We start from the raw sequence: 46116 nt of genomic DNA, 5'->3' as shown, positions 1-46116 counted from the left end.
TCGGTCCGCTCCATCCCTCGTGTGAGCCACACTGCAAACCTAGCAGTGAAGCCCAGTGAGGGGCGGGCCATCCATAAAGAGGGGCGGCCCGAAGGCCGCCCCGTCATGTGTTCATCGTCCGAGGAAGATGGAAGCCAGTCGCTGGAGCAGGCCCCGCGGTGCGGGCGGAGGCGCGCTCTGCCCAGGACTGCCCCCGATCTAAGCGTTCGACGCGAAGGGGTGCGAAGCGGAGTTGCGCTGCTCGGTGACGACAGCGGCGGTGGGCTCGCCCTTGACGGCGCGCTCGATGGAGAGCTTCACGGCGTCGTAGTTGTACTTCTGGATCTTGGCGTCGTCGGCCGCTTCCCAGTGAATGAACACGCCGACCAGGATGAACAGGTCGTCGGCCTCATCGGCGGGAATCGTGCCCTCGGCCACGCAATCCTGCACGGCCTTGGCGACGCCGTGCTGGGCGGGGCCGAACATCTGGACGGCCTGACGGGCGTCGTTGATGGTGACCTTGTTGAACATCAGGGTGTTCGGCTTGCAGGGCAGGTTCGGCGCGATGACCGCGAGCAGGCTGGTGAAGCCGTGCTTGTTGTTCACGAGGCCGTTGCAGAAAGCGGCCTCGGCCGGCGAACCGCGCGGTCCGATGATGAGATCGATGTGGGCGACCTCGTTGCCATCGCCGACGAGGGCTTCGCCGACCATAACCTTGTTGATCTTCGCCATGTGGGGTTTCTCCCAAAGTCTTGAAAAGACGTGACCGCCCCCGAGCTTCAGGCGCGGTCGGCAGCTATCCTTGTTCACGGCGTCCAGTCCATCGAGGGACCGGACCGGTTAGCCCGGATCGCGGCGCGGACCCTACTCTGGGGCCTTGCCGGTAACAACCCTGCGCGGGGCGTCCGGCCTGGCAATTTATTCATCGCCGGCCGGAACCTTCGTTTGAGTCGGCGAAATCTTGACCGGGCCGGTCGTTTTGGGTCCCGGTTTCGAGGAGGCGGGCGAGAAACAGCGTGGCCACCGTGAAGTCCGCGCTGGTGCCGGGATTGAGGCGGGCCGCCTTCCAGGCCCGGTCCCGGTCGAGCAGGGCCTCCACCGGCGCCGCTTCGAGGTCGAGGGCGAGCAGCGCCTGCGCCTCGGCGCGAAAGGCCTCCGCCCGGTCGGGGCCGTGCTTGCGGGCCACGTGACTGTCCGGCACCCGGGCCAGGTAGGCGAGGTAGACGGCGGTGGTGCACCAGGGCGGCGCTAGGGTCCGCGCACGGGCGGCCGCCAGGGCCGGCAGGCCGATCGCGAACAGATCGGCGAATCCGGTGACGTAGGCCCGCGCGATGGCGTCGCGCGGGGAGGCCTCGGCCATGGCGACCCGGAGCGAGGCCGGGGCCGCCGCATCGGTGACGTCGTGGCGCTCGGCCCGGCCGAGGCCGCCCGGATTGGCCCGGCGGATCGCGGCGTACACGTCGCGCGCATCGGCGGAATCGAGGCCGTCCAGCACGGCCGCGAGGGCGGGGCGCAGGGGCGGGTCCGCCTCGGCCGCCAGGGCCAGGGGCGCGCAGAGGAGCAGGATGCCGAGGTTGGTGTTCTGGCCGACCCGGTCCATCGTCGCCGCGACCGCCCCGCGCACGCGCCGGCCGACCGGCGCCCCGGCCTCGGCGAGGTACGGCGCGGAGACCTCCGCGCTCGCCACGAAATCCGCCACCGCCATGCGGTGGCCGTCGGCGAAGGCGTGGACGTTGCCGGGCTTGAGGGCGTCGAGCTCGTCGAGGCAGCTCGCGCGGTAGGCGGCGGCGATGGCCTCGGGCGCGATCATCCGAGGGCCGCGACGAGGCGGGGCGGGCGGGCCGCCCGCACGGCGTTGAGGAAGCCGCGGGCGACGGCGAGGGCGATGTCGACCTCGGTGACCCGCTGCAGCCCGGACCAGGCCGGCATCGAGTTCACCTCCAGCACGAGGTAGCCCCCCTGCCCGTCCTCGACGAGATCGATGCCGGAATAATCGACGCCGACCGCGGCGGCCGCGCGCTCGGCGAGCTCGGCGGCGGCGGGCGGCATCGCCCAGGCCAGGGGCCGGCCCCCGCGATGGACGTTGGTGATCCAGCCGTCACCCTCGCGGATCATGCCCGCGATGGCGCGGCTCTCGCAGACGAAGACCCGGTAGTCGCGCCAGAGGCCGTCGGCGCGGGCGATGTAGCGCTGGAGGTAGTAGACCCGGGACACCGCCTCCTCGTCGGGCAGGTCCTCCGGGCGCTCGATCAGCTGGAGTCCCTCGCCCTGCGAGCCGAAGAGCGGCTTCAGCACCAGGGGACGGCCGGGCCGCGCCTCCCGCGCCACGATCTCGGCGGCGGCCTCGCGCTTCGAGAGCACGTAGGTCTCCGGGGTCGGCAGGCCGGCCCGGGCGATGAGCAGGCTCGTCATCGCCTTGTCGACCGAGCGCTCGATCGCGCCGGGGGAGTTCCACACGGTGGTGCCGGCGGCCACCAGGGCGTGCAGGACACCGAGGCGCATGGTCGTCGCCTCGAAGGTGCCTCCCGCGATGGTGCGCAGGAGGACGCCGTCCGGCAGGGTCGCGAAACCGGGCACGCGCAGGGGCTCGGGTTCCCCCGTCACCACCGCGACGTCGGCCATGGAGAACAGCAGCGGCTCGGTGCCGAGCTGTTCGAGGGCGGCCTTCAGGCGCGCCTTGTGCCAGTTGCCGTTGTCGGCCGCGAGCCCGATCCGCATACTTTCTTACAACCTCAACGTCGGTTTCTTCTCCCCCTGCGGGAGAAAGTGTCCCCCTGCGGGAGACGGTGGCCCGCGTCAGCGGGCCGGATGAGGGGAGCGCCATGTCCGGATGCGCGCCCCCACGCCCGCCTGCTCCGCAGGCACCCTCCCCCACCTCGAGGCGGGCCTGCCCGACTTGAGCACTCGAAGGCAGGCCACGGGCAAGCCCGGGGTCTGTGGGCGGAGGGGTGTCGCGCGTCCGCTCAGCGGAACGACGCCTCGACCAGCTCCGGCATCAGCTTGCCGCCGCGGAAGCTCTTGCCGGTGGTGACGGAGGTGACGATCACCTCGGCCGGGCTGAAGAGGGCGCCGTCGATCTTGTAGAAGTCGCCGTTCACCCGGGCGAAGATGTCGGCGAAGGGGGCGCCGTGATCGGCCGAGTTCGACGAGGGGACCTGCTCCGCGAGCTGCTGCGCATCGGCGTCGTCGGCCTCGACGAAGAGCTGCACGCGGCCGCCGTAGATGATGGCGTCGTTGGTGCGGCCCATGGCCTGGATGAAGTCCGGGTGCTGCGGCGAGAGCGGGGCGGAGCCGATGCCGTCGACGATCCTGTGGAGGTCGAAGCCGACGGTGTGGGCCTTGTGCAGGGCGACCTCGAGGACGCGGGCGACGACCTGGGTCGAGCCGGCCAGGCTCTGGGTCGGGGCGTAGATGAAGGTCAGCTGCTCCGGCGCCAGGCCGGTGGCCTCGGCCACCTTGGCGATGACGGAGGCCGGCGGGCCGCCGGCCGCCTCCAGCACCAGGGCGGTCTGGGTCGCGGTGTCCTTGTAGCCGAGCTCGCCGTAGAGGTCCTCCACCACCGCGACGGCGCGGCCGGGGCCGGAGCCGAGGGCGAAGAAGCCGGAATCCCCGGTCTCGTCGGCCAGGGACCAGCCGGCATACTGGCTGCCGAGGCAGGCGATGACCGGATCGGCGGCGTGCACGATCACCGAGTAGGGCCAGGACGCGATCGGGCCGGAGGGCGCGATCGAGACGGTGCCGAGGCCGCCGAGGCAGATCTCGGCGATGCGGCGCCCGGCCTCGATGGAGCCGCGCACGTTCGCGCCGGCATCGACCATGCGGGCGCCGTTCTCGGTGGTCACGGACAGGCGCAGGGCCTCGGCATCGGCGACCAGCCGCTCCACCAGGGGCGCGGTCAGGGCGTTGACGCTCGGAAACGGGAATTTCGCGCCGCTCGGGCTGGTGGTCATGGGTGTCCCTCCGTCAGGGCGAGCAGGGTCCGCATTTCCGCGGCCCGGCTTCGCAACATCGCTCTCGTGGCGGCCGAGTCCGGCCCTGTGGCGAACAGGGTGCACAGCGGTGCGTGGCGCGCCACCGTGGTGCCGGGTCTTGGGCGGTCGCGCACGAAATCCGGCCAGGAGATCGGCGGCATCGGCGCGTAGCCGCTGGCCGCGTAGCAGATTTCCGACGCCGCCGCATCCATCGGTGCGGGTTCCGGATCGGGCAGACGGCCGAGGCTCGCCGCGATGTGCAGGGCGAGGAGCGGGGTCCGGCGCCGGTCGAGCACGTCGAGGGTGGCGCCCGGGCGCGGGTTGATCTCGGTGAGCCACCAATCCCGCCCGTCCACGAGGCAATCGGCGCTGGCGAGCCCCCTGAGGCCGGTCGCCGCCGCGAGGCGCGCGACCCCGGCCGCCATCGTCGCCAGAAGTTCGGATCCGAGCACCGGCGGCTCGTGGGACGCCCGCTCCAGGGCGCCGGCGTAGCGGAAGGGCCGGAGGGGAGACGGGGCGCTCCACTGCTCGGTGACCCCCACCAGCCGGATCGCGGCGCCGTCGGCCAGGACCGCCAGCGACACGGCCCGTCCCGGCACCCGGGCCTGGAAATAGGCGCCCGGCGGGGCGGGGCCGCCCGGCGCGGCGCGGATATGCGTGCCGCCCGAACCCCCGGCCCGCTTCAGGAGCCAGGCGGCCCTGTCGGGCACGGGATCGCGGGTGACGGCCGGGTGCGGGACGGCCTGCGCCCGGCACAGCGCTGCGACGGCGAAGGGGTCCTTGAGGGCGGCCACGCAATCCGGGCCGGCGCCGAGGAGGCGGTGGCGTCCCGCGATAGCGCGCATCAGGTCGGGGGCGGCCTCGAAGCCGCTGCCGAGGACGAGGCCGAGGGGTTCGCCCGGCCCCTCGGCCGCGAGGATGTCGAGATGGCGCAGGATCGCGTCGCCGCCGAGCAGCCCGGCTCCGAACCGTCCTTCGGCCTGGCGGTAGCCCTCGGCCAAAGCGCGGGTGTCCGCGTCGCCGAACAGGTCGAGGACGAGGGGCGCCAGGCCCGCCCGCCGCGCCGCCTGGGCGAGGGCGCGGCCGGACTGGGCGGCGATCAGGAGTGTCCGACCGGCGAGGGCCGGTGCCGGCTCCGACGGTTCGGGCGTCAGCCCGCCACCTCGACCGCCAGCGTGTAGGCGTCGCGGAAGTCGAGGCAGAGCGGCTCGTCGGCCTCCAGCATCCGGCGGAAGAGGCGGGATTCGGTCTGGTACTTCACGTTGCCCACCGCCAGCGCCCCGATGCCGACGCCCCGACCCGTGGGCAGGGGCACGTCGACGGCGTTGACGTCGATGCCGGCGATGCCGGCGGGCGGCACGGCGTTGACGTCGGAGGCCACGAGCAGCTTCGGGGCGGATTCGAGGTCCTCGGCCGTGAGGATCGGGATGCCGGCCGGGCCGGCCGAGAGGATGACGTCGGCGTTCACGATGGCGGCGCGTCGGGCGGCCACGGTGGAGCCGTCCACCGCCTCGACCTCGACGTCGAAGCGCCAGCGCATGGTGTTGGCGATCTTGCTGACGCGCTCCTCGCCGTCATGGCCGACGAGGACGGCCTTGGCGCCGTGCAGGGCGCCGATCACCGCGGCGACGTAGGCGACGACGCCGGCGCCGCCGAAGATGACGATGCGCTTGCCCTCGAGGCCGGTGTCGAACTTCGCCTTCAGGGCGCGGGTCACCTCCGCGACCATGGCCGCGCCGGTGGTGAAGGAGCCGGCCGGATCGGCGAAGATGTGGTTGGCGAAGGGCGGCACCAGGGCCTTCTTGGCCCGGTCCATCATGTCGAGGGCGTCCTCGGCGTTCTTGCCGCCGATGAAGATCCCGGTGCGCACGCCGTCCTGGGGGGCGCGTGAGAAGATCGAATCCTGCACGAGCGTCGTCACGTCCGCGAGCGTCGCATTCGCGTAGGTGGCGATGGTTTCGAAGCCCGCGTCCACGGCCATGTTCACGTCGAACGGGCTCATGTGCTTGAGAGGCGTGATCATGTGCAGGATCGAGCGGGCCATCGTCGGACTCCCTTCGTGCTGTGACGCGGCCCGATCGTGCGCCGAGGCGTCGAATTGTCAAAGCCTGCCCGGTGCGGGCGGCCCGAAGCTCGGATTTACAGGACGTCGTCTTAAAGCGCGGTGACCGTCGCGCCGGTGTTGCGCCCCCGGGCGATCAGAAATTTCAGCGGGCCGGGGCGCTCCAGCATGGCCACCAGGGCGCGGGCCTCGGCCTCGGAGGGCACCAGGGCGAAGCCGGTCGGTCCCCAGGAGCTCTGGCCGTAGCCCACGATCCCGAATTCGGCGATGGCGGCGAGCGCCTCGGCCACGGCCGGGCTGGCGAAGCGGCCGCCCTGGTGGGGCGCGAAGTGGTCGCCGATGAGCTGCTGGATCCGGGTGATGCCGGCGCCGAACCCCTCCGGCTCGGCGGTGACCGCGGCGGGCAGCACCTGCATCAGCACGATGCGGCAGATCTCGGCGGCCTGGGCTTCCGGGAAACGCGGCAGGTCGCGGAAGGCCGCGACCTCGCGGGTGCCGTGGACGCCGGTCATGCCGGTGTCGAGGATCAGCACGACGCGCCAGGCCTCCGGATAGGCCAGCCGGGCGATCACCGGCGGCGGGTTGCCGTCGGGGTCACGCCCGCCATCGACGATGAGGCCGCCCTGCGTGAAGGCCGCCAGCCCGACGCCCGAGCGGTTGCCCCGGTCGAGGGCGTTGGCGAAGTCCTCCGGCGCGAAGGGCCGCCCGGCGAGGCCGGCCAGGGCCGCCGCCACGCTGAGCGCCAGCTGGGTGCCGGAGCCGAAGCCCGCATGGGCGGGAATGGCGGATTCGATGGTGAGCGCGGCGTGACCGGCGATGCCGAGATGCCCGGCAGCGGCCAGGGCGTAGGCGGCGGCGCGCCGTGCCTCCGGCCCGGTCACGTCGAGGCGCCCGGCCGGCCGCGCCGTCAGGGTCACGGCGGGGGCGTCGAGGGCGAGGCCGATGCTGCCGAAGCGCCGGCCGAGCCCGCCATGCAGGTCGAGGAATCCGAAATGCAGGCGGGCGGGAGCGTGCACGCGCAGGCCGGTGCCGGGTTCGCCCGGCCCGCTCGGGGGCCGCATCACGTCGATCCCCTCCATCGCGACCCGTCCTCCCGTTCCATGCGGCCCCGTGCCCCGTCGGGCCGCCGATCCCGCGCCGCCGGCTTCTCCCACGGAGCGCCGACCCGTCGCAAGCGCATCGGGCAAATCTCCCGGCGCGGGCCGGGCTCCCGCGGGCTCCTTCCGCGGCGCCGGGCTCCTGATTCGCGCCGGACGGTCCTGGGGGGTTGCCTGGGGGGCGGCGCCGATGCAAACGTGCCGCCCCAACGACATGGACTGGCTCAGTCCCGCCGCGCGCGACGCCGAATACGGTGCGCGCCGGGCCCTCGATTTTCCAAGGTGCAACGCATGGCGGCCTGGGTGAAGGGTGGTGCGACGGATGCGGACGCGGCGGTGGAGGCCGCCGCCACGCTCCTCGCTTCAGCGCAGACGGCTGTCCTGGCGGGTCTCTGCGCCGAGTTGAGCGCGGTGCGCGCGGCCTATCAGCTGGCCGACGCCCTCGGCGCCTCCGTCGATCCCGTGGCCGGCCCGAGCCTCTATGCCGAGCTCGGCTCCCTGAGCCGCACCGGCGCGATGACGACGACGCCGGCCGAGGCCGTCGGCCGGGCCGACGCGGTCCTCATCGTCGGCAACGCGCCCTGGGACCGCCCGATCGTCCAGGACATCGCCGGCTCGCAGGCGACCCGCGGCCGTGCCGCCGGCTCGGAGCGGGTCATCCTGTCCCTCGGCGGCCCGCGCAACGGCGCCACCCGGCACGTGGCCTACCCGGCCGAGGCCGGCGGCCTCGCGGTCTCGATCGCGCATCTGCGCGCCTTCCTGAAGGGCAATCTCGGCGGCGAGGCGGCCTATGCCGACCTCGCCCGGCGCCTGAGCACCGCGCAGTACGGCGTCGTCCTGTACGACCCGGCCGAGATCGGCGAACTCGGCGTCGAGATGCTCCAGGGCATGATCAAGGACCTCAACGAGGTCACGCGCTTCTTCGGACTGCCCCTCTCCGACCCGTTCCAGGGCCGCGCCCTCCTGCAGCTCGCCGCCTGGACCACCGGCCAGGCCCCGCGCGTCGGCTTCGGCCGCCACGTGCCCGAGCACGATCCCTGGCGCTTCGACAGCGCCCGCCAGATCGCCGCCGGCGAGGCCGACGCCGCCCTCTGGCTCGCCTCCCTCCCCGCCCCGCGTCCCGACTGGCTCGGGACCCTGCCGAGCGTCGCCATCGTGGGCGTCGGCAGCCCCGAGGCCGGCGGCGACGTCGCCGACGTGGTCTTCGCCGTGGGCGTGCCCGGCGAGACCGCCGGCGGCAGCCTGTGGGACGAGCGCCGGGCCGCAATCACCTATACGCCGGCCTCCGGCCAGACGGCCGAGCTGAGCGCGGCCGGCATCCTCACCGCCATCCACGAACGCCTCATGCAGAAGAAGGGCGCCGCATGCTGATCCGGATTCACGGGGGCCGGGTCGTCGACCCGACGGCCGGCCGCGACGCGGTCGGCGAGGTCTGGATCGAGAACGGCCGCGTGGTGGCCGCCTCCGACCGCGCGCCCGACCGGACCATCGACGCCACCGGCTGCGTGGTGATGGCCGGCGGCGTCGAGGTGCACTCGCACATCGCCGGCGGCAACGTGGTGATGAGCCGGCTGCTGCTGCCCGAACTCTACGCCAGCGAGGCCGCGCCCGAGGGCCATCCCTTCGCCCATGCGGGCGGCTCGGCCGCCTGGATCGGCGCGAACTACGCGCGGATGGGCTACACCCTGGCGGTCGAGCCCGCGATGCCGCCCGCGAACGCGCTGGCCACGCAGCTCGAGCTCGCCGACATCCCGCTCCTCGACCGCGGCGCCCTGACGGTGATGGGCAACGACGACCACCTGCTCCAGCTCCTGCGGGCGCGCGAGGGCAAGGCGGCGGTGCGCGACCTCGTCGCCCTGTCGGTGGCCACCTCGCGGGGCCTCGGCGTCAAGTGCATCAATGCGGGCGGCGCCTCGGCCTTCAAGGACGGGATGCTGAAGCTCGGCCTCGACGACGAGATCCCGGTCTACGGCCTCTCCACCCGCAGGATCATGGGCGCGCTCCTCGACGCGGTCGAGGAGATCGGCGTGCCGCACCCGCTGCACGTCCACTGCAACAACCTCGGCATCCCGGGCGCCGACGAGTCCTTCGTGGCGACCCTGGAGGCGGCGGAGGGCCGGCGCATCCACTTCGCCCACGCCCAGTTCTACGGCTACGGCGTCGCCGACCCCGAGAACCCCCAGACCGGGGGCTTCCGCTCGGCGGCCGAGCGCATCACGGAGGCCATGGAGGCGCACCCGAACGCGACCTACGACGTCGGCCAGGTCGCCTTCGGCCAGACCGTGACGATCTCGCTCGACATCCTGCGCCAGTTCGCCGGCCGCAAGGGCGCCAACCCGAAGAAGTGGATCCTCACCGCGGGCGACGCGGAGGGCGGCGGCGTGGTGCCGTTCCTCTACAAGCCGCGCGGACCGGTGAGCTCCCTGCAATGGGCGATCGGCCTCGAGCTGATGCTCCTCTCGAAGGAGCCGGAGCGCACCATCCTGACCACCGACCACCCCAACGGCGGTCCCTTCACGGATTACCCGCGGATCATCCACTTCCTGATGGACAAGGAGGAGCGCGACCGCGAGATAGCCTCCCTGCACAAGGTCATCGCCGAGCGCTCGGGCCTCTGCGCCATCGAGCGCGAGTACAGCTTCTCGGAGATCGCCCAGCTCACCCGCTCGGGACCCGCCAAGCTCCTCGGCCTCGCCGACCGCGGCCACCTGCGCGAGGGCGCCCGGGCCGACGTCGCGGTCTATCGCGACGACCCCGACCGCACGGCGATGTTCGCCCGCGCCAAGCTGGTCCTGAAGGACGGCGAGACCATCGTGGAGGACGGCGAGGTCGTGGCCTGGCGCTCCGGCCGCACGCTGGAACTCACCGTGGAATCCGACAAGGCGATGGTGGCCCGCTCCGAGACCTACCTGCAGGACCGCTTCGGCACCGGCCTCAGGAGCTTCGGGGTGCCCGACGAGGCCTTCCCGAAGCCGGACGTGTTCACGGAGGTCGCATGTCGGACCTGAGAAGCATGTCGGACCTGAGAAGCATGTCGGACCTGAGAAGCCTGTCGGACCTGAGAAGCCTGCCGGGCTTGATCGAAATGCGTCGCGTGGGGACCGGTGACTGAGATGACGGACCTCACCCTCAACGGCATTCCGGTGATCGACACCTTCGCGGAGGCGTTCGACGTCGCCGGCACCGCGATCGTCATCACCAACGACACGCCCAAATGGGCGATGATCGCCGCCACCGTGATGACGGGCTTCGCCACCTCGGTGATCGGCTGCGGCGCCGAGGCCGGGATCGACTGCGAGCTCCCCCCCGAGGAGACGCCGGACGGGCGCCCCGGCGTGCGCGTGCTGCTGTTCGGCTTCGAGCCGAACGGCCTCAAGGACCAGCTCCTGAAGCGGGTCGGCCAGTGCATCCTCACCTGCCCGGGCACCGCCTGCTACGCGGGGGTCGACGGGCCGACCAAGATCAAGCTCGGCGGCGCGATCCGCTACTTCGGCGACGGTTTCGCCGTGGCCAAGCGCCTGACCGACCCGGTGACCGGCAAGGCCCGGCGCTACTGGCGCATCCCCGTCATGGACGGCGAGTTCCTGTGCGAGGACTTCGTCCGCGCGGTGGACGGGGCGGTCGGCGGCGGCAACCTGCTCTTCCTCGGGCGCAGGCACGCCGACACCCTCAAGGTCGCCGAGATCGCGGTCGAGGCCGCCCGCGCGGTGCCGGGCGCGATCCTGCCCTTCCCGGGCGGCATCGTCCGCTCCGGCTCGAAGGTCGGCGCGCGCACCAAGGGCATGATGGCGTCGACCAACGACGCCTATTGCCCGACCCTGAAGGGCCGGGCCGGCACCGAGCTCTCGGCCGAGGTCGGCGTCGTGCTGGAGATCGTGATCGACGCGCTGACCTCCGACGCGGTCGCGGAATCGATGCGCGCGGCCCTGCACGCGGCCACCGAGGCCGGGGCCGCCCACGGCCTCGTCGCGGTCACGGCCGGCAATTACGGCGGCAATCTCGGCCGCCACCATTATCACCTGAAGAACCTGCTCTCGAAGGAGCCGGGCAGCAGCGAGGCCGGAGCCGCATGAGCACCCTCACATGAGCACCCTCACCCTGCGCCAGGAGCCGCCGGAGCGGCTCGACCTCCTGCACGTCACCCCGCTGTCCCTGAGCGGCCTCAGCGAGGCCGAGGCGGCCAGGCTCCCCGTCGGCACCAGCCGGCGCGGCCTGACCCTGGGCGACTGCTTCACGCTCGCCCTCGACGGCTCGGACGACCTCGTCATCCAGGGCGGCTCGTCCCGCCTCGACCGGGTCGGGGCCTCGCTCGGCGGCGGAAGCATCCGGGTGGTCGGCGATGTCGGCCAGCGCCTCGGGGCGGGCATGCAGTCGGGCTCCGTCACCGTCACGGGTTCGGCCGGACCCTTCGCGGGCTCGGGCGCCACCGGCGGCACGATCACGATCGAGGGCGATGCCGGCGACCATGCCGGCGGTGCGGTCTACGCCGCCAAGGCCGGGCTCGACGGCGCCACCCTGGTGATCCACGGTTCGGCGGGCGACCATCTCGGCGACCGCATGCGACGCGGCCTGATCCTGGTGGGCCGGGCCGGCGCCTATGCGGGCGCGCGGATGATCGCCGGCACCATCGCGGCCACGAGCCTCGGCGACCATCCGGGCTTCGGCATGCGGCGCGGCACCATCCTGGCCGGCGGTGTCGGGGCGCTGACCCCGAGCTTCGTCGAGACCGGCACGCACGACCTCGTGTTCCTGCGGCTGCTGGCGCGCTCGCTCCGGCCCCTGAGCCCCGCCCATGCCGACCTCGCGGCCGGCGCGCTCACGCGCTACTCGGGCGACCTCGCGACCCTGGGCAAGGGCGAATTGTGGGTGGCGGCCGCCTGAGGGCGTCCGCACCATCACGATTCTGGTGATCTGCCCGCCGGACTTGCACAATCCTCCCGATCGGACGACCTTCATCGTCCGCGGGATGGCAGCATGATGCCGGCCTTCCGCGCATCCCCAGCGCGAACCCGGCGTCACCGATGCTCATCCTGCTCTCGATCTGCCTCCTGTCGCAGCCCTCGCAATGCCGCGAGGACAAGATCGACCTCTCCTACGAGGCCCGCAGTCCCTTCATCTGCCTGCGCAACTCCCAGAGCGCCATCGCCAAGTGGCAGGAGGAACACCCGGAATGGCACGTCACCAAGTGGCGCTGCGCCGTCCGGGGCAGCCAGCCGCGGGACCTGTGAAGGAGCGCGGGTAGGTAGTCGGGAGCTTCGGCCGAACCCCGTCGTCTTGCCTCACCGGCGGAGCTCGGCCTAGAGATCCTGCAGGGGACGGAACGGATCGGCGCATCCGGCAGGACGCGGAACGCGTCGGGACGAACGCAGGATAGGCTGGCAGAACCATGCGCTCGCTGAAGGTCCGGTTCGCGCTGCTCCTCGGCGCCACCGCGCTCCTCGTCGTCCTGGCCGCCCTGGGGGTGCTCGCCTCGATCAACGCGGCCGAGCGCACCATCGACCGGACGCTCGCGGCGCAGGGACGCCTGGAACTCCTCGTCGAGCTGTCGGGACGCATGACCCAGTACGGCCTCGCCGCCCTGGAGGCGGTGAGCAACCCCGACGCGCAGCCGGAGGGCCTGGCGGTGGCGCGCACCAACGTCGACCGGGCCCTCGTGGCGGTGGACGAGGCCCTCGGCCGCTCCATCGCGTCGAGCGACGATCCCCTCGACCGCACCCAGTACGCCGCCCGCACGCGGCCCCTGGCGCAGCTGCGCGCGGCGCGCGCGATCCTCGACCGGCAGGTGACCCAGGTGCTGCGCCAGTCCGAGGACGAGTCGCGCAAGGCGGCGATCCGGGGCGCCCTGAACGGGTTCGGCGCCATGACCGGGCAGCCCCTCTCCTTCCTGATCGAGGTGGAGCGGCGCTCGATGATCGCCGGCTCGGACGCGGCGCGCGCGCTCTCCAGCACCCTGCGGGTCGCCTCGCTCGCCGCCGTGGCGGGGGCGCTCGCCATCGTGCTCCTGCTGTACCGGGCGGTGACCCGTCCCGTGCTGGCCCGGATCGAGGCGGTGCGCCGCGCCGCCAGCGCCGTCGGCCGGGGCGAGCTCGACACCCGTCTCTCCGTGGCGACCCGGGACGAGCTCGGCCTGCTGGTCGCGAACTTCAACCGCATGGCCGCCCGCCTCGCCCGGCGCGAGGGCCGCCTCGCCGCCGACCGCGCCGCTCTGGAGGACACCGTGGCGGCCCGCACCCTGGATCTGCGCGCCGCCAATGCCCGCCTGGAGGCGGTGGACCGCTCGCGCCGGCGCTTCTTCGCCGATGTCAGCCACGAGCTGCGCACGCCCCTCACGGTCATCCTTGGCGAGTGCGACATCGCGGCCCGCTCGGCCGGGCGCCAGCTCGACGTCACGCCCGTCTTCGCCACCATCCGCAAGCGGGCGCTCCGCCTGAAGCGCCGGGTCGAGGACCTGCTGCGCGTCGCCCGCTCCGAATCCGGGCAGATCGAGCTCGACCGCCGCCCGGTGGGCGCGCGCGAGATCCTGGCCGACGCCGTCGACGGCATGGCCTCCGAGGCCGCCCGTCGCCGCGTGGCGCTCAGCCTCGATCCGGCCGAGGCCGACCCGACGCTGCTCGCCGACCGCGAATGGCTGCGTCAGGTGGTGGAGAGCCTGATCGACAACGCCCTGCGCCACGCCACCGGCCTCACCCGGATCGTGGTCGCCCTGGCGCGGGCGGAGGGCGGGCACGCGGTGGTGACCATCACGGATGACGGGCCGGGCTTTCCCGACCTCGGAGACGGCCTGTTCGAGCGCTTCCGCCGCGACAGTCCCACGGGCGAGGCCGGCTTCGGCATCGGACTGGCCCTGGCGCGCTGGGTCGTCGAGCGGCATGATGGCACCATCCGCCTCGGGGCGGGTCCGGACGGGCGCGGTGCGCAGGTCTCCCTGGACCTGCCCGCGCTGTCCGCCGGCGACGCCGAACCTTCCCCCTCGCCGCACCCGACGGGCGCCCAGGAGACCGTGGCATGACGCGCGTACTGATCGTCGAGGATGACAGCGACATCCGCGCCATGCTCGCCCGCGGCCTGGAGGCGGAGGGCTTCATCGTCGGCGTCGCCGGCCGGGTCGACGACGCCCTCGCGGCCGCCCGCGCCGAGGCTCCCGAGGCGGTGGTGCTCGACATCACCCTCCCGGACGGCTCGGGCCACGACGTCTGCCGCTCCCTGCGCGAGGGCGGCTATCCGGGGCCGATTCTTTTCCTCTCGGCCCGGGACGAGGTGCGCGACCGCGCCGAGGGACTGGCGCTGGGGGCCGATGACTACATCGTGAAGCCCTTCGTCTTCGACGAGCTGCTGGCCCGTCTCCAGACCCACCTCCTGCGCCGCAAGGCCTCGGAGGAGCCGCGCAGCATCGTCACCGCCGGCAAGCTCATGCTCGACCTGACCATCCGGCAGGTGGGATTCGCCGATGCGACGGCGCGCCTCACCCCCCGTGAGGCGGAGTTGCTCGCGCTCCTGATGGACAACGCCAACCACCCCGTTTCCCGGGGCGACATCTTCGACAAGCTCTGGGCCGGCCAGGGCGGCCTCTCCCTGAATGTCGTTGATGTCTACGTGGGTTACCTGCGGACCAAGCTCTCCGACTTCGTGCGGCTCGGCGGCCCGGTCATCGTCACGGTACGGGGCAAGGGCTTCATGCTCGACCTCAAGGGACAGGATTTCCGGCACTGATTCCGGCACCGCGCGTTAACGGCGGCAGCGAATTCGCGGGGGTGGCCGGGAGAAACCGGCAATTTAGCGCTTGAACTGCCGAGCCAAATTGTCGATATCAACCCGGCGACAGAAATCACTGCGCCGTCAGTGTCTTACGATCTTCTTAGAGGCGATCGGGATGCTGCTGACGTTCAGAAGAAACTTTCAGGAGAAACACCATGACCTGGGCTGCCCCCATCGTTTCCGAGATCTGCGTCGGCATGGAAGTCACCAGCTACGAGTCGGCCGAGATCGACACCTTCAACTGAGCCCTCGCCACTCAGTTTTCGTCGAACCCGAGGATCTCAAGGCAGCGTCGGTTCCACCATGCATGTCCTGATCCTCGGTTCGGCCGCGGGCGGCGGCCTTCCCCAGTGGAATTGCCGCTGCCCGATCTGCGCCCTCGCCCGCGAGGACGAGACCCGCGTCAGGCCGCGGACCCAGTCGAGCATCGCCGTCTCCCCGGATGGAGAGCGCTGGCTCCTGGTGAACGCCTCCCCCGATATCCGCCAGCAGCTGTTCGACAACCCGGCGATGCATCCGCGCGAAGGGCTGCGGCACTCACCGATCCATGCCGTGCTGCTGACCAACGGCGACGTCGACCACGTCGCCGGCCTGCTGACCCTCCGGGAGGGCCAGCCCTTCACCCTCTACGGGACCAGCGGAATCCTCGAATCGGTCGGCGCCAACCGGGTGTTCGACGTAATGGCCGCCGGCGTCGTCGCCCGCGAGCCGATCGCCCTCGACCGGCGCTTCGAGCCGGTGCCGGGCCTGCACGTCACCCTGTTCGCGGTGCCCGGCAAGGTGCCCCTGTGGCTCGAGGACGAGACCCTGGAGATCGGCGCCGAGACCGAGACCACGGTCGGCGCGATGATCGAGGCCGGCGGCAGCCGCCTCGCCTACATCCCCGGCTGCGCCCGGGTCACCGAGGACCTGAAGGCCCGCATCGGCGGGGTCGACGCCCTGCTGTTCGACGGGACCGTGCTCCTCGACGACGACATGATCCGCGCCGGCGTCGGCACCAAGACCGGCTGGCGCATGGGCCACGTGCCGATGACCGGCGAGGGCGGCTCCATCGCGGCCCTGTCCGACGTGGCGATCGGCCGACGGGTCTTCGTCCACATCAACAACACCAACCCGGTGCTGGTCGAAGGATCCGGCGAGCGCCGCCAGGTCGAGGCCGCGGGTTGGACCGTGGCCCATGACGGTTTGACGCTGACCCTTTCATGAGGCGTCCATCTGGCAGTTTAGTGCCAACGGCATACATTGTGTCCGATTGAATTGCGTCTGCGCGCCCGCGGCCTTCACGGGGTGCGGCGCGATTGATAAGAAAAGTTCCTAAAACCGCTCCACGCTGATCCGCGAGCCACGCCATGACCGCGCCCTTCCCCACGCCGCAGACCGACGAGGCCCAGCGCCTGCTCTCGCCCGAGGAGCTGGAGGCGGCCCTGCGCGACATCGGGGCGCGCCGCTACCACAACCTGCACCCGTTCCACCGCCTGCTGCACGACGGCAAGCTGAACAAGGATCAGGTCCGGGCCTGGGCGCTGAACCGCTACTACTATCAGGCGATGATCCCGGTGAAGGACGCCGCCGTGCTCGCGCGCATGACCGACGCGTCGCTGCGCCGGGTCTGGCGCCAGCGCATCGTCGACCATGACGGCGACGCGCCCGGCGACGGCGGCATCGAGCGCTGGCTCAAGCTCGCCGAGGGCGTGGGCTTTGCCCGCGACTACGTGGAATCGACGCACGGCATCCTGTCGGCGACCCGGTTCTCGGTCGATGCCTACGTGCACTTCGTGAAGGAGCGCTCGCTCCTGGAGGCGATCGCCTCCTCGCTGACCGAGATGTTCTCGCCGACCATCATCTCGGAGCGGGTGGCCGGGATGCTGAAGAACTACGACTTCATCACCAAGGACACGCTGGCCTACTTCGACAAGCGCCTGACCCAGGCCCCGCGCGACGCCGATTTCGCCATCGCCTACGTCAAGGAGCACGCCACCACGCCGGCGCTGCAGCGCCAGGCGATGGATGCGCTGACGTTCAAGTGCAACGTGCTCTGGACGCAGCTCGATGCCCTGTACTTCGCCTACGTCGCCCCCGGCCTGATCCCGCCGGATGCCTGGACGCCCGGCACCGGGCTGGTGCCCGAGCCGGCGGTGTCGCAGGCCGCCGGCACAGGCACTTTGACGGCGCAGGACGTGCCGCGCCTGCCCCGCGGCGTGCGCCTGCGCCACGATGCCGTGCGCGACCAGCACGTCCTCCTCGCGCCCGAGCGCACCTTCGACCTCGACGCCAACGCGGTCATGGTCTTGGAACTGGTCGACGGCCGACGCACCGTGCGCGACATCGCCGGGGTGCTGGCCGAGAAGTTCACGGCGGACGTGACCGTGATCGAGGCCGACATCCTCGTGATGCTGAACGATCTGGCCACGAAACGGGTCCTGGAGCGATGAACGCGATCACGCCGAACGCCCCGACCCTGCCGGCCCCGGTCGGGCTCCTCGCGGAGCTGACCCATCGCTGCCCCCTGCGCTGTCCCTACTGCTCGAACCCGCTCGAACTCGACCGGCGCTCCGGCGAGCTCGACACCGCGACGTGGCAGCGGGTGCTGACGGAGGCGGCGGCCCTCGGCGTGCTGCACGTCCACCTCTCGGGCGGCGAGCCGACGGCGCGCAACGACATCGTCGAGATCACCGCGACCTGCGCGAAACTGGGCTTGTATTCCAACCTCATCACCTCCGGCGTCGGTGGCGCCCTGCAGAAGCTCGACGCGCTCTACGATGCCGGCCTCGACCACGTGCAGCTCTCGGTACAGGGCGTCGACGCGGCCAATGCCGAGAAGATCGGCGGCCTCAAGAACGCCCAGCCGCAGAAACTCGCCTTCGCCGAGCGGGTGACCCAGCTCGGCCTGCCGCTGACGCTGAACTCGGTGATCCACCGGGGCAACATTCACGAGGTCGAGGGGTTCATCGACCTCGCGGTGAAGCTCGGCGCCAAGCGCCTGGAGGTCGCCCACACCCAGTATTACGGCTGGGCCTACGTGAACCGCGCCGCCTTGATGCCGAACAAGGCCGAGGTCGACCGTTCGATCCGCATCGTCGAGGCCGCCCGCGAACGCCTGAAGGGCCAGCTCGTCATCGATCTGGTGGTGCCCGACTACTACGCCAAATACCCGAAAGCTTGCGCCGGTGGCTGGGGCCGCAAGCTCATGAACGTCACGCCCCAGGGCAAGGTGCTGCCCTGCCACGCGGCCGAGACGATCCCGAACCTCGAATTCTGGTACGTGTCCGACCATTCGCTCGGCGACATCTGGGCGAATTCCCCGGCCTTCACGGCCTATCGCGGCACGGACTGGATGAAGGAGCCCTGTCGGTCCTGCGACCGGCGGGAGAAGGATTGGGGCGGCTGCCGCTGCCAGGCCCTGGCGCTCGCCGGCGATGCTGCGGCCACCGACCCGGCCTGCTCCCTGTCGCCCCTCCACGCCAAGGTGCGCGATCTCGCCACCGAGGAGGCGGCCGAGACGCCGCCCGACTACGTCTACCGGACCATCGGCAGTAACGTGCAGCCCAATGTGCGTACGCCGCTGAATGAGGAAGCGCCGCTTTGAAGCCCGTCACACTTGCCGCGTTCTTGATGCTCGCGGGCGCGCCTGCGCTCGCCCAGACCGTGCCCGCCGCACCCCAGGCATCCGAGGCACCCGCCGTCACCAAGGCCAATACCGCGACGCCCCCGAACGCCTCGGACCTGCTCTTCGAGCAGCCGCAGATGAAGAACGTTCCGCCCGGGACGAAGCTCACCTACGATTACCTGCGCCGCAGCGGCATTTCGAAGGGCCCGTTCGGGCCGCCGCTGAACGATACTATCAAGCTCGGGGTCGAGCCTGGCAACGCGGCGGACAACCGCAACATCCGCGTGGAGATGTTCTCCGGCGCCAACCGCTTCCCGGCCGGCCCGTTCGAGGACATGCCCGGGAACCCGGTGATGACGCTCTTCCTCGAGCATCACCTCATCGACCTCGCCCGCGTGCTGATGGCCAACCCGCGCTACATCAAGAACGCCATCCGCAAGGGCCTGCGCGACAACGCCACCGTGACGCCGACGCAGGTCGACTTCAAGGGACGCAAGATCGACGGCTGGCGCATCGAGACGCAGCCCTTCCTCGACGACAAGATGAAGGAGCGCATGCGTGGCTTCGAGAACCTGAAATACACCTTCGTCACGTCCGAGGCCGTGCCCGGTGAACTCGTTTCGATCGAGGCGAGCTCGAAGAACGCCGAAGGAGGCGAACTCCTGCAGGAGAACCTGACCTATGATCCGAACGCTGGTTAAGCGCCTCCCGCACCTCGTCGCCGTCGCCTGCGCCGCGGCCCTCGTGGCGGGTGCGGCGGCCGCGGCCGAGCCGGAGAACGACTACCCCACCGAGGCCCGGGCCGACTACATCTTCGGCTGCATGGCGGCGAACGGCCAGTCGCGCGAATCCTTGTCGCGCTGCTCCTGCTCGCTCGACGCCCTCGCCTCGCTGCTGCCCTACGACAAGTACGTCCAGGCCAGCACCGTGCTCTCCCTGCGCCAGGGCATCGGCCAGCGCACCACCGCGTTCAAGTCGACCAAGGTCTTCGACGACCAGGTGGCCGAACTCCGCCGGGCCCAGGCCGAGGCCGAGATCCGCTGCTATCGCGGCGGCACCTGACCGGGGTTTTCGGACCCCGCAGCGTCGCTGCCCGGAGCGGCGGCGCATGACCGGGCGCCGTCCGGCGCCGGCAGGGCGTTGCTCCGATCCGGCATTGGGTTCAAGACAGCGGCATCCCGGCCGAGGACGCGCCCCGGACGCGCCCGCCTTCGAACCCGAGCATCCCGTGCCCCCAGACCTGCCGGCCCCCCTCACGACGCTCCTGCCCGATCTCGGGCGGCGCGTCCTGGTGATGGGCATCCTCAATGTCACGCCCGATTCCTTCTCCGATGGCGGCCGTTTCGCCGGTCTCGAGGCCGCTCGCACCCAGGCCGAGGCCCTGGTGGCGGAGGGCGCAGCGCTGGTCGATATCGGCGGCGAATCCACCCGCCCCGGCCACGTTCCGGTCTCGGCGGAGGAGGAGCAGGCCCGCATCCTGCCGGTGATCCGCGATCTCGCCCCACGCCTGCCCGTCCCGATCTCGGTGGACACCTACAAGGCGTCGACCGCGCGGGTGGCGCTGGAGGCCGGCGCCCGCATCGTCAACGACGTCTGGGGCCTGCAGCGCGAGCCCGACATCGCCCGGGTCGCCGCCGACCACGGCGCGCCGGTGATGATCATGCACAACCGCGAGGCCATCGATCCGGCCCTCGACATCGTTGCCGACATGCTGCGCTTCTTCGAGCGCTCGCTCGCCATCGCCCGGGCCGCCGGCCTCCGCGACGGCGACATCGTGCTCGATCCCGGGATCGGCTTCGGCAAGAGCTGGGCGCAGCACCTCGAAGCGTTGCGGCGCCTGCCCGAGATCGTGGCCCTCGGATTTCCGGTCCTCGTCGGCGTCTCGCGCAAGTCGCTCCTCGGACGCTTGCACGATGCCGAGACCAAGCCGGTGGACCGGCTCTTCGGTTCGATCGGCAGCCACGTGCTCGCCGCCACCCTCGGGGCGCAGATCGTGCGCGTCCACGATGTCCGCCCGCACGTGGACGCTCTGCGAGTGGTCGACGCCGTGATGGGACGATCCGCATGAGCGACCGCATCCTCGTCGACCGCATCGCGGTCTTCGCCTTCCACGGCCTCCTGCCCGAGGAGGCCCGCCTGGGCCAGCGCTTCTACGTCTCCCTCGACGTGCGCCTCGATCTCGGGCCGGCCGGGTGCTCCGACGACGTCGCCCGGACCGTGAGCTACGCCGACCTCACCGAGATCGTGACCCGGATCGCCACGCAGCGGCGCTTCGCCCTGATCGAGGCCCTGGCGGAGGCCATCGCCGGCGAGATCCTCGACCGGCACAATCCCATCACCGAGATCCGGGTGCGGGTGGACAAGCCGAGCGCGCCGGTGCCGGCGGTGATCGACGGCGTCGCCATCGAGATCGTGCGCCATCGCGAGGCCACCCGATGAGCGGCGGCCAGCGAATGCACGCCGCCTATCTCGGCCTCGGAAGCAACATCGGCGACAAGGCCGCGACCCTGGCCGATGCGGTGGCGCGGCTCGCCGCGACGCCGGGCGTCCGCGTCACCGCGCGCTCGTCGAACTACCGCACCCCGCCCTGGGGCGACACCGACCAGGACTGGTTCCTCAACGCCGCCGTCGGGATCGAGACCAGCCTGACCCCCCACGAACTCCTGGAGGCGGGCCTCGGCATCGAGACCGCCATGGGTCGCGTGCGCGAGCGCCGCTGGGGGCCGCGGGTGATCGACATCGACGTACTGTCCTATGAGGGAGCGGCGATCTCGGATACCCGCCTGATCCTGCCGCACCGCTTCGTACGGGAGCGCGCCTTCGTGCTGGTGCCCCTGGTCGAGATCGCCCCCGACCTGCGCATCGGGCCGGAGACGGTCACCGAGGCCCTGGCCAAGCTCGACGCCCGCGGCATCGTGCGGGCCTGATCAGGGCCGGATCTCGATCGGGGTGCCGGTGTCGACCCGGGCATAGATCGCCGCCATCTCGGCATTGGTGACGCCGACGCAGCCGTTGGTCCAATCGACGAGCCGATGCAGGGGGCCGAGCCAGGACAACCCGTTGAACAGGCCGTGGATCATGATGTCGCCGCCGGGGGCACGACCCGCGGCCGCGGCGCTGCGGGCCTGGTCCGGCGTCGGGTACGAGACCTTCAGCGAGAGGTGAGCGACGCTGCGCGGATTGCGATAGGCGATCGCATAGATGCCCTCCGGCGTTCGGCCGTCGCCCTCGCGGGATTTCTGGCCCTCCGGCGCGAAGCCCAGGGAGACCGGGTAGGTGGCGAGGACCCGGCCGTCGCGCAGCAGCGTCAAGCGCCGGGCAGCCTTCTCCACGAGGATGCGGTCGGCCCGGTCCGGTTCGGCCACGAGGGCCGGCTCGACCCGCAGCCATTGGCGCTGGTCGACGAGAACGAGGGCGAGCAGGGCGAGAACGACGATGGCGGCGCCGGAGGCGATCCGCCACCGCCATCGCGGTCTGCCTGTCCTGTCGGCGCTCACCATTTCAGGGCGCCGGAGCGTCGAGGAGCTTGTTGCCCTCCTCCTCCAGGAGCGGCACGTCATAATCGCGCAGCACCTTCTCGATGTCGGCGCGCCGCTTGCGCAGGATCGTGTTGAGCGTGCGCTTCCAGTCGTTCTCCTCCAGGCGAACACCGAGGGCGATCCGGAAGGTCAGCGGCGGCCGGTCCGGCTCCTGCAGCAACGGCACGACGGCCATCGGCACGCCGCTCTGCTTGGCGAGCCAGCCGGCGGCCGGTCCCCAGAGGATCGCCGCGTCGATGCGCTTCTCGGCCAGATCCGCGATGACCTCGGCCGAGACCGTCTGGTGCTTGCGGGCCGGATCGAGCTGATAGGGCGCGTAGGCCTTCATCGCGCTGACGAGGCCGATTTCGCCCATGCGGTTCACCGGGGGCGTGCCGCCGATGACGCCGATGGATTTGCCCTTGAGCTTGGGGTCGTCGAGGCGGGTGACGCCATCGAACTCGCCCGTGCGGGTGACCAGCGTGTAGGCGGAGCGATAGTACGGGTTCGAGTGCTGGACGAGTTCGCCGCCGGCGGCCGAGCCGATGATGATGTCGCACAGACCCGTGCCGAGGGTGTTGCGGACGAAGCCCGGACCCTGCGTCAGCCAGTAGTATCGGATCTTGACCTTGAGTTCGTCGGCGATGATCGCCGCGATCCGGTTCTCGAAACCATCCTCCTTACGCTCGGAGAACGGCATGTTGCCGGGGTCGCCGCAGACGCGCAGGGTGTCCGTGGTGACGAGGTCGGGCAGCGACTGCGCCGAGGCGCCTCGCACCCCTGCCGACATCAGCAGGAGCGCGAGGGCGAGACGTGTCTTGGTGCGTGAGCGCGCCATCAGCCGCCCAGGCACTCCTTCTCGGCCGTCTTGGCAGCTTCCGGCTTCTCTTCCTTATCGGTCGGGCGGATGCGCGGCATCGCGCCGGAGGCCCGGGCCTTGAGGTAGACGTAGAGGTCGTCGGCGTAGCACATGACGTTCTTATTGTCGCCGAAGGCCGGCATCACGCGCTCCTGACCGGCCTGCGAGTCGCGCTTGCCGCCGGCGAGGATGCCGATGAACTCCTCGTAGTTGATCGTCTTGAGCGAGTCCTTGAGAGCCGGGGCGTAGGTCGAGCCCATCGCGTCCGGGCCATGACAGACGTGACACTCGGCGTGGTAACGGCGGTAGCCCGAATAGGCATACCAGTCGAACTTCTTGCCATCGTTGGTGATGTGGAAGGTCGGGTGGCCTTCTGCGTCCTGATACTTTCCATCCTCGACCTTCACGGCCGCGAACTTGTCGATCAGCTTGGCATCCTTCTCGGGCGCATTCGGGTCGAGCTGATTGGCCAGGGCCGGGTCAGCCTTCTTCGCATCCTGAGCCTGGACGGCAAGGGTCGAGACGGAGGCGAAGGCGAGGGCCGCCACGAGAGGACGGATGGCGGCTTTGCTGATGGTGTGCAACGACGTTTCTCCCAGGAACTCCACGTCGGCTGAGCAGCCGCGTGTTTCACATCTTGTTCTTCCAACTCTAATCATAAAGGTGCCGGCGCGGAAACCCGCGCCGGCACCCAAGGTCTTACCGTAACGTGCGACCGATTAGTTCGGCAGCGAGAACACGGTCAGCTGACCACCGAGGTTGGTGTAGTTCGAGAGGGCGGCGTAACCACCCACCGCACCGAGGCCGGCGTTCGGGTCGGTCAGGCCGGCCGCGAGGCCGATGCCAGCCCAGCCACCAACACCCGACAGGATGCCGACGAACTGCTTGCCCTTGTGGCTGTAGGTCATCACGTTGCCGATGATGCCCGACGGGGTCTTGAACTTATAGAGTTCCTTACCCGTCTTGGAGTCGACAGCCTTCAGGTAGCCTTCCAGGGTGCCGTAGAACACCACGTCGCCGGCGGTGGCGAGGGCGCCCGACCACACCGAGAACTGCTCGGCGTTCGACCACTTGATCTTACCGTTCACGCCGTCCCAGGCGATGAAGTTACCCATGCCGCCGTGGCTGTTGGGGGCCGGGTACATGGCCAGGGTCGCACCGACGTAGGGCTGGCCGGGGGTGTAGGAGACCCGGAACGGCTCGTAGTCCATGCAGACGTGGTTGGTGGGCACGTAGAACAGGTTGGTCTTCGGGGAGTAGGCAGCAGGCTGCTGATCCTTCGAACCCAGCGCCGCGGGGCAGATGCCCTTGGAGTTGGTGTCCTCACCGTTCTGCTCGGTGGAGTACTTGGCCTGGACGAGCGGGCGGCCGTAGTTCTTGGAGCCCTTGTCCATGTCGACCTTGGAGGCCCAGTTCACGACCGGATCGTACTTCTCGGCGACCAGGAGTTCGCCGGTGGCGCGATCGAGGGTGTAGCCGAAGCCGTTACGGTCGAAGTGGGTCAGGAGCGGACGCTCCTTGCCGTCAACCTTCTGATCCGTGAGGATCATCTCGTTGATGCCGTCGTAATCCCATTCGTCGTGCGGGGTCATCTGGTAGACCCACTTGGCGGCGCCCGTGTCGGGGTTACGCGCCCAGATGGTCATGGACCACTTGTTGTCGCCCGGACGCTGCTTGGGGTTCCAGGTCGAGGGGTTGCCCGAGCCGTAGTACATCAGGTCGAGCTTGGGATCGTACGAGAACCAGCCCCAGGTGCAGCCGCCGCCGGTCTTCCACTGATCGCCTTCCCAGGTCTTCAGCGAGGAGTCCTTGCCGACCGGCTTGCCGAGCGAGGTGGTCTTCTCGGGGTCCATCAGCATGTCGGCGTCGGGGCCCTGGGAGTGGCCGCGCCACACCTTCTTGCCCGTCTTGGCATCGTAGGCGGTGACGTGGCAGTTCACGCCGAACTCGCCGCCGGAGATGCCGACGATGATCTTGTCCTTCACCGGGAGAACAGTGGCGGTGTTGGTCTCACCCTTCTTGGGGTCGCCGTTGACGACGGACCAGTTCACCTTGCCGGACTTGGCGTCGAGCGAGACGACCGTGGTGTCGGCCTGGTGCAGGATGATGGCGCCATCGGCGTAGGCGAGACCACGGTTGACCGTGTCACAGCACATCACCGGGATGACCGACGGGTCCTGCTTGGGCTCGTACTTCCAGGCGATCACGCCGTCCTTGTCGAGATCAAGGGCGTAGACGATGTTCGGGAAGGGAGTGTGGACGTACATCATGTTGCCGACGACGAGCGGGGAGCCCTCGTGGCCGCGCAGCACGCCGGTCGAGAAGGTCCAGGCAACCTGGAGCTGCTTGACGTTGCTGGCGTTGATCTGGTCGAGCTTCGAATAGCGCGTGTTGGCGTAGTCGACGGTCTGAAGGACCTGCTCGGCCGGATTGGCCGTGCGCTTCAGGACGTCTTCGTTGGCGAACGCCGTGGTCGAAGCGACCATGCCGGCGCCGAGTGCGAGAAGATGTACCGCTCTCATGGATTCCTCCGACAGATCTTGCAGCCGTCATCATGCGGAAAATCCACAGGATCACGCCGTGATCTGACTGTTTGCGACAGGGATAGGTTCGCCTCGGTAGCGGACGCCAAACCCTTGGAACCAAACCTTGAAAGGTCGGTGCTGGATTTGTGTGGTCAGGGGCCGCTATCCCTTTGCGGCGCCCCTCGAAACCGAAGCTTGAATGAACTCTAAGAAAAATTCCGGCGGCGTCAACACGCTTGCGCACCGTCCTCCCAGGCTTCGCACAAGACCTCGTGAGCCTCCGGACGACATTCCGACAGGCTCGCGCTTCGCACCATAAGATTGTGCGGCGCAATATCTCGAGTTGGTAAGACAAAGTGATTTGAACACCTTCGCCGGATCTTCATGCGTCATGCGCATACGCGCTCAGCTTGGCGGGAGGCGATATGCCGGTAACGAGGTTCCGGCGTTCAATCCACCGCACCGCCATTCGGCGGGGATGAAATAAAATTCCAAAATCGCTATATAATGCAAAAATGTTGGCGGCTCAGGATCGGGAGCGCGCGTAGGTCCGGAAGAAGACCGATGCGGCCCGGCGACGATCCGATGCGCGGTCTCGCCGCATCCACGCCTCGGGCAAGTGGGGACATCTCTCCGTCCGGACGCGAACCGAGGGCGAATCAGCCCGCGATGACGCCGGGAAAACGCCCTGCAAGGGAGGCACGGTTCGCCTCGATCCAGGCACGGTCGCGCTGCCCCCGCGGCCGATCGAGGGCGATGGTGCCGAGCAGGGTCGCCGGACGTCCGGAGACGAGGAGCAGCCGGTCGGCGATCTCGAGGGCCTCGGCGACGTTGTGGGTCACCATCAGGACGCCCATGCCCGAAGTCCCGACCGCCGCGACCACGAGGCCGCGCAGGGCGGCGGCGGCACTGTCGTCCAGGGACACGAAGGGCTCGTCGAGGATGAGGATGCGCGGCTTCTGCGCCAGGGCCCGCGCCAGGGAGACCCGTCGGGCCATGCCGAGGGAGAGCGCGCCGGGATAGCGTCCGCGCCAGGGGGCCAGCCCGAGGGATTCGAACAGGGCGTCGAGGTTCTGTCCTCGTGCCGGCCTCGGGAGGGTGAGGCGGACGTTCTGCTCGACGGTGCGCCAGGGCAGCAGGCGCGGCTCTTGGAACGCCATGGCGATGCCGGCCTCGTCCGGCGGCGGCGTGACGCTGCCCTCGTAATCCGGGTCGAGACCGAGAAGGATGCGCAGGGTCGTGGTCTTGCCGGCCCCCGACGGGCCGATCAGGCACGTGATCGCTCCGGTCGTCACCGTGAAGGCGAGGCCGCGCACCGCCTCCACCGGTTCCGGGCCGGTGCCGCCATAGACCTTGCGGATGATCTCGACCCGGAGGGCTGCGCCGTCGGGGCCGGGCACGGCCCTGCCGTCAGCGCCAGCGTCGGACATAGGCTTCGAGCCGCTGGAGGATGAGGATGTCGATGGCGATCATCACGCTCATGAACACGATGCTGTAGCCGACGATCGCCGCCACGTTCAGGCTCTGGACGAAGTAGTAGTTGATCGCGAAGCCGACGCCGTTGGGGCGGCCGAGCAGCTCGATCACGAGCACGATCTTCCAGGCGAGAGACAGGCCGGAGCGTGCGGCGGCCACCGCGAAGGGCTGGAGCTGCGGCACCAGCACGTGGGCGATCCAGGTCCGCCGGTCGAAGCGGTAGCTGCGCGCCATCTCCTCGAGCTGCGGGTCGAGGCCGCGGGCTCCCTCTCGCAGGATCACGGCGACGTTCGGCAGCTTGTTCAGCACCACGGCGACGATGGCGGCCGCCTCGTTGAGGCCGACCCAGATGTAGGCCAGCACCGTGATCACCAATGCGGGCGTGTTGAGAAGGATGAGGAGCGGCGTGTCGAGGACGAGGTTCAGCCGGCGCGAGCGCCCCAGGGCGATCCCGAGGAGCACCCCCAGGGTCATCGCCAGGAAGAAGGAGATGCCCACCCGCGACAGGGTGATGCCGACGTTCCACCACAGGTCGCCGGTCGCGGATTCGCGCGCGATGAAGTCCAGGATCGCCAGAGGCGCCGGAAGCAGCCGCGAGCCGGCGGCCGCGGCCGCGGCCTGCCACCCCGCGAGGAGGACCAGCACGGAGGCGAGACGGGTGGCAAAGCCCATGGGGTCAGGGCGTCGGGCGCGCGGCGGACCGGCGCGGGGCGGCCTCAGCCATTGCCGGTGCCGTCGAAGTACAGGCCGGTGGGGAGCGTCGTGCCCGCGCCGACGAGGCGTTCGCCGCCGAGGCGGGCCATGACAGCGAACAGCTTCTCGCCGTCGCCGCGCTCCGTGGCGAGGGGCCGGCGCGGGATGCCGGCGAGGAAGTCGCGCTTGAGCGCCTGGAACGTCGCCTCGTCCTCCGCCGACATCAGCGGGCGCACCACGTCCCAGGCGGCGGGGTCGTTGGCGAGGATATCCTTGGCGGCCTTGGACGCGCGGGTGAAGCCCATGACCGCCTCGCCCTTGTCCTTCACGACGGCGTCGTCGAGGAGGTAGCCGATCAGGGCCATCGAACCGGTGGCGCCGAAGGCGCGCATGATGTCGTCGGAGCCTATCAGGCGGCGGAATCCCTTGGGCTCCAGGCGGGCGCAGTAGGTCCAGTACAGGAGCCCGGCATCGAGTTCGCCCTGCTCCAGCTTGAGCGCCAGGAGGGGTGGCGCCCCGAAGGCGATGGTGGCCTGGGTCTCGAGGTCGATGCCGGCGGTGTCGCGGGCCTGGGCCTTCAGCAGGAGCCAGTTCTTGTCCAGGGGACCGCCGGCGACGCCCAGGCGCTTGCCCTTGAGATCGGCCAGCGTCCGGATCGGGCTGTCGCCCGGCACCATCAGGGAGCCTTCGGTGGTCGAGTAGGGGAAGAAGCGGATGGCGCGCCCCTCGTTGCCAAGTCTCGCGGCCCAGAGCAGGTCGCCCACGATGGTGTCGACCTGGCCGCCGAGGAAGGCGATCCGCGCGGCGTCGTTGCCGGCGAGCTTGACCACGTCGAGGGTGAACCCGTTGGCGCTGTCGAGGCCGCGCGCCTTGATCACCGCCGCCTCCCAGGAGACCGTGCCGAAGGGCAGGCTGCCGACCCGGAACGCCGGCCGCGCCGCCCGCGCGGGACGGGCGAGGCTCCAGGGCAGGGGCAACAGTGCCGCCGTCGCGAGCAATCCGCGCCGTGACAGCATGAGGGACTCTCCCTGGATTCGAAGTCGAACGCTCGGGTTGTCCCGTGAAGGCCGGCGCTGGTTGGCAATCTTCATAGGAGGTCGGGCACAGGGCGTCCACAGGACGAATTGGCAAGTCCGCCGGGCGGATGGTCGCCCCCGGAATCGCAAATCTCTCCGAAGGGGCTCAGATACCTTGCGCATGGCAGGGGGGCGGCGCAGGATTTCAGCCTGTTCGACATCGATGCTTCTTCGAGGGAGATTTTAGACCATGGCCGGCACGCGGGACGACGTGATCGACGACGCCACCGTCACGGAGCGCCTCGCGCGGGAGCTCCCGGCCTGGCGTCTCGAGGAGGGCTGGATCCGGCGCACCTACAAGACCGCGGGCTGGAAGGGCACGCTGATGGTCATCAATACCGTAGGCCATCTCGCCGAGGCCGCCTGGCACCACCCGGACATCACCGCCTCCTACGCATGGGTCGAGGTGCGGCTGACCAACCATGCCGCCAAGGGGATCACCGAGAAGGACTTCGCGCTCGCCGCCAAGATTGAGGAGGTGGTCGGCTGGCAGCCCGGCACCGAGGGCGGCGCGCTGGAGGGCACGCCCACCGACCCGCGCTTCGCCTACATCAAGTACGACCGCTAGATCCGGGTGGCCGCTCAGTCGGCCTGTTTCACCCGCCGGCATTCGGTCTTGAGGTAACTCGTCTTGCCGACCTCGTCCCGCAGATCGGTGCGGGCGATGATCTCTTGCCAACCGTTGGTGCAGCCGAGCTCGTTCGCGACGCGGACCTTGCGGACCTCGCTCGCCTTGTCGTCGGTACAGGCCTCGATCGGGATGCCGTTGGCACAGACGAGGACGACGGCAATGAAGGCGTTCATGGGCGGACCGTCATGGGCGAACTCCGGCGAGGCGATGCTCGACAGTTACGCGGCCGGGCGGCGTCCGGTCTCACTCGATCGTGAGAATGTGATCGGCGGAGAAGTCCCGCCCCTCCACCGGGTTCGCCACCCAGCGGGTGCGCCCGATCCGCAGGTCGTGCCCGGCATGGAAATGGCCCGAGACCCAGAGGTCCGGCCGGACCGCCTCGGGGAGATCCTCGAGGGCGGTGGTGGCGTAGAAGGCCGGGACCCACCACGGCACCCCGGGCACATCCCGGAACGCATCGGCCGCGCGCGGGCTTGCTGGGTGGTGGGTGACGCAGACGGTCGGCCCGTCATGGGTCTGCGCCAGGGCGGCCGCCAGCTGGGCACGTTCCCGGTCGTGTGCCGCCATCGCGTCGGCGGGCGACCAGACCGTTCCGTCGCCGTTGCGGATCGATCCTCGAAATTCGCGCGAACCGGTGATCGGGTCGGTCATCCGCGCGGCCGCGTAGGCAACCGGGTCCTCCGGCGCGTCGGCGATGCGCCCGTCGAGCCAGCGCCCGGCCAGAGACCAGTCGCTCCACAGGGTGGTGCCGACGAAGCGCACGCCGCCGAGTACGACGGCCGACCCGCGCTGGAGGAGGTGGATCTCCGCCCCCTCCCCGTTCAGGCGCAGGACCTCGGACTCCAGGTCGGCGAGGAGTTCCGGAGCCGTGCGCCCGTCGCCGGTCGGCGCGTAGTGCTCGTGGTTGCCCGGCACGAGCACGATCGGGCGGCCCTGCGCCAGGGTCATCAGGGCCGCGAGCCCCGATTCGGGCCGGCCCTCGTGCAGGTCGCCGGGGCAGACCAGGACGTCGAAGGGCTGGCTCGGGCGCGGGATGACGTCGAGGCGCCGGCGCTCCAGGTGCAGGTCGGAGATGGGGAACAGGCGCATGCTGGGCGTGGAACCTTTCAGGGAACCGGATTCTCGGGTGCGGCGTTCGCCGCGCGCCATTCGGCGCGGGCGGCCTTCAGGATGTCGCCGGCCGAATCCGCGTTGAGGATGGCGATGCCGGCGGCCGCGATGAGATCCGGCCAGGCCGAGAGGGTCAGGGCCGTGGCGAGGCCGGCGGCGATGATCGCGAGGTTGGCGAAGGCGTCGTTGCGGGCCGAGAGGTAGGCCGCTCGGGTCAGGCTGCCGCCGCCCGCGCGGTGCCGGGCCAGCATCGTCGCGCAGGTGAGATTGACCGCGAGCGCCCCGAGGCCCGTGAGCGTCAGGGGGAGTGGGGCCGGGGGCGCCATCGTGGCGAACTTGATCCAGGCGGCGTAGGCGGTGGCGAGTGCCGGCAGGAGCAGGATCACGGCGAGGACGGCTCCGAGCCGGGCGCGGTTGCGTACGCTCCAGCCGATGCCGGCGAAGATCAGCAGGTTGATCGCCGCGTCCTCGAGGAAGTCGAGGCTGTCGGCGATGAGCGCCAGCGACCCGATCGCCAGGGCGACGCTGATCTCGATGCCGAAATACGCGAGGTTGAGCCCAGCGACGCGGGCGACCACCGGGCGCAGGGTGGCGGACGGGGTGGGCGTGGCGGACACAGCGGCGGCTCGACCTGTCTGGAGGGAGAGATCGGCCCGTACCTGGGCCCGGCACCTCGCGACGACGGTCTCCATGGCGCGAGATGCCTCCGGCTGTCGAGGCTCAAGATCCGGCCCGGTGCTTTTCGGGCGCCGGATACTGGATTTGGCCCGCCGCCTGTGCGAGGCGAAAAGCCAAGCCGCACGAGACCTGCGTGCAAGCAATCAAAGTCAGGGGAAACCGCCGATGATGCCCGAACTGCGCGTCCTGTACTTCGAGGATCTCGAGGTCGGCCTGTCCGAGACGCTGAACAAGGTCATCGCCGCCTCCGACGTGGTGGGCTTCGCCGAGATCACCGGTGACCGCAATCCCATCCACCTGTCCGAGCACTTCGCGGCGCGCACGCCCTTCGGCACCCGCATCGCCCACGGCCTCTACACCGCCGGCCTGATCTCGGCGGTGCTCGGCACCCGCTTGCCCGGACCCGGGGCGGTCTACATCAGCCAGACCCTGAACTTTCGCGCGCCGGTGCGCATCGGCGACACGGTCGAGGTCACCGTCGAGGTGGCCGAGCTGGTGCCGGAGCGCCGCCGCGCCCGCCTGAAATGCACCTGCTCGGTGGCGGGCGAGGTCGTCCTCGACGGCGAGGCGCTGGTGAAGGTGCCGACCAAGGTGGAGGCCGATCCCCTCGCGGTGCGCATGGGCGGGCGTCCGGCGAGCGCCTGACGCCCGCCATGTCCGCGCCGCTCCGGTCCGCGCCGATCGCCATCGACGATCCCGCCGACCCGCGCCTCTCGCCCTACACGGCGATGCGCGAGCGCGACCTCATCGGGCGTGCCGGCCGCTTCATCGTCGAGGGCGAGGTGACCCTGCGGGTGATGCTCTCGGGCCGGGCGCGATTCGGCCTCGAATCGGTGCTGCTGGCGCCCGAGCGGCTGGCCGGCCTGGAGGCGGCCCTGGTCCGGCTGCCCGAGGGGGTCCCCGTCTACACCGCTGCAAAGCCCGTGATGAGCGCGATCACGGGGTTTCCGATCCATCGCGGCGTCCTCGGCGTCGGCTTGCGCGAGGGAGAGGCACCCGGTGATGCGCGCGCCGACCTGCCGCCCGCCCCGGCCCCGGCCCTCGTGGTCGGTCTCGTCGGCTTGACGAACCACGACAATGTCGGCGGCCTGTTCCGCAACGCCGCCGCCTTCGGGGCCGACGCGGTGCTCCTCGACGGCGGCACCTGCGATCCACTCTATCGCAAGGCGATCCGGGTCTCGGCCGGCGCCGCGCTGGTCGTCCCCTTCCTGCGGCTCACGGACGCCGACGCGATCCTGGCCTTCGCGGAACGCCAGGCCCTGGAGCCCCTGGCCCTGAGCCCCGGCGGGGCCGAGGCCCTCGCGACTCTGGCGCCGCCCGAGCGAACCCTGCTCCTCCTCGGGAGCGAGGGGCCGGGCCTGCCGTCCGACCTGATGGTGCGCCTGCGCACCCTGCGGATCCCGATGGCGCCGGACTTCGATTCGCTCAACGTCGCCACCGCCGGCGCCATCGCCCTGCACCACCTCGCCCGGACGGGATAGCGCTGAGCGGGCGGCCCGGCTGCGAAGCAGCCTCTACGCGCGACACTGCGCCCCCATTGCCGCGCGCCCCGCTACGGTCAAGATTACGCACCGGGCCCTGCGAGCCCTGGACGGACCATTCTTGCGCGCCACATGCGCTCAGAGATGGAGCGCGGACGAAGGAGTTGCGAGCGTTGTTGCAGTCACGGGACGGCTTACGGACCCTGTCCGGACGCCGCGTCATCATCGTCGGTGCCGGTCCCGGCGGCCTCGCCACCGCACTCCTCCTCGCCCGGGCCGGCGTCCACGTCACGCTGCTGGAGAAGGATCCGGCGGTGGGCGGACGCACCAAGACCGTCGAGGCCCCAGGCGGCTTCCGCTTCGACATCGGCCCGACCTTCTTCCTGTATCCGCAGATCCTCGCCGACATCTTCGAGACCTGCGGCGAGCGTCTCGAGGACCACGTCAAGCTCGAGCGCCTCGATCCGCAGTACCACCTCGTGTTCGAGGCCGGCGGCGAGATCCGCGCCACCAACGACATGGACCGGCTCGAGGCCGAGGTGGCGCGCATCGCGCCCGACGACGCCAAGAACGTGCGCAAGTTCTTCGCCGACAACCGGGTCAAGCTGAAGTTCTTCAAGCCGGTCCTGGAGCAGGCCTTCCACACGCTGCGGTCCATGGCCTCCCCGGCGATGATCGCCGCCCTGCCCCACCTCCATCCGGGGCGCAGCGTCGACAAGGATCTGCGGCGCTACTTCAAGGACCCGCGGGTCCGCCTCGCCTTCGCATTCCAGACCAAGTACCTCGGCATGTCGCCGTTCCGGTGCCCGAGCCTGTTCACCATCCTGTCCTTCCTCGAATACGAGCACGGCGTCTATCACCCGGTCGGCGGCTGCGGCGCCGTCTCGGAGGCGATGGCGGGCCTCGCCCGCCGGATGGGCGTCGACCTCCGCCTCGGGGCGGGCGTCGAGCGGGTGCTGTTCGAGGGCAAGCGCGCCAGCGGCGTCGTCTGCAACGGCGAGACGCTGCAGGCCGATGCGGTGGTGATCAACGGCGACTTCGCCAAGGTCATCCAGGATCTCGTGCCGCAGCAGCACCGCCCGCGCTGGCGCGACGCCAAGATCGAGAAGGCGCGTCTCTCCTGCTCGACCTTCATGCTCTATCTCGGCCTCGACGGGCCCATGCCTGAGGCGCTCGGCCACCACACCATCCTGCTGTCAGAGGATTACGCCCGCAACATCCGGGAGATCACCGATGGTATCCTGCCGATGCAGCCCTCGCTCTACGTGCAGCATGCGGGCTTCACCGACGGGGGCATGGCGCCCCCCGGCCAGACCAGCCTCTACGTGCTGGTGCCGGTGCCGAACCTGAAGGCCGGCATCGACTGGAAGGACCTGCGCGTCAGCTATCGCCAGCTCGTCCTCGATCGCCTGAAGCTTCTCGGCCTCGGCGATATCGAGGAGCGCATCCGCTACGAGCGCATCGTCGACCCGACGGAGTGGCGCGACGAGTTCTTCGTGCACGAGGGCGCCACCTTCAATCTCGCCCACGACCTGATGCAGATGCTCTATTTCCGCCCGCACAACCGCTTCGGGCCGGGCCTCTACCTCGTTGGTGGCGGCACCCATCCGGGCTCAGGCCTGCCGGTGATCTACGAGGGAGCGCGCATCACCGCCCGCCTCCTCATTGAGGAGCTCTCGGCCGGACGCGTCGGGGCCGCCAGCGCCGGCATTCCCACGACCGCACCGCTCGCCGCCTCGGGCGACGCCACTTGAGGCGGTCGCCGAGGCTCCTGGCGGTCGGCTGCGCCCTCTTCCTCGTCTCAGGGATGGCCCGGGCCGCCTCCGTGGTGGTGGAGGTCGAGGGCATCGAGCCCGGCGGCCTCCTCTCCGTCGCCCTGTGCCAGGACGGGCTGTCCGAGGCCGATTGCCGGACCGGGCAGCAGGCGCTGCCCCGCGCCGCGGCGCAGCGCTTCGTGTTCCAGAACGTGGCGCCCGGGATCTACGCCGCGGTGGCCTACCAGGACACCAACGGCAATGGCCGCCTCGACCGGACCGGCCTCGGCCTGCCCCTGGAGCCCTATGGATTCTCCGGCGAGTCGGCCCGCTCCGCCCGCCCCGACTTCGCCCGCGCGCGCTTCACCGTGCGGGAGCCGGGCGTGGGCGTTCGGGTTCGCCTGTCGCGCGCCCTGCCGCCTCGCTGAGCGCCGCGTGAGCGTCCGTTCCGAGCCGCTCCTGCGGGTGGCCGGCGCCGCCCTCGCTTATCGGGGCAACCGCGTGCTGGAGGGCGTCGACCTCGCCCTCGGCGCCGGCGAGACCCTCGCCCTCCTCGGCCCCAATGGCGCCGGCAAGACCTCGCTGATGCGCCTCGTGGCCGGCCGGCTCGCCCCGAAGGCCGGGAGCGTCCGCGTGGCGGGCGACGATCCCCACCGGATTGCATCGGCGCGCCGGGGGATCGGCTGGGTGCCGCAGGAGATCGCGCTCTATCCCCGCCTGTCGGTCGCCGAGAACCTGTCGGTCTTCGCTCAGCTCGCCGGCATCACCCGAGGCGAGCGCGCCGAGGCGGTGGCGACGGGCCTCGCGCTCTGCGCCCTCGCCGAGGTCGCCCGGCGCCCGGTCGGTCAGCTCTCGGGCGGCTATCAGCGCCGCGTCAACATCGCCGCCAGCCTGATGGCACGGCCTCGCCTCGTCCTCCTCGACGAGCCGACGCAGGGGGTCGACCTCCACGCCCGCGCGGCGATCCACGCGGTGCTCGGGCGCCTGCGCGAGGCGGGCACCGCGCTCCTCGTCGCCACCCACGACTTTGCCGAGGCCGAGCGCCTGGCCGACCGGGTCGCGATCCTGGCCCGGGGCCGGCTCGTCACCGATGGCCGCCTGTCCGACCTCCTGGCCCGCATCCGCGCCGATGCGCCCGAGCACGAGGCGGTCCTCGTCGCTCCCGCCGATGCGGCGGCGGAAACAGTCCTGCGCCGGGCGGGCTTCGTCCCCGTCGATACCGGCTCGACCTGGCGGGCGCGCCGCCTCAGCGGCACGCTCCGCGACGGCGCGAACCTGCTCGGCGGCCTCCGGGACGCGGGCGTCCCCATCGCCGAGATTCGCATCCGGGCCCCCGGGCTGGAGGCGGTCTATCGCGAGGCGCTGGCAGGCGACGGGGCCGGTGTGCAGGAGAGCGCCGCATGATCTCCGCCGCCTTCCGCGTGATGCTGCTCGGCCTGATGCGCGATCGCGCCGCCCTGGTCATGGCCTTCGTGCTGCCCACCGTGATCTTCACGATCTTCGCCGCGATCTTCTCGGGGGCGCTGGGCGACCGCATCCGCATCCATGTCGGCCTCCTCGATCTGGCCCGGACGGCGACGACGCAGCGCCTGATGCAGGCCCTGGAGGCGGATCCGTCCCTGCGGGTCGGGCGTCTCTCCGCCGCCGACCTCGACGGCGCCGTCGCGGCGGTGCGCCGCGGCGAGGTCGATGTCGCCCTGGTGCTGCGCGGCGACCTCGATGCCGGCTCGACCCGTGCCGACCAGCCCGTGGTGCTGATCGAGAACCCCGCCAAGGCCCTGGCCACCCCGATCGCTCTCGGACAGCTCCAGCGCGTCCTCAACGAGGCCCTGCCCGACGTGGTCCTGGCCCGGATCGTCGCCGACGTGGAGCGCTCGGGCAAGATCGGCCCGGACGAGCGCGCCTTCCTCAACTCCGCCTTCGCCGAGCAGCGCGCCCGCAAGGAGCCCTTCGCCTTCGCATCCCTGGTAGAGCGGCGCAGCACCGCCTCGGGCGCCACGAACGACCGTGTCAGTTACTATGCGGGGGCGATCACGGCGGTGTTCCTGCTCTTCGCCGCCATGCAGGGCGCCTTGTCCCTCGTCGACGAGCGCCAGTCCGGCCTCGCCGACCGGCTGATGGCGGGCCCCGGCGGGCTCAGTGTGGTGGTGCTCGGCAAGTTCCTGTTCCTGGTGGGCCAGGGCCTCGTCCAAGCCGGGCTGATCTTCACCGCCGCCGCCATCCTGCACGGGGTCGACATCCTGCCTCACGCGGGCGCCTGGCTGGTGACCTCCCTCCTGGTCTCGGCCATGGCGGCCGGCCTCGCGCTGGCCGCCTGCGCGGCCTCCGCGACCCGTCAGCAGGCGCACCTGGCGGCCACCTTCGGCGTACTGCTCCTCTCGGCGGTGGGCGGCAGCATGGTGCCCCGCTTCCTGATGCCGCCCTGGCTGCAGGAGGCCGGCTGGCTCACCCCCAATGCCTGGGCCATCGAGGCCTACCAGAACGCCCTCAGCGAGGGCTGGGCCGCCGCCCTGCCCGCCTGGGGCGTGATGGCCGCCGTGACGGTGGTGGGCTTGGGGATGGCGCTGGGGCTGGTGTCGCGGCGAACGATCTAGGATGGTGCGGGCGAAGGCGGCGTCTCCGCGCCGCGACCGGTTAGCGCGTTGACCGCGCGGCCATCCGGTCTAGCTTCATGCAGGGTATGGGCTTTCGGACCGGCCCGGGGAGTAACACGAACATGCGGGCTGGGTCTTCGGTCGCCGTCGTCGGCGCAGGGTTGGGCGGCCTGGCGGCGGCCTGCGTGAGCGCCGCGCGCGGCCACAACGTCACGCTCTACGACAAGAACGACTGGCTGGGCGGCAAGGCCGCGGTCCTGCACGAGGGCGGCTTCCGGTTCGACATGGGGCCGACCATCCTCACGGTGCCGAAGGTGCTGGAACGCATCTTCCAAGAGGCCGGGCGCAACATCCACGACTACCTGGACCTGCGCCGGCTCGATCCGCAATGGCGCTGCTTCTTCGACGACAACACCCAGCTCGACCTGATGGCCGATGTGCCCACCATGGCCGCCGACATGGAGCGCTTCGCTCCCGGCACCGGCGCCGGCGAGGGCTACAAGAAGTTCCTCGAGATCTCCGAGCACCTGCACGACGTCTCGAACAAGTTCTTCTTCTGGAAGCCGGTCGAAGACCTGTTCGACACGATCAACATCCGCGCCAACATGAATCCCGGCACCCTGCGGGACGTTCTGTCCCTGCGCATGGGCTCGTCGGTGGCCGGCACCATCCGGTCGAAGGTGAAGGATGCGCGTCTCGCGCAGATGCTCGACCACTTCGTGCAGTATGTCGGCTCCTCGCCCTATGGCGCCCCGGCCGTGCTCTGCGCCATCGCGCACATGCAGACCGCCGAGGGGGTCTGGTACCCGATGGGCGGAACCCGCGCGGTGGCCGAGGCCCTGACCAAGCTGGCTTCCGAGCTCGGCGCCACCCTTCGGCCCGGCGACGAGGTCTCCGGCCTCGCCATCGAGCAGGGCGTGGTCAAGGGCGTGCGGACCGCCTCCGGCGTCACCCCATTCGACGCCGTGATCTCGAACATGGATTCGGTGCGCACCTACCGGGAGCTCGTGGGCGGCGACGTCGGCAAGTCCTACGAGAAGAAGAGCTTCGAGCCGGCCTGCTCCGGGGTGGTGCTCTATCTCGGGCTGAACAAGCGCTACGAGCACCTGAACCACCACGACTTCGTCTTCTCCCGCGACCCGGAAGAGGAGTTCGACTACATCTACCACAAGGGCGAGCCGGCCCCGGACCCGACCGCCTACCTGGCGGCTCCCTCCTCCACCGACCCATCGGTGGCGCCCGAGGGCGGCGAGGCGCTCTACGTCCTCGTCCACACGCCCTATCTCCGCCCGCACCACGACTGGTCGAAGATGTTCCCGGCCTACCGGCAGGTCATCCTGGACAAGCTCAAGCGCACCGCCGACATGCCGGACCTCGAGGAGCGCATCGTCGTCGAGCGCCACCTCACACCGCAGGACATCCACGAGCGTTACAAGGTGCTCAACGGCGCGATCTACGGCCTCGCCTCGCACGGCAAGTTCATGGGCGCGTTCAAGCCGGGCAACCGCTCGCGGCAGGTGCGCGGCCTCTACCTCGCCGGCGGCGCGGCCCATCCGGGCCCGGGCATGCCGATGGTGATGATGTCGGGCTGGATCGCGGCGGATGCCCTCGACACCGATGCCCGGGGCGAGGAGCGCGCCAGCGCCTGAGGGCCGTCCCATGTCCCGCGAGGACGGCACAGCCCGGTCGCCCGCCCTGTGGCGGTTCATGGTCGGGTATTTCGACCGCTACGTGCGGCGCCACCTCAACGCCCTGCGGCTCGCCCGCTGGGGCGTGCCGGCTTGCGCCGACCATCCCGGCCCGGTCGTGGTCTACTGCAACCATCCGGCCTGGTGGGATGCCGCCGTGGTGATCCTGCTCGCCGGGCGGCTGTTTCCCCGCCGCGAGAGCTACGCGCCGTTCGACGCGCGGATGCTGGAGAAATACGCGGTCTTCGCCCGGATGGGGGCCTTCGCGGTGGATCTCGAATCGGCCCGCGGCGCGGCTCAGTTCCTGAAGGCGACGCGGCGGATCCTGGGGGCACCGAACCGGATGATCTGGATCACCGCGCAGGGGCGCTTCCAGGACGTCCGCGCCCGGCCGCTCGGCCTGCGCGCCGGCGTCGGCCGCCTGCCCGAGATCGCCCCCGACGCCCTGTTCATACCGCTGGCCCTCGAATACGCCTTCTGGGAGGAGCGCGGCGGCGAGGCCTTCGCGGCCTTCGGCACGCCCGTGAGTGGGGCTGCCCTCCTCGCCCTGCCCCGGCCGGAGCGACTCGCCCGGATGGAGGCGGAGTTGACCGCGACCCTCGACGCCTTGAGCGCCGACGTGGTCTCGCGCGAGGCGGGGCGCTTCACGCCGCTCGCGTCTGGTGCCAAGGGGGTCGGCGGGATCTACGATCTCTGGCGGCGTCTCGGCGCGGTCCTCGCGGGGCGGCGCTTCGAGCCGGCCCACCGCCAGAAGGGAGATCCGGTTCCGTGATGCTCGGTCTCGCGATCCTGGCCCTGGCCTGCGCGGCGCTGCCCGCCCTCGTCGCCTGGGTGAACCTCTCGATCCTGCGTACGCCGGAGCCGGACCTCGACGTCCGGGCCCGGGTCTCGGTGCTGATCCCCGCCCGCAACGAGGCCGCGGTGATCGCCGCGACGGTGCGGGCGGCCCTCGGCAGCGCCGGCGTCACCCTCGAGGTTCTCGTCGGCGACGACCATTCCACCGATGACACCGCCGCCATCGTCTCCGCCATCGCCGACGAGGATCCGCGCCTGCGCCTCGTTCCCATCCCACCCCTGCCCGAGGGCTGGACGGGGAAGAACCACGCCTGCGCGCGCCTGGCCGAGGCCGCGACCGGGACACATCTCCTGTTCGTCGATGCGGATGTGAGTCTCGCACCGGCGGCGGCGGCCTCCCTCGCCGCCCATGCGCGACGGACCGGGAGCGCCCTGGTCAGCGGCGTGCCGCGCCAGCACATGGGCTCGCTGGGCGAGCGCCTGACGGTGCCGATGATCAACTTCCTCCTCCTCGGCTACCTGCCGATGGCGATGATGCGGGCGTCCCTGCGCCCCAGCCTCGGGGCCGCCTGCGGCCAGCTCGTCCTCGTCGGGCGTGAGGCCTATGCGGCGATCGGTGGCCACGGCGCCGTGCGCGGCAGCCTGCACGACGGCGTCGTGTTGCCGCGCCGCTTCCGCCAGGCCGGCTACCGGACCGATCTCGTCGCCGGCCACGCCCTGGCGACCTGCCGGATGTACCGCGGCTTCGACCAGAGCTGGGCCGGTTTCTCGAAGAACGCCCACGAGGGCATGGCGACCCCGCGGGCCCTGCCGGTCTGGACCCTGCTGCTGGCCGGCGGACACGTGCTCCCGTGGCTCCTCCTGCTGGCGGGTCTCTTCGGTCTCGGGTCCGGCCATGCCGTGTTCCTGGCCTTCGCGGCCGCCCTCGCCTCCCTCGCGACCCGGGCCGCGATCACGCTCGTCACCCGCGAGCCCCTGGGGACGATTCTCCTGCATCCGGCGACGGTCCTCGTCGCCCTGGCGATCCAGTGGACCGCCCTCCTCCGGCGCAAGGGCAGCGGCACGCCCCTGTGGAAGGGTCGGAGCTACCCGATCGGTGGCCCTTGAGTCTCTGCCGCGATCCAGGCCGCGGTGTCGGGGTCGGCCCCTGCCACGGGCAGGTGCAGGATGATCGGCGTCTCGTAGGGGTGGCGGGCCTTCAGGGCTTCGCTCAGGGGTTCCGCCAGGCCCTCCCGGCTCTTCAGGATCGCGACGACCTCGGATCCGTGCTCCACCGCGCCCTTCCAGGCGTAGACGGAGAGCATCCCCGGCAGGACGTTGACGCAGGCCGCGAGGCGCAGCCGCACCAGCGCCTCTCCGACTTTCAGGGCGGTGCCGGCATCGGGGAAGGTGGTGTAGACGAGAAGCGGCCGCTCCATGCTATGGGTCTCCGACCAGGGCTCTGCCGTTCCACCGGCGGGAACGGGCCGGCGGGGATGCCGGCAGGACTGGAATCGGGACGCTGGAGCGAATGCTCCGCGTCGGCAAGGTGGTCGGCAAGGCGGATGTGAGCCCATGGCCCGGCGTTTCGAACGGCTCGCCTTCGTCGCGAGTCCCACGGAGGACGCCCGCCAGGCGGCCGCGACCCTGATGCGCCGCTACGACCACGTGCCGCCCGACGAGGCGGACGTGGTGGTGGCGCTGGGCGGCGACGGGCTGATGCTCCAGACCTTGCACCGCTTCATGCATGCCGGGAAGCCGATCTACGGCATGAATCGCGGCACCGTCGGCTTCCTCATGAACGAGTTCCGCGAGGACGGCCTGATCGAGCGCCTGGAGAGCACCAAGCGCAGCATCATCCACCCGCTGATGATGGAAGCCGTGGACACCGAGGGGCGCCGGCATCAGGCTCGCGCCCTGAACGAGGTCTACATGCTGCGCCAGACGCACCAGACCGCCAAGCTGCGGATCTCGGTCGACGGCCATGTCCGCCTGCCGGAGCTCATCGCGGACGGCGTGCTCGCGGCGACCCCGGCCGGGTCCACCGCCTACAACCTGTCGGTGGGCGGCCCGATCCTGCCCCTCAACGCCCGGCTCCTGGCCCTGACGCCCATCTCGGCCTTTCGGCCCCGGCGCTGGCACGGGGCCTTGCTGCCGGATTATGCCCGCATCCTCATCGAGGTGCTCGACGCCGCGCACCGGCCGGTGGCGGCGGTGGCCGACCACACCGAGTTCCGGCGGGTCTGCACGGTGGAGACCTGGCTCGACCATGCCACCAACCTGACCCTGTTGCACGACCCCGGCCACAGCCTCGACGAGCGTATCCTGCGCGAGCAGTTCGGCTGATCGCCGGTCAGGCGGCGAGCCGCGCGCGGTCCTCGCGGTAGCTCGCGATCAGCGCCTCGGGGATCGCATCGAGCACGACCTCCGTGGCGAGCGCGCGGTTGCGTGCGCGGCTGCCCTCGAACTCGGCGAGCAGCGCGTCGGAGAGACCGTCGAGGATCAGGCCCACCGGATCGGTGCGGGTCGACTCGGCCTCGGCCGGAACGGCGGCCAGACTTTCGGCGACCGCGACGGCGTCAGCTTCCGCCGGCGCCTCCGGGACCGACAGGTCCGTCACCGTCGGCAGTTCCTCCACCGTCGGCAGGTCTTCCGCCGTCGGCAGGTCTTCCGGAGCGGAGCCGGCCACCACGGTCGGGTTCTCGTCCGCAATCTCTTCGGCCTTTTCGGCGCCGCCTTCGGGTGCCGCTCGGTCCGGCGCGGTCTCCACCGCCTGCGGTACGTCCCAGTCCGCGAGGATCTGACGCTGAGCCTCTCGCCACTCGCCGTCGAGGATCTCGCGCTCGATTCGCAGGATCTCGCTCCGCTCGGCCTCGGCGGCCATTTCGCGGGCGAGCACCCGCGCCTCGTCCCGGGCGGCCTCCGCCTCGAAACGGGACAGGAGCGCCATGACGCTCTGCGCCTCGGCGAAGGGCATCGTCTCACAAGCGGTCAGCGCCCGCTCGATCATCAGGCGCGACAGGCCCGCCCCGGCGCTGGTGATGGCCCCCTGCCCGGCTTCGCGCCAAGCCGAGAGCGCCGCGCTGAAGGCCGGCAGCAGCACCGCTGGCAGGCCGGCCTTGCGGTGGAGGGCCGCGAAGGCGCCGCTCGAGGCATCGTGCATCAGCCCGGCCACCCGGCGGACCGGGAGACCGGCGAGGTCGGCGAGCGCCGTCTCGGCGAAGGCCATGTTGCCGGAAAGGATTGCCCGCAGCAGCAGGCCGGCATTGAGCTGGCCGCCGGCCTTGAGGTGGGCGACGAGGCGGGCGAGGTCGACGGGATGGGCCTCGGCGCAGAAGGCCAGGGTCGTGCGCTCCTGCGCCTCGCGGCTGGCGCGCGCGCTGCGGGCCGGCGTGAGCCAGCCGGACGACACCGCGAAGGCGGAGAGCGATTCGGCGAGGCGGGTGGTCACGCTCTGGCGTACCTCGAGGGGCAGGTAGGGCCGGGCCAGGATCGCCTCCCGCAGGGCGGCGACATCGCCGTGGCGCTCCACCATCCGCATCAGGCTGCCGGTGGTGATGTGGGCGCTGCGGTTGCGGGTCAGCACGACCAGAGCTTCGGCCTCGGCGATCTCGGCCAGCGCCCCTGCGACGGCCGGGGACAGGTCGATCCGGCTCGCGATGGCGCGGCGGGCGGCGGCGCACCCGATGGCGACGCCGTCGACGAGGTCGGCATCGCTCAGCACCGGCGAGCGGGCCAGCACCAGGGTGGCGATCTCGGCCTGGTCGCCCGCCAACGCCACGATCAGGGTGCGCGGAGCGTTCGCGCAGGCCGCGCAGGCTTCGGCCAGGGCCCGGCGCACCAGGCTGGAGGGATCGTCGAGGAGGGCGAGGAGCGCGGCCTCCGCCTCCCACGCCACGTCCTCGCCGAGGCCGCCGTAGAGATAGGCGCGGGCCAGGGAACCCGCGGCCTCCGCCCGTCGCGCCGCGGAGGTGTGCTGCGTCCAGGCGAGGAACTGGCGGATGATCATGAGCCGCTCCGGATCGTGAAGAGGGACAGGTCGAGGGGAGCGCCGGCGCGGGCCGGCTGGGCGGAGGCGCCGAATTCCGCCGGACGGCGCGGCGGCAGGGGCGCGCCAACGAGGGCCGCCGAGGCGGCGGGTGCGACGCTGGCGGCGACCGCCGGGGCGGCGAGGGGCGCGGTCGTGCCTTCGGTGCCGTCCGAGCGCGGAAAATAGGTCGGTGCGGCGCGCGCGGGCTCCGGCCGGCTCGCCTCCTGTCCGGCGCCGCGACCCTGCCAGAGGCGCGCGACCCCGGCTGAGACGCCGCCCTGCTGCCGTGGGTCGGTCTGGAACATCGAGCGCAGGCCGCCCTCGTTGAGGGAGGCGTAGGCGGTGGTCCCTTCGGGCAGCGCGATCGTGGCGGCGGGCGTGCTCGGCGCGGTGCCCGCGCGGGCCGTGGCGAGGTGGGCGTAGAGTTCGGCCGCGCCGCGGGGACGCCCGGTCCGGTCGTAGAAAAGGCCGCGATTGGCGGCAGCCGCTTCCGGCATGTCGAGGGCGGCGGCCCGGGCGGGGCTCGCCTGTGCCGTGGCGATGAGGGCGGCGGCTCCGCGCGCGCCGAGGACGTGGGCGGCGTAGAGGTCGCCGCCGGTGGGTTCGCGCCCGAGGGCGGTGGTCAGGGCCTCGCGGTTCCGCTCGGTGAGGGCGCCCGCCATGGTGGCGGCGATGCGGGGATCGCGGCGCAGGTCCAAGATGGTCTGCTTGGCCGCCGGGTCGCTCACCGTATAGGTGCCGTCGGTCCCCTTGGTGATCGCGTCCGCGTAGGTCCCGAGGCCGAGCCGGGGCCCGGCGGTCTTCATGGTGCCGAGCCAGGTCTGCTCGATGAACTGGAACAGCCCGGTGGCCGAGGAGGTCGCGGCCTTGGCGGAGGGATCGAGCGAGGATTCCCGCTGCGCCGTGGCCAGGAGATAGTCGAAGCCCGCGCCGGAGGTCTGCGCCCCGTCGCGGATCGCCTCGACGACCCCGCCCTGTGCACCCGCGCGCCCGGCAGCGCTGTCGCGCGTACCCAGATCCCGGCTGGCACCGGTATCGCGGGCATTGGCGGGAGGCGTGGTGAACAGGAACATGGCCGTCCGGCTGGGGGCGGACCCAGGCGCCGCACCGACGGCAACTTTGTTCTCCCTATGGTAAAGGAAGGTTGAAGAGCCGATCGTCCTGCGCTGCCCGATTTCAGGATTCATCCATCGGCGAAAGGTCTTCGGAAAAGGTCAGGCCCTCGTCGGCCCAGCCCGTGAGCCCGCCGAGCATGAGCTTGACCGGTCTGCCGAGCTCGGCGAGCCGCAAGGCCGCCTGGTCGGCCCCGTTGCAATGCGGTCCGGCGCAGTAGACCACGAACAGCGTGTCCGTGGGCCAGGCGGCGAGTCGCTCGGCGCTGATCAGGCGGTGCGGCAGGTGTACGGCGCCCGGGATGTGACGGCGCCGGAACGCCGCCTCCGACCCGACCGCGTGCAGCAGCACGAAGTCGGGCGGACCGGACGCCAGGGCGGATGCCACGTCGGCACAGTCGGTCTCCAGCGCAAGGCGACGCCGGAAGTGGTCGCGCGCGACGGCGGGCGGGCAGGCGGGAATGGCGGTCACGGCACTCATCGTCGGTCTCCGTCTTAGGGGCGGACAGACCTAGCAGCGGGCGCGGGACTTGGCGGCGAGCCCGATTGCCAGTTAGCGTCGCGTTTATGCCAAAGCCGCAGGCTCGCCTCTCCCCCGCCGACCGTCTCGTGGTGGTGCTGGCCTATGACGGTCTCTGCACCTTCGAGTTCGGCGTCGCCGTGGAGATCTTCGGCCTGGCGCGGCCCGAAATGGGACCGGACTGGTACCGCTTCGCCGTGGCCGCGGTCGATCCCGGTCCGATGCGGGCCGAGGGCGGGGTGCGCCTCCTCGCCGATGGCGGCCTCGATCTCCTGGATCGGGCCGGCACCATCGTGGTGCCGGGCTGGCGCGGCGCGGAGATGCCGGTGCCCGAGCCCCTCTCCGCCGCCTTGCGCCGGGCCGCCGCCCGCGGAGCGCGCATCCTGTCGATCTGCTCCGGCGTCTTCGTCCTCGCCGCGACGGGGCTCCTGGAGGGGCGCCGCGCCACCACCCATTGGCGCCATGCCGTGGCGCTGGCGGCGCGCCATCCCGGCATCCGCTTCACCCCCGACGTGCTCTACGTGGACGAGGGTGTGATCCTGACCTCCGCCGGCTCGGCCGCCGGGATCGATCTCTGCCTGCACCTCGTGCGCCGCGATTTCGGGCCGGCCGCCGCCAACGCCGTCGCCCGGCGCCTCGTCGTCCCGCCGCACCGCGACGGCGGCCAGGCCCAGGTCGTCGCGGGGGCGGTCCCGGCGCTCCACGAGGCGGCGCGGATCGGCCCGCTGCTCGACGCGATGCGGGCGGAGCCGGCCCGTGACTGGCCGGTCGCCCACCTCGCCGACCGCGCCGGCATGAGCGCGCGGACGCTGCTGCGCCGCTTCTTCGCCGCCACCGGCACGACGCCGGCCCGGTGGCTCCTCGACCTGCGGGTCGCCCGCGCCCGGGACCTGCTGGATCAGGCGGACGAGCCGCTCCAGGCCATCGCCGAGGCGGCGGGCTTCGCCACGGCCGCGAGCCTGCGCCGGCACTTCCGCCGCCGCTTCGGGGTGACCCCAGCGGCCTACCGGGCCGGCCGTATCGCGGATTTCGAAACGACTTGCACGGCCGCCGACAAACCACGGCACTGAAACGCAAAAACGCCCCGAAGGGCGCAGGGTTGGCTGGTCATGGTTGGGAAATTTGG

49 protein-coding genes are annotated in these 46116 nt (G+C 71.1%); 28 read left to right on the top strand and 21 right to left on the bottom strand.

Annotation, left to right across the window (positions count from 1 at the left end; all coding sequences use genetic code 11):
- Window positions 1-198: 198 nt before the first annotated feature.
- The 7 genes from fae to AC0IWM_RS16305 form a co-directional block, all read right to left on the bottom strand.
- Window positions 199-711 carry a formaldehyde-activating enzyme gene (gene fae / locus AC0IWM_RS16335; protein WP_056183739.1) on the bottom strand — a complete coding sequence of 171 codons (513 nt, stop codon included), beginning with the start codon at window positions 709-711 and terminating at the stop codon, window positions 199-201.
- A gap of 190 nt (window positions 712-901) precedes the next feature.
- Window positions 902-1789 (bottom strand): triphosphoribosyl-dephospho-CoA synthase, encoded by an 888-nt coding sequence (locus AC0IWM_RS16330; protein ID WP_471756694.1) that lies wholly within the window; start codon window positions 1787-1789, stop codon window positions 902-904.
- Window positions 1786-2697, bottom strand: a complete 912-nt coding sequence (locus tag AC0IWM_RS16325) for an ATP-grasp domain-containing protein (RefSeq protein ID WP_471756692.1) — start codon at window positions 2695-2697, stop codon at window positions 1786-1788. Before AC0IWM_RS16325 ends, AC0IWM_RS16330 begins: the two co-directional genes overlap by 4 nt.
- A 245-nt stretch (window positions 2698-2942) precedes the next feature.
- Entirely contained in the window at window positions 2943-3929 is a 987-nt protein-coding gene (gene mch / locus AC0IWM_RS16320; protein WP_471756690.1) for a methenyltetrahydromethanopterin cyclohydrolase, read from the bottom strand.
- Entirely contained in the window at window positions 3926-4951 is a 1026-nt protein-coding gene (locus AC0IWM_RS16315) for an ATP-grasp domain-containing protein (RefSeq protein WP_471756688.1), read from the bottom strand. Before AC0IWM_RS16315 ends, mch begins: the two co-directional genes overlap by 4 nt.
- 149 nt (window positions 4952-5100) lie before the next feature.
- Window positions 5101-5994, bottom strand: a complete 894-nt coding sequence (locus AC0IWM_RS16310; protein WP_471756686.1) for an NAD(P)-dependent methylenetetrahydromethanopterin dehydrogenase — start codon at window positions 5992-5994, stop codon at window positions 5101-5103.
- A 110-nt stretch (window positions 5995-6104) separates the two neighbouring features.
- A complete protein-coding gene (locus AC0IWM_RS16305; RefSeq protein ID WP_471756684.1) occupies window positions 6105-7091 on the bottom strand; it encodes a beta-ribofuranosylaminobenzene 5'-phosphate synthase family protein in 987 nt (328 codons plus the stop codon).
- Between the two features lie 309 nt (window positions 7092-7400).
- Between AC0IWM_RS16305 and AC0IWM_RS16300 the strand changes: the two genes are divergently transcribed.
- The 16 genes from AC0IWM_RS16300 (at window position 7401) to folK (ending at window position 21398) form a co-directional block, all read left to right on the top strand.
- Window positions 7401-8480 (top strand): formyltransferase, encoded by a 1080-nt coding sequence (locus tag AC0IWM_RS16300; RefSeq protein ID WP_471756682.1) that lies wholly within the window; start codon window positions 7401-7403, stop codon window positions 8478-8480.
- Entirely contained in the window at window positions 8474-10117 is a 1644-nt protein-coding gene (locus AC0IWM_RS16295) for a formylmethanofuran dehydrogenase subunit A (protein WP_471756680.1), read from the top strand. The genes AC0IWM_RS16300 and AC0IWM_RS16295 overlap by 7 nt, the downstream gene beginning before the upstream one ends.
- A gap of 105 nt (window positions 10118-10222) precedes the next feature.
- Window positions 10223-11182 (top strand): formylmethanofuran--tetrahydromethanopterin N-formyltransferase, encoded by a 960-nt coding sequence (gene fhcD / locus AC0IWM_RS16290; protein ID WP_471756678.1) that lies wholly within the window; start codon window positions 10223-10225, stop codon window positions 11180-11182.
- Between the two features lie 10 nt (window positions 11183-11192).
- The gene (locus AC0IWM_RS16285) at window positions 11193-11990 is read left to right on the top strand and encodes a formylmethanofuran dehydrogenase subunit C (RefSeq protein ID WP_471756676.1); all 798 of its coding nucleotides are present in this window, start codon (window positions 11193-11195) and stop codon (window positions 11988-11990) included.
- Window positions 11991-12130: 140 nt separating this feature from the next.
- Window positions 12131-12337, top strand: a complete 207-nt coding sequence (locus AC0IWM_RS16280) for a hypothetical protein (protein ID WP_056469054.1) — start codon at window positions 12131-12133, stop codon at window positions 12335-12337.
- A 158-nt stretch (window positions 12338-12495) separates the two neighbouring features.
- Window positions 12496-14118, top strand: a complete 1623-nt coding sequence (locus AC0IWM_RS16275) for a sensor histidine kinase (RefSeq protein ID WP_471756674.1) — start codon at window positions 12496-12498, stop codon at window positions 14116-14118.
- Window positions 14115-14819: a response regulator transcription factor gene (locus AC0IWM_RS16270; RefSeq protein WP_471756672.1), complete on the top strand. Its 705-nt coding sequence runs from the start codon at window positions 14115-14117 to the stop codon at window positions 14817-14819. The genes AC0IWM_RS16275 and AC0IWM_RS16270 overlap by 4 nt, the downstream gene beginning before the upstream one ends.
- Before the next feature lie 200 nt (window positions 14820-15019).
- On the top strand, window positions 15020-15109 hold the full coding sequence (gene pqqA, locus AC0IWM_RS16265; protein ID WP_055889187.1) for a pyrroloquinoline quinone precursor peptide PqqA: 90 nt from the start codon (window positions 15020-15022) through the stop codon (window positions 15107-15109).
- A 58-nt stretch (window positions 15110-15167) separates the two neighbouring features.
- Window positions 15168-16070 carry a pyrroloquinoline quinone biosynthesis protein PqqB gene (gene pqqB / locus AC0IWM_RS16260; RefSeq protein ID WP_471756670.1) on the top strand — a complete coding sequence of 301 codons (903 nt, stop codon included), beginning with the start codon at window positions 15168-15170 and terminating at the stop codon, window positions 16068-16070.
- Between the two features lie 143 nt (window positions 16071-16213).
- Window positions 16214-17296 carry a pyrroloquinoline-quinone synthase PqqC gene (gene pqqC / locus AC0IWM_RS16255; protein ID WP_471756668.1) on the top strand — a complete coding sequence of 361 codons (1083 nt, stop codon included), beginning with the start codon at window positions 16214-16216 and terminating at the stop codon, window positions 17294-17296.
- Window positions 17293-18450 (top strand): pyrroloquinoline quinone biosynthesis protein PqqE, encoded by a 1158-nt coding sequence (gene pqqE, locus AC0IWM_RS16250; RefSeq protein ID WP_471756666.1) that lies wholly within the window; start codon window positions 17293-17295, stop codon window positions 18448-18450. Before pqqC ends, pqqE begins: the two co-directional genes overlap by 4 nt.
- On the top strand, window positions 18447-19172 hold the full coding sequence (locus tag AC0IWM_RS16245) for a hypothetical protein (RefSeq protein ID WP_471756664.1): 726 nt from the start codon (window positions 18447-18449) through the stop codon (window positions 19170-19172). The genes pqqE and AC0IWM_RS16245 overlap by 4 nt, the downstream gene beginning before the upstream one ends.
- Window positions 19153-19533, top strand: coding sequence for a hypothetical protein (locus AC0IWM_RS16240; protein WP_471756662.1), 381 nt, complete (start codon window positions 19153-19155; stop codon window positions 19531-19533). The genes AC0IWM_RS16245 and AC0IWM_RS16240 overlap by 20 nt, the downstream gene beginning before the upstream one ends.
- A gap of 232 nt (window positions 19534-19765) precedes the next feature.
- On the top strand, window positions 19766-20539 hold the full coding sequence (folP, locus tag AC0IWM_RS16235) for a dihydropteroate synthase (protein WP_471756716.1): 774 nt from the start codon (window positions 19766-19768) through the stop codon (window positions 20537-20539).
- Window positions 20536-20910 (top strand): dihydroneopterin aldolase, encoded by a 375-nt coding sequence (gene folB, locus AC0IWM_RS16230; protein WP_471756660.1) that lies wholly within the window; start codon window positions 20536-20538, stop codon window positions 20908-20910. The genes folP and folB overlap by 4 nt, the downstream gene beginning before the upstream one ends.
- A gap of 14 nt (window positions 20911-20924) precedes the next feature.
- Window positions 20925-21398 (top strand): 2-amino-4-hydroxy-6-hydroxymethyldihydropteridine diphosphokinase, encoded by a 474-nt coding sequence (gene folK / locus AC0IWM_RS16225; protein WP_471756714.1) that lies wholly within the window; start codon window positions 20925-20927, stop codon window positions 21396-21398.
- On the opposite strand, the gene AC0IWM_RS16220 is transcribed toward folK, so the two are convergent.
- The 7 genes from AC0IWM_RS16220 to AC0IWM_RS16190 form a co-directional block, all read right to left on the bottom strand.
- Window positions 21399-21971 carry a L,D-transpeptidase family protein gene (locus tag AC0IWM_RS16220; protein WP_471756658.1) on the bottom strand — a complete coding sequence of 191 codons (573 nt, stop codon included), beginning with the start codon at window positions 21969-21971 and terminating at the stop codon, window positions 21399-21401. It lies immediately after the preceding gene.
- A 1-nt stretch (window position 21972) separates the two neighbouring features.
- Entirely contained in the window at window positions 21973-22827 is an 855-nt protein-coding gene (gene xoxJ, locus AC0IWM_RS16215; RefSeq protein WP_471756656.1) for a rare earth element methanol dehydrogenase accessory protein XoxJ, read from the bottom strand.
- A complete protein-coding gene (locus tag AC0IWM_RS16210) occupies window positions 22827-23432 on the bottom strand; it encodes a c-type cytochrome, methanol metabolism-related (protein ID WP_471756654.1) in 606 nt (201 codons plus the stop codon). Before AC0IWM_RS16210 ends, xoxJ begins: the two co-directional genes overlap by 1 nt.
- Window positions 23433-23567: 135 nt before the next feature.
- Window positions 23568-25370 carry a lanthanide-dependent methanol dehydrogenase XoxF5 gene (gene xoxF5 / locus AC0IWM_RS16205; protein ID WP_471756652.1) on the bottom strand — a complete coding sequence of 601 codons (1803 nt, stop codon included), beginning with the start codon at window positions 25368-25370 and terminating at the stop codon, window positions 23568-23570.
- Between the two features lie 662 nt (window positions 25371-26032).
- Window positions 26033-26803, bottom strand: coding sequence for an ABC transporter ATP-binding protein (locus tag AC0IWM_RS16200; RefSeq protein ID WP_471756650.1), 771 nt, complete (start codon window positions 26801-26803; stop codon window positions 26033-26035).
- A complete protein-coding gene (locus AC0IWM_RS16195) occupies window positions 26784-27521 on the bottom strand; it encodes an ABC transporter permease (RefSeq protein WP_471756648.1) in 738 nt (245 codons plus the stop codon). Before AC0IWM_RS16195 ends, AC0IWM_RS16200 begins: the two co-directional genes overlap by 20 nt.
- A gap of 44 nt (window positions 27522-27565) precedes the next feature.
- A complete protein-coding gene (locus tag AC0IWM_RS16190) occupies window positions 27566-28558 on the bottom strand; it encodes an ABC transporter substrate-binding protein (protein ID WP_471756646.1) in 993 nt (330 codons plus the stop codon).
- Window positions 28559-28808: 250 nt separating this feature from the next.
- Here AC0IWM_RS16190 and AC0IWM_RS16185 point away from each other — a divergent pair, with 250 nt between their 5' ends.
- Window positions 28809-29186, top strand: coding sequence for a 4a-hydroxytetrahydrobiopterin dehydratase (locus AC0IWM_RS16185; protein WP_056469000.1), 378 nt, complete (start codon window positions 28809-28811; stop codon window positions 29184-29186).
- A 14-nt stretch (window positions 29187-29200) separates the two neighbouring features.
- Here the strand turns inward: AC0IWM_RS16185 and AC0IWM_RS16180 are convergent, their stop codons facing one another.
- The 3 genes from AC0IWM_RS16180 to AC0IWM_RS16170 all read right to left on the bottom strand — a co-directional run bounded on the left by AC0IWM_RS16180 (window position 29201) and on the right by AC0IWM_RS16170 (window position 30976).
- Entirely contained in the window at window positions 29201-29422 is a 222-nt protein-coding gene (locus tag AC0IWM_RS16180; RefSeq protein ID WP_055949561.1) for a hypothetical protein, read from the bottom strand.
- Between the two features lie 70 nt (window positions 29423-29492).
- Window positions 29493-30338: a metallophosphoesterase gene (locus AC0IWM_RS16175; protein ID WP_471756644.1), complete on the bottom strand. Its 846-nt coding sequence runs from the start codon at window positions 30336-30338 to the stop codon at window positions 29493-29495.
- Between the two features lie 17 nt (window positions 30339-30355).
- Window positions 30356-30976, bottom strand: coding sequence for a cation efflux transmembrane domain-containing protein (locus AC0IWM_RS16170; protein WP_471756642.1), 621 nt, complete (start codon window positions 30974-30976; stop codon window positions 30356-30358).
- Window positions 30977-31202: 226 nt separating this feature from the next.
- Between AC0IWM_RS16170 and croR the strand changes: the two genes are divergently transcribed.
- The 9 genes from croR (at window position 31203) to AC0IWM_RS16125 (ending at window position 40456) form a co-directional block, all read left to right on the top strand.
- Window positions 31203-31682: a 3-hydroxybutyryl-CoA dehydratase gene (gene croR / locus AC0IWM_RS16165; RefSeq protein WP_471756640.1), complete on the top strand. Its 480-nt coding sequence runs from the start codon at window positions 31203-31205 to the stop codon at window positions 31680-31682.
- Window positions 31683-31690: 8 nt separating this feature from the next.
- Window positions 31691-32518, top strand: coding sequence for a TrmH family RNA methyltransferase (locus tag AC0IWM_RS16160; RefSeq protein WP_471756638.1), 828 nt, complete (start codon window positions 31691-31693; stop codon window positions 32516-32518).
- A gap of 173 nt (window positions 32519-32691) precedes the next feature.
- Window positions 32692-34272, top strand: coding sequence for a phytoene desaturase family protein (gene crtI / locus AC0IWM_RS16155; protein ID WP_471756636.1), 1581 nt, complete (start codon window positions 32692-32694; stop codon window positions 34270-34272).
- A gap of 53 nt (window positions 34273-34325) precedes the next feature.
- Window positions 34326-34700, top strand: a complete 375-nt coding sequence (locus tag AC0IWM_RS16150; RefSeq protein WP_471756712.1) for a DUF2141 domain-containing protein — start codon at window positions 34326-34328, stop codon at window positions 34698-34700.
- A 7-nt stretch (window positions 34701-34707) separates the two neighbouring features.
- The gene (locus AC0IWM_RS16145) at window positions 34708-35676 is read left to right on the top strand and encodes an ABC transporter ATP-binding protein (RefSeq protein ID WP_471756634.1); all 969 of its coding nucleotides are present in this window, start codon (window positions 34708-34710) and stop codon (window positions 35674-35676) included.
- Window positions 35673-36866 (top strand): ABC transporter permease, encoded by a 1194-nt coding sequence (locus AC0IWM_RS16140; RefSeq protein ID WP_471756632.1) that lies wholly within the window; start codon window positions 35673-35675, stop codon window positions 36864-36866. The genes AC0IWM_RS16145 and AC0IWM_RS16140 overlap by 4 nt, the downstream gene beginning before the upstream one ends.
- 122 nt (window positions 36867-36988) lie before the next feature.
- Window positions 36989-38515: a phytoene desaturase family protein gene (locus AC0IWM_RS16135; protein WP_471756630.1), complete on the top strand. Its 1527-nt coding sequence runs from the start codon at window positions 36989-36991 to the stop codon at window positions 38513-38515.
- A 10-nt stretch (window positions 38516-38525) separates the two neighbouring features.
- Window positions 38526-39326 carry a lysophospholipid acyltransferase family protein gene (locus AC0IWM_RS16130; RefSeq protein WP_471756628.1) on the top strand — a complete coding sequence of 267 codons (801 nt, stop codon included), beginning with the start codon at window positions 38526-38528 and terminating at the stop codon, window positions 39324-39326.
- The gene (locus AC0IWM_RS16125) at window positions 39326-40456 is read left to right on the top strand and encodes a glycosyltransferase family 2 protein (RefSeq protein ID WP_471756710.1); all 1131 of its coding nucleotides are present in this window, start codon (window positions 39326-39328) and stop codon (window positions 40454-40456) included. Before AC0IWM_RS16130 ends, AC0IWM_RS16125 begins: the two co-directional genes overlap by 1 nt.
- Here the strand turns inward: AC0IWM_RS16125 and cutA are convergent.
- Window positions 40435-40767, bottom strand: a complete 333-nt coding sequence (gene cutA, locus AC0IWM_RS16120) for a divalent-cation tolerance protein CutA (RefSeq protein WP_471756626.1) — start codon at window positions 40765-40767, stop codon at window positions 40435-40437. The genes AC0IWM_RS16125 and cutA overlap by 22 nt on opposite strands.
- Before the next feature lie 136 nt (window positions 40768-40903).
- On the opposite strand from cutA, the gene AC0IWM_RS16115 reads away from it, so the two are divergent.
- Window positions 40904-41674 carry an NAD kinase gene (locus tag AC0IWM_RS16115; protein WP_056468962.1) on the top strand — a complete coding sequence of 257 codons (771 nt, stop codon included), beginning with the start codon at window positions 40904-40906 and terminating at the stop codon, window positions 41672-41674.
- 7 nt (window positions 41675-41681) lie between these two features.
- Here AC0IWM_RS16115 and AC0IWM_RS16110 read toward each other — a convergent pair whose 3' ends face one another.
- The 3 genes from AC0IWM_RS16110 to AC0IWM_RS16100 all read right to left on the bottom strand — a co-directional run bounded on the left by AC0IWM_RS16110 (window position 41682) and on the right by AC0IWM_RS16100 (window position 44951).
- On the bottom strand, window positions 41682-43337 hold the full coding sequence (locus tag AC0IWM_RS16110) for a DUF2336 domain-containing protein (RefSeq protein WP_471756624.1): 1656 nt from the start codon (window positions 43335-43337) through the stop codon (window positions 41682-41684).
- Window positions 43334-44431 carry a lytic transglycosylase domain-containing protein gene (locus AC0IWM_RS16105; RefSeq protein ID WP_471756622.1) on the bottom strand — a complete coding sequence of 366 codons (1098 nt, stop codon included), beginning with the start codon at window positions 44429-44431 and terminating at the stop codon, window positions 43334-43336. The genes AC0IWM_RS16110 and AC0IWM_RS16105 overlap by 4 nt, the downstream gene beginning before the upstream one ends.
- Before the next feature lie 103 nt (window positions 44432-44534).
- Complete coding sequence (locus tag AC0IWM_RS16100) at window positions 44535-44951, bottom strand: rhodanese-like domain-containing protein (RefSeq protein WP_471756620.1); 417 nt, start codon at window positions 44949-44951, stop codon at window positions 44535-44537.
- An 86-nt stretch (window positions 44952-45037) separates the two neighbouring features.
- On the opposite strand from AC0IWM_RS16100, the gene ftrA reads away from it, so the two are divergent.
- Complete coding sequence (gene ftrA, locus AC0IWM_RS16095) at window positions 45038-46060, top strand: transcriptional regulator FtrA (RefSeq protein WP_471756618.1); 1023 nt, start codon at window positions 45038-45040, stop codon at window positions 46058-46060.
- The last annotated feature ends 56 nt before the right edge of the window (window positions 46061-46116 follow it).

Source organism: Methylobacterium sp. AC433 (assembly GCF_979253015.1).
Note: the sequence above shows the minus strand (reverse complement) of the source record. Positions and strands in the feature narration are given on the sequence as shown.

Excerpts from the sequence above, each read along its gene's own strand:
- AC0IWM_RS16270 (WP_471756672.1), top strand. The coding sequence starts at position 14,115 with ATGACGCGCGTACTGATCGTCGAGGATGACAGCGACATCCGCGCCATG.
- AC0IWM_RS16130 (WP_471756628.1), top strand. The coding sequence starts at position 38,526 with ATGTCCCGCGAGGACGGCACAGCCCGGTCGCCCGCCCTGTGGCGGTTC.
- AC0IWM_RS16185 (WP_056469000.1), top strand. The coding sequence starts at position 28,809 with ATGGCCGGCACGCGGGACGACGTGATCGACGACGCCACCGTCACGGAG.
- fae (WP_056183739.1), bottom strand. The coding sequence starts at position 711 with ATGGCGAAGATCAACAAGGTTATGGTCGGCGAAGCCCTCGTCGGCGAT.
- pqqE (WP_471756666.1), top strand. The coding sequence starts at position 17,293 with ATGAACGCGATCACGCCGAACGCCCCGACCCTGCCGGCCCCGGTCGGG.
- AC0IWM_RS16295 (WP_471756680.1), top strand. The coding sequence starts at position 8,474 with ATGCTGATCCGGATTCACGGGGGCCGGGTCGTCGACCCGACGGCCGGC.
- AC0IWM_RS16300 (WP_471756682.1), top strand. The coding sequence starts at position 7,401 with ATGGCGGCCTGGGTGAAGGGTGGTGCGACGGATGCGGACGCGGCGGTG.
- AC0IWM_RS16200 (WP_471756650.1), bottom strand. The coding sequence starts at position 26,803 with ATGTCCGACGCTGGCGCTGACGGCAGGGCCGTGCCCGGCCCCGACGGC.
- AC0IWM_RS16180 (WP_055949561.1), bottom strand. The coding sequence starts at position 29,422 with ATGAACGCCTTCATTGCCGTCGTCCTCGTCTGTGCCAACGGCATCCCG.
- xoxF5 (WP_471756652.1), bottom strand. The coding sequence starts at position 25,370 with ATGAGAGCGGTACATCTTCTCGCACTCGGCGCCGGCATGGTCGCTTCG.
- folP (WP_471756716.1), top strand. The coding sequence starts at position 19,766 with ATGGGCATCCTCAATGTCACGCCCGATTCCTTCTCCGATGGCGGCCGT.
- AC0IWM_RS16175 (WP_471756644.1), bottom strand. The coding sequence starts at position 30,338 with ATGCGCCTGTTCCCCATCTCCGACCTGCACCTGGAGCGCCGGCGCCTC.
- AC0IWM_RS16110 (WP_471756624.1), bottom strand. The coding sequence starts at position 43,337 with ATGATCATCCGCCAGTTCCTCGCCTGGACGCAGCACACCTCCGCGGCG.
- AC0IWM_RS16115 (WP_056468962.1), top strand. The coding sequence starts at position 40,904 with ATGGCCCGGCGTTTCGAACGGCTCGCCTTCGTCGCGAGTCCCACGGAG.
- AC0IWM_RS16240 (WP_471756662.1), top strand. The coding sequence starts at position 19,153 with ATGATCCGAACGCTGGTTAAGCGCCTCCCGCACCTCGTCGCCGTCGCC.
- AC0IWM_RS16325 (WP_471756692.1), bottom strand. The coding sequence starts at position 2,697 with ATGCGGATCGGGCTCGCGGCCGACAACGGCAACTGGCACAAGGCGCGC.
- AC0IWM_RS16310 (WP_471756686.1), bottom strand. The coding sequence starts at position 5,994 with ATGGCCCGCTCGATCCTGCACATGATCACGCCTCTCAAGCACATGAGC.
- AC0IWM_RS16125 (WP_471756710.1), top strand. The coding sequence starts at position 39,326 with ATGCTCGGTCTCGCGATCCTGGCCCTGGCCTGCGCGGCGCTGCCCGCC.
- AC0IWM_RS16285 (WP_471756676.1), top strand. The coding sequence starts at position 11,193 with ATGAGCACCCTCACCCTGCGCCAGGAGCCGCCGGAGCGGCTCGACCTC.
- pqqB (WP_471756670.1), top strand. The coding sequence starts at position 15,168 with ATGCATGTCCTGATCCTCGGTTCGGCCGCGGGCGGCGGCCTTCCCCAG.
- AC0IWM_RS16100 (WP_471756620.1), bottom strand. The coding sequence starts at position 44,951 with ATGAGTGCCGTGACCGCCATTCCCGCCTGCCCGCCCGCCGTCGCGCGC.
- AC0IWM_RS16135 (WP_471756630.1), top strand. The coding sequence starts at position 36,989 with ATGCGGGCTGGGTCTTCGGTCGCCGTCGTCGGCGCAGGGTTGGGCGGC.
- cutA (WP_471756626.1), bottom strand. The coding sequence starts at position 40,767 with ATGGAGCGGCCGCTTCTCGTCTACACCACCTTCCCCGATGCCGGCACC.
- folB (WP_471756660.1), top strand. The coding sequence starts at position 20,536 with ATGAGCGACCGCATCCTCGTCGACCGCATCGCGGTCTTCGCCTTCCAC.
- pqqC (WP_471756668.1), top strand. The coding sequence starts at position 16,214 with ATGACCGCGCCCTTCCCCACGCCGCAGACCGACGAGGCCCAGCGCCTG.
- xoxJ (WP_471756656.1), bottom strand. The coding sequence starts at position 22,827 with ATGGCGCGCTCACGCACCAAGACACGTCTCGCCCTCGCGCTCCTGCTG.
- AC0IWM_RS16305 (WP_471756684.1), bottom strand. The coding sequence starts at position 7,091 with ATGGAGGGGATCGACGTGATGCGGCCCCCGAGCGGGCCGGGCGAACCC.
- croR (WP_471756640.1), top strand. The coding sequence starts at position 31,203 with ATGATGCCCGAACTGCGCGTCCTGTACTTCGAGGATCTCGAGGTCGGC.
- AC0IWM_RS16330 (WP_471756694.1), bottom strand. The coding sequence starts at position 1,789 with ATGATCGCGCCCGAGGCCATCGCCGCCGCCTACCGCGCGAGCTGCCTC.
- ftrA (WP_471756618.1), top strand. The coding sequence starts at position 45,038 with ATGCCAAAGCCGCAGGCTCGCCTCTCCCCCGCCGACCGTCTCGTGGTG.
- AC0IWM_RS16105 (WP_471756622.1), bottom strand. The coding sequence starts at position 44,431 with ATGTTCCTGTTCACCACGCCTCCCGCCAATGCCCGCGATACCGGTGCC.
- AC0IWM_RS16140 (WP_471756632.1), top strand. The coding sequence starts at position 35,673 with ATGATCTCCGCCGCCTTCCGCGTGATGCTGCTCGGCCTGATGCGCGAT.
- mch (WP_471756690.1), bottom strand. The coding sequence starts at position 3,929 with ATGACCACCAGCCCGAGCGGCGCGAAATTCCCGTTTCCGAGCGTCAAC.
- AC0IWM_RS16280 (WP_056469054.1), top strand. The coding sequence starts at position 12,131 with ATGCTCATCCTGCTCTCGATCTGCCTCCTGTCGCAGCCCTCGCAATGC.
- AC0IWM_RS16220 (WP_471756658.1), bottom strand. The coding sequence starts at position 21,971 with ATGGTGAGCGCCGACAGGACAGGCAGACCGCGATGGCGGTGGCGGATC.
- folK (WP_471756714.1), top strand. The coding sequence starts at position 20,925 with ATGCACGCCGCCTATCTCGGCCTCGGAAGCAACATCGGCGACAAGGCC.
- AC0IWM_RS16150 (WP_471756712.1), top strand. The coding sequence starts at position 34,326 with ATGGCCCGGGCCGCCTCCGTGGTGGTGGAGGTCGAGGGCATCGAGCCC.
- AC0IWM_RS16275 (WP_471756674.1), top strand. The coding sequence starts at position 12,496 with ATGCGCTCGCTGAAGGTCCGGTTCGCGCTGCTCCTCGGCGCCACCGCG.
- AC0IWM_RS16190 (WP_471756646.1), bottom strand. The coding sequence starts at position 28,558 with ATGCTGTCACGGCGCGGATTGCTCGCGACGGCGGCACTGTTGCCCCTG.
- pqqA (WP_055889187.1), top strand. The coding sequence starts at position 15,020 with ATGACCTGGGCTGCCCCCATCGTTTCCGAGATCTGCGTCGGCATGGAA.
- AC0IWM_RS16195 (WP_471756648.1), bottom strand. The coding sequence starts at position 27,521 with ATGGGCTTTGCCACCCGTCTCGCCTCCGTGCTGGTCCTCCTCGCGGGG.
- AC0IWM_RS16160 (WP_471756638.1), top strand. The coding sequence starts at position 31,691 with ATGTCCGCGCCGCTCCGGTCCGCGCCGATCGCCATCGACGATCCCGCC.
- fhcD (WP_471756678.1), top strand. The coding sequence starts at position 10,223 with ATGACGGACCTCACCCTCAACGGCATTCCGGTGATCGACACCTTCGCG.